Annotated in this window: 33 protein-coding genes and 5 pseudogenes (1 of these 38 cut by a window edge); 7 read left to right on the forward strand and 31 right to left on the reverse strand. The window is 37.1% G+C overall.

Annotated features, from left to right (window positions below):
* Positions 1–211, reverse strand: the start of a protein-coding gene (locus M2448_RS16475) for a SusC/RagA family TonB-linked outer membrane protein (RefSeq protein ID WP_280647673.1). Its footprint begins 2,864 nt before the window's first position; only the first 211 of its 3,075 coding nucleotides appear in the window; its start codon is at positions 209–211; its stop codon lies beyond the left edge, outside the window.
* A 79-nt stretch (positions 212–290) separates the two neighbouring features.
* Entirely contained in the window at positions 291–1,217 is a 927-nt protein-coding gene (locus M2448_RS16480) for a hypothetical protein (RefSeq protein ID WP_280647674.1), read from the reverse strand.
* A gap of 475 nt (positions 1,218–1,692) precedes the next feature.
* Here M2448_RS16480 and M2448_RS16485 point away from each other — a divergent pair, with 475 nt between their 5' ends.
* Positions 1,693–2,196 carry a DUF2269 family protein gene (locus M2448_RS16485; RefSeq protein ID WP_280647675.1) on the forward strand — a complete coding sequence of 168 codons (504 nt, stop codon included), beginning with the start codon at positions 1,693–1,695 and terminating at the stop codon, positions 2,194–2,196.
* 87 nt (positions 2,197–2,283) lie between these two features.
* On the opposite strand, the gene M2448_RS16490 is transcribed toward M2448_RS16485, so the two are convergent.
* Positions 2,284–3,603, reverse strand: coding sequence for an MATE family efflux transporter (locus tag M2448_RS16490; RefSeq protein ID WP_280647682.1), 1,320 nt, complete (start codon positions 3,601–3,603; stop codon positions 2,284–2,286).
* Between the two features lie 238 nt (positions 3,604–3,841).
* On the opposite strand from M2448_RS16490, the gene M2448_RS16495 reads away from it, so the two are divergent.
* Positions 3,842–5,182: a DEAD/DEAH box helicase gene (locus tag M2448_RS16495; protein ID WP_280647676.1), complete on the forward strand. Its 1,341-nt coding sequence runs from the start codon at positions 3,842–3,844 to the stop codon at positions 5,180–5,182.
* Between the two features lie 252 nt (positions 5,183–5,434).
* Here the strand turns inward: M2448_RS16495 and M2448_RS16500 are convergent, their stop codons facing one another.
* The gene (locus M2448_RS16500) at positions 5,435–6,322 is read right to left on the reverse strand and encodes a DNA-binding protein (RefSeq protein ID WP_280647677.1); all 888 of its coding nucleotides are present in this window, start codon (positions 6,320–6,322) and stop codon (positions 5,435–5,437) included.
* Between the two features lie 328 nt (positions 6,323–6,650).
* Between M2448_RS16500 and M2448_RS16505 the strand changes: the two genes are divergently transcribed.
* Complete coding sequence (locus M2448_RS16505) at positions 6,651–7,535, forward strand: DUF6731 family protein (protein WP_280647678.1); 885 nt, start codon at positions 6,651–6,653, stop codon at positions 7,533–7,535.
* A 533-nt stretch (positions 7,536–8,068) separates the two neighbouring features.
* Here the strand turns inward: M2448_RS16505 and M2448_RS16510 are convergent.
* From M2448_RS16510 to mobC, 24 genes and pseudogenes are all read right to left on the reverse strand, one after another.
* Positions 8,069–8,983 (reverse strand): annotated as a pseudogene (locus M2448_RS16510) (DUF5712 family protein).
* A gap of 3 nt (positions 8,984–8,986) precedes the next feature.
* Positions 8,987–9,573, reverse strand: a pseudogene (locus M2448_RS16515) (BfmA/BtgA family mobilization protein).
* Between the two features lie 265 nt (positions 9,574–9,838).
* Positions 9,839–9,967 (reverse strand): annotated as a pseudogene (locus M2448_RS20340) (DNA-binding protein); the annotation flags it as partial.
* A 200-nt stretch (positions 9,968–10,167) separates the two neighbouring features.
* Positions 10,168–10,354 (reverse strand): annotated as a pseudogene (locus M2448_RS16520) (DNA-binding protein); the annotation flags it as partial.
* A 167-nt stretch (positions 10,355–10,521) separates the two neighbouring features.
* On the reverse strand, positions 10,522–10,779 hold the full coding sequence (locus M2448_RS16525; RefSeq protein WP_280647797.1) for a hypothetical protein: 258 nt from the start codon (positions 10,777–10,779) through the stop codon (positions 10,522–10,524).
* 141 nt (positions 10,780–10,920) lie between these two features.
* Positions 10,921–11,751: pseudogene (locus tag M2448_RS16530) on the reverse strand (IS5 family transposase).
* A 76-nt stretch (positions 11,752–11,827) separates the two neighbouring features.
* Positions 11,828–12,226, reverse strand: a complete 399-nt coding sequence (locus tag M2448_RS16535) for a hypothetical protein (protein WP_280647798.1) — start codon at positions 12,224–12,226, stop codon at positions 11,828–11,830.
* A 622-nt stretch (positions 12,227–12,848) separates the two neighbouring features.
* Positions 12,849–14,018, reverse strand: coding sequence for an RHS repeat-associated core domain-containing protein (locus tag M2448_RS16540; RefSeq protein WP_280647799.1), 1,170 nt, complete (start codon positions 14,016–14,018; stop codon positions 12,849–12,851).
* A gap of 450 nt (positions 14,019–14,468) precedes the next feature.
* Positions 14,469–15,527, reverse strand: coding sequence for an RHS repeat-associated core domain-containing protein (locus M2448_RS16545; RefSeq protein ID WP_280647800.1), 1,059 nt, complete (start codon positions 15,525–15,527; stop codon positions 14,469–14,471).
* A 173-nt stretch (positions 15,528–15,700) separates the two neighbouring features.
* Positions 15,701–16,156, reverse strand: coding sequence for a hypothetical protein (locus tag M2448_RS16550; protein WP_280647801.1), 456 nt, complete (start codon positions 16,154–16,156; stop codon positions 15,701–15,703).
* Positions 16,157–16,171: 15 nt separating this feature from the next.
* Positions 16,172–17,218 carry an RHS repeat-associated core domain-containing protein gene (locus tag M2448_RS16555; protein ID WP_280647802.1) on the reverse strand — a complete coding sequence of 349 codons (1,047 nt, stop codon included), beginning with the start codon at positions 17,216–17,218 and terminating at the stop codon, positions 16,172–16,174.
* 242 nt (positions 17,219–17,460) lie between these two features.
* The gene (locus tag M2448_RS16560) at positions 17,461–18,138 is read right to left on the reverse strand and encodes a hypothetical protein (RefSeq protein WP_280647803.1); all 678 of its coding nucleotides are present in this window, start codon (positions 18,136–18,138) and stop codon (positions 17,461–17,463) included.
* Positions 18,139–18,355: 217 nt separating this feature from the next.
* Positions 18,356–19,396, reverse strand: coding sequence for an RHS repeat-associated core domain-containing protein (locus tag M2448_RS16565; protein WP_280647804.1), 1,041 nt, complete (start codon positions 19,394–19,396; stop codon positions 18,356–18,358).
* Between the two features lie 508 nt (positions 19,397–19,904).
* Entirely contained in the window at positions 19,905–21,083 is a 1,179-nt protein-coding gene (locus M2448_RS16570) for an RHS repeat-associated core domain-containing protein (protein WP_280697186.1), read from the reverse strand.
* A 347-nt stretch (positions 21,084–21,430) separates the two neighbouring features.
* On the reverse strand, positions 21,431–21,904 hold the full coding sequence (locus M2448_RS16575) for a hypothetical protein (protein WP_280647806.1): 474 nt from the start codon (positions 21,902–21,904) through the stop codon (positions 21,431–21,433).
* An 8-nt stretch (positions 21,905–21,912) separates the two neighbouring features.
* On the reverse strand, positions 21,913–23,220 hold the full coding sequence (locus M2448_RS16580; protein WP_280647807.1) for an RHS repeat-associated core domain-containing protein: 1,308 nt from the start codon (positions 23,218–23,220) through the stop codon (positions 21,913–21,915).
* A gap of 723 nt (positions 23,221–23,943) precedes the next feature.
* On the reverse strand, positions 23,944–24,945 hold the full coding sequence (locus tag M2448_RS16585; RefSeq protein ID WP_280647808.1) for an RHS repeat-associated core domain-containing protein: 1,002 nt from the start codon (positions 24,943–24,945) through the stop codon (positions 23,944–23,946).
* Between the two features lie 237 nt (positions 24,946–25,182).
* On the reverse strand, positions 25,183–25,674 hold the full coding sequence (locus tag M2448_RS16590; protein WP_280647809.1) for a hypothetical protein: 492 nt from the start codon (positions 25,672–25,674) through the stop codon (positions 25,183–25,185).
* A 6-nt stretch (positions 25,675–25,680) separates the two neighbouring features.
* Complete coding sequence (locus M2448_RS16595; RefSeq protein ID WP_280647810.1) at positions 25,681–30,786, reverse strand: DUF6443 domain-containing protein; 5,106 nt, start codon at positions 30,784–30,786, stop codon at positions 25,681–25,683.
* Between the two features lie 22 nt (positions 30,787–30,808).
* A complete protein-coding gene (locus M2448_RS16600; RefSeq protein ID WP_280647811.1) occupies positions 30,809–34,228 on the reverse strand; it encodes a hypothetical protein in 3,420 nt (1,139 codons plus the stop codon).
* Positions 34,229–34,235: 7 nt separating this feature from the next.
* Positions 34,236–35,387 (reverse strand): T9SS type A sorting domain-containing protein, encoded by a 1,152-nt coding sequence (locus tag M2448_RS16605; protein WP_280647812.1) that lies wholly within the window; start codon positions 35,385–35,387, stop codon positions 34,236–34,238.
* A gap of 391 nt (positions 35,388–35,778) precedes the next feature.
* Entirely contained in the window at positions 35,779–36,183 is a 405-nt protein-coding gene (locus tag M2448_RS16610) for a hypothetical protein (RefSeq protein ID WP_280648063.1), read from the reverse strand.
* Between the two features lie 72 nt (positions 36,184–36,255).
* Positions 36,256–37,053, reverse strand: coding sequence for a relaxase/mobilization nuclease domain-containing protein (locus M2448_RS16615; protein WP_280647813.1), 798 nt, complete (start codon positions 37,051–37,053; stop codon positions 36,256–36,258).
* The gene (gene mobC, locus M2448_RS16620) at positions 37,043–37,258 is read right to left on the reverse strand and encodes a plasmid mobilization relaxosome protein MobC (RefSeq protein WP_280647814.1); all 216 of its coding nucleotides are present in this window, start codon (positions 37,256–37,258) and stop codon (positions 37,043–37,045) included. Before mobC ends, M2448_RS16615 begins: the two co-directional genes overlap by 11 nt.
* Before the next feature lie 151 nt (positions 37,259–37,409).
* Between mobC and M2448_RS16625 the strand changes: the two genes are divergently transcribed.
* The 4 genes from M2448_RS16625 (at position 37,410) to M2448_RS16640 (ending at position 39,119) form a co-directional block, all read left to right on the forward strand.
* A complete protein-coding gene (locus tag M2448_RS16625) occupies positions 37,410–37,670 on the forward strand; it encodes a hypothetical protein (protein ID WP_280647815.1) in 261 nt (86 codons plus the stop codon).
* Positions 37,671–38,355: 685 nt separating this feature from the next.
* A complete protein-coding gene (locus tag M2448_RS16630) occupies positions 38,356–38,496 on the forward strand; it encodes a hypothetical protein (RefSeq protein ID WP_280647816.1) in 141 nt (46 codons plus the stop codon).
* Between the two features lie 16 nt (positions 38,497–38,512).
* Entirely contained in the window at positions 38,513–38,827 is a 315-nt protein-coding gene (locus M2448_RS16635) for a helix-turn-helix domain-containing protein (protein WP_280647817.1), read from the forward strand.
* Positions 38,820–39,119: a helix-turn-helix domain-containing protein gene (locus M2448_RS16640; RefSeq protein ID WP_280647818.1), complete on the forward strand. Its 300-nt coding sequence runs from the start codon at positions 38,820–38,822 to the stop codon at positions 39,117–39,119. Before M2448_RS16635 ends, M2448_RS16640 begins: the two co-directional genes overlap by 8 nt.
* A 256-nt stretch (positions 39,120–39,375) precedes the next feature.
* On the opposite strand, the gene M2448_RS16645 is transcribed toward M2448_RS16640, so the two are convergent.
* The 3 genes from M2448_RS16645 to M2448_RS16655 all read right to left on the reverse strand — a co-directional run bounded on the left by M2448_RS16645 (position 39,376) and on the right by M2448_RS16655 (position 41,232).
* Positions 39,376–40,197 (reverse strand): Fic family protein, encoded by an 822-nt coding sequence (locus tag M2448_RS16645; protein ID WP_280647819.1) that lies wholly within the window; start codon positions 40,195–40,197, stop codon positions 39,376–39,378.
* Positions 40,198–40,336: 139 nt separating this feature from the next.
* Positions 40,337–40,885: a transposase family protein gene (locus tag M2448_RS16650; protein WP_280647820.1), complete on the reverse strand. Its 549-nt coding sequence runs from the start codon at positions 40,883–40,885 to the stop codon at positions 40,337–40,339.
* A gap of 101 nt (positions 40,886–40,986) precedes the next feature.
* Entirely contained in the window at positions 40,987–41,232 is a 246-nt protein-coding gene (locus M2448_RS16655; RefSeq protein ID WP_280647821.1) for a hypothetical protein, read from the reverse strand.
* Positions 41,233–41,727: the final 495 nt, after the last annotated feature.

Consider the following 41,727-nt stretch of genomic DNA (forward strand, 5'->3'; position numbering starts at 1 on the left):
AATCTGCCTGAGCTGCATTGGTTGTCGATTTTACTTTTACCAATGCCCCCGATACAGGGATACCGCTACGATCGTCCAATACTTTCCCTTTTATTGTGACTTGCGCCTGTGTGACAAGCGAGGAAAAGATAAGGAAAATGAGGAACAGATAAGGCTGTTTTTTCTCCTGTAAGGATAATATTTTACCCTTAAATAATTGTATAATTGTCATGTTCTAATGCTTTTTTAGATAACTCTTTTCTTTTTACCACGAAGGGCACGAAGTTTTTTCACGAAGGACACAATCAAGCCTATCTCAGGTTCATTGTATATAATACCTCATCTAGCTTCTTTATCTGATGCGATAGTAATTTATCGTCCGGATTCAAGATACCGTAGCTGTGGTTGAACGCTTTACCTTCTGTCAGAACCCATACAAGAAATTCTTTCACCGATTTGTTTTCGGCAGTATATGCAAAGCCGATATTCTCTACGGGAATGAGGTTGACAGGTTCGGATTCCAGCAAACCCATCAGATTATCGATATCAACCGATTCGCCAAAATAACTCCGATATTCCTTTTTAACATCTAATGGGAGAATGGAAATATTGGCTTTCAGCTTACGACTACTAATGTCGAATATATTACCTAAAGCATTGAAAGTTATACCCGTTTTATCCTTCTGTATGGCATTAATAAGAAATACATCATCTCCTGAGATTTTCTTGCCTTTCAGACTTGAAGAGGTGTAACCGAAATACGATGCAAAGCTATGTGCCACAGATTCTTCATTGTTTCCCGAATAGATGGTTACTTCCGTAGCAGGAGTTGAAGAATCCTCATCTTCGTCGGGTATATCCTTCTCGAAAAACAGGTCTTTAATGCGCTTATCATTCAGCTTCTTTTTAGAGAGTTCGCCTAGTAAGGGGTTTTCTTTTCCTGCAACAGGCAGGATAGCATAACGACCGAAGAACAGTACCTGTTCGCTGACTTGCTGCTTATTCTTATTAGCTATAACCACTTTAAGCGAAATGTCATCTGCTTTCACAGTGTTGTCTGCCAGCTTGATGCTTACATCAGGATTTGCCTTTGAGTATTCGGTTATCCATTTTTCGATAAGCGGAGATGCGAAGCGCGTACTTTTTATATATATGGTTTCTTTTGCTTCATCCTGCGCAGATACAGATGCAGTGATAGCAAACACGAATAGTGCCAGTATAAGACTTCTCGTTTTCATAATCTTTCTTTTATTTATTTGATATTTTATTAATATTGATATGTACAGAGATTCATCTATATGATGCTACGATATAGAATAATCTGACAGAAAAGATAAAATAGGTTTGGGAAGATAAGCCGGATGGCTATAATGTGGAATTAACAACAACACATCGACATTCGCATGCCGCAAAGAGGAGAAGATAATAATAACTGGGAAGTGAAATTAATAACCTGAGAATCATATATCCCGGAGGGACTATGATCTTCGCTCTTTTGTTGTCTGATAAACCTTTTCATTTTTAAGATATTTAATCCTTTTTTGTTTTTTTTACAGAGACAAAATTATGGATTGGCATCGTTATACCAAATACCATTATTGTGGTATTTTTATACCATAGATGAGGTAAATATAGGTATAGGAAGTAAAGTGTTTTTAAGATACGGGATAAAAGAATTAATTATCTTTGTAAAAATCTAACTGAATCTACGTCATGAAAAAGCTAAGCCCACAGGGAGTAAAAATCCTAAAGATGTTTCATTTATTTTTTGCTATTCTATGGATTGGCGGAGGACTGGCATTAGTCATCTTATTCTTTTCCGTTAATCCGGCTAATGGGGATGAACTCTATATGAAATCACGTATTATACAGATAATCGATGATTTTCTGATTATACCGGGAGCTATGGCCAGCCTGTTGATCGGTATCATTTACGGAATATGGACAAACTGGGGATTCTTTAAACACAAATGGTTAATAGTAAAGTGGATAATGACTATCCTACAGATATTATTCGGAACATTTGTATTAGGCCCTTGGGTAAATGAGAACGTAGAAATTGCATCGGCATTACGTGATGCGGCAATGGATGATGCTACCCTACTACATAATGTGAAAATGTCACAGATATGGGGTACCGTACAAGTCGCTATACTTGTCATTACCTTTATTGTTGTTTCCGTTCAGAAGCCATGGAGACCTAAAAAGAAAGCATAAAAAGAACCTCTCCCTTCAGATCAAAGTCCTTCCTCTATATCTAAGGAAAGGGGTTATTCGTCTAAAGGGAAAAGTTGTTTGTTAAAACTATAAGTTTTTATTCTGCCATCTGTTCCTTTTCAGATATACAAAGGACAGCACAAGTAACACTAAGACATACAATTGTTCGGCAGTCCAGTACACTGCAAGTGGTATATCAGGAGTCTGATGCAGTATAAATAGATAAAATAGATAGATAGCGATATTTACCATCTGAAATATGAATGCTATTCTGGTATTACCTGTACCGATTACTGTATTGCAATAGATATAAGCCGGTACGGAAATAATAAATGTGGATAACATTACGCAGAACGGATAAAATGCAGTCCTGATAACTGATCCATCGTTTGTGAACAATCCTAAGAGGTTATCTGAGAAAACAAAAGCCAGGAATATAAGAGGAATCCCTATTACATAATTTAATACAATTACACGACGACAAACCGGCATTACCTGTCCCGCCTGTTTTGCCCCGATAAGATTACTTACTAACGAAATAGTCGTAGTTGCAAATGAATTGATAATTACAAAGAAAATCATTGAGATACTTCTTACTACATTCGCAGCAGCGAGTTCACACTCCCCCAGATGTTCAATCGCTACAAAGAAAAGAAACCAAGGCGCAATGCAGAAGAACGACCGCACCATTGTCCAGACAGATATGCTTAACAAATGGAGTGACATCTTTAAATCGAAAGCTATATACAATCCATACTGTCTCTTATCTGTATATTTCCACATATATAGAGCTAAAAACAATAAGCCGACAAGTCCTGCAAGTGATGAACCCATAGCCGCCCCACTAATTCCTAATCGGGGAAATCCTGCTTTCCCGAATATCAATAAGTAGTTGAACAGAACATTACAGACTACCATTATAACAGAATTGGCTGTGAGAATCTTAGTATTCGTTGTCCCAATAAAAAAAGCCCGGATAGCCAGTAAAGGAAAGGCAAACAGGAAGCTGTAATCCCGCCATTTCATATAGTGCATAGTGGCCTGATAAATATTGTCCGATGAGATTACTGCACGAAGCAGGAATGGCGAAAACAATTTGGATAAAGAAAAAACCACAACAGCAAATACGGATAGAAAGATCAACCCTTGATAAAATACTTTACCGGTATCTTTATACCGCTGCTCTCCGTTTCGTCTGGCAATAACAACCTGTACTCCGAGACTAAACCCAAATCCGAGCATGTAAATAGCTGTATAATACATTGCACCCAAAGCTGATGCTCCCAAATCTATTTGACTGACATGTCCCAGAAAAATGGAATCTGTTAAATTAATCAACTGCTCCATAAGCAGGCTCACCATAATAGGTAGATTGATGAGCCCTATTTGTTTATATGTATAATTCATTTGATTGTATAAAATGGCATGCTTGTGCAGCACCGATATGCAACAAACATTCATTGATAATTTTTATTGATTAAACTCTGCGAAGGATATGGGTATGATTATTTTATGCCGGAGAGAGATTCCCCGACAAACCCAAAGCCGGGTAGCTATATGCAGAGTTGCCACTTCATGAATCGGACTATAATTTGAATTACACAACAAAGATATATAATAGCTCGGAATATCTTACCTTTGTCAGATGAAAACAGAAGAACAAACATCAGCCATATTATCCAATCTGGGAATCGACCACCTGAATAAGATGCAAGTGGCTGCTCAGAAGACAATAATCAGTAAACCAAACACATTGTTATTGTCTCCAACAGGTTCGGGAAAGACACTTGCCTTCCTGTTACCAATCCTCCAATTGTTGAAAGAGGATGTAAGGACCGTACAATGTCTGGTCGTCGTTCCATCACGCGAACTGGCTCTCCAGATAGAGCAGGTGTGGAAGAAGATGGGTACAAAATTTAAAGTAAATGTATGCTATGGCGGACACTCTATCGATACCGAACTAAAAAATTTAAGCAATCCTCCGGCTCTGCTTATCGGAACACCGGGACGACTGACCGACCATCTGGAACGAAAATCTTTCGATACAGATTCTATCGGAATATTGGTACTGGATGAGTTTGACAAATCACTGCAACTGGGTTTTCAGGATGAAATGAATACAATTATCAGCCAATTACCCAACCTGCAAAAAAGAATCCTGCTCTCGGCGACATCGGATGTAGAGATTCCCCAATTTGTAAATATTAAATCACCTACTATTCTCGATTATGTACAGGAAGAGAAAAGTGAAGCTCTTTCCGTCAAGATTGTTTTATCTCCCGAAAAAGACAAAATAGAATCCTTGTTCCAACTACTGTGTTCACTCAATTCTGAACCTGCGCTTATTTTCTGTAATCACAGAGAAGTATCGGAACGCATCAGCGACTTACTGAATAAGAAAAAAATACTGACAGGATATTATCACGGAGGAATGGATCAGGACGACAGGGAAAGGGTATTAGTCCAATTTCGGAATGGCAGTCTGAATTATCTAGTTACGACAGATCTGGCAGCAAGAGGATTGGATATTCCAGAGATGAAACATGTTATACACTACCATCTTCCGGCTAAGGAAAGTGAATTTATCCATCGCAATGGACGTACTGCCCGTATGCATGCTTCGGGAACAGCTTACATTATACAGTTCAAAGATGAGAAGACTCCGGACTATATCTCCGAAGATTTGGACATACTACAACTGAAAGCTGGCAAACCATTACCAAACCGTCCCGAATATCAGACCATCTATGTGAGTGGCGGCAAGAAGAATAAACTGAATAAGAGTGATATTGTCGGCTTCTTTCTCCAAAAAGGGAAACTTGATAAATCCGATTTGGGATTGATTGAAGTGAAAGATTTTATATCTTTTGTCGCTGTCCGTTCATCTGTTGTAAAAACCCTGCTGATGAATATCAGGGATGAGAAGATGAAGGGAAAGAAATATAAAATTGAGGTGGCGAGGAATGTTATAAAGAAGGTTGATTGATTTCCTTACCGATCGTAAACAGAAGTTGACACTTCAACGAAAAAGCAGCTAAGAATCCCCTCTTAACTGCTTGATAATGAATCGTGGGCGTTGACGGATTTATTTCTAATCAACTAACCCGTATGCTGTCAGCATATTAGCTATGTAGTATTTTTCTCTTTTCACTCGATTTTCACTTTGTTTTATAAGTGAATTTCAGAGGACTTTTCCTCCTTAAGCGATAGTGTAAAGATAGTATTTTTGTTTTTATATTTAATAATCTATTTTGAAATAGTCAAGTATATCTTTATACTTATCTTGGGCTGTCAGGCAGGTATCAATCAGATAACCATGTGCTTTTTCCCATTCCTGCAATCCTCGATAATAAAACCATTTCAAATCTTCATCAATAATAAAAGGTATCAGGTTATTAGCCAAACATTCTTTAAACATAATGAGGCGTCCTACACGCCCATTTCCGTCCTGAAACGGGTGTATACATTCAAACTTATAATGAAACTCAATTATATCTTCAATCGTTTTACCCTTTTGGGAATGATAGCTATTGAGTAATTCTTTCATTGTATTTTGGACTTCATCAGGTGGGCACGTTTCCATTCCTCCTACTTCGTTAGGCAGTTTCTTATAATCTCCTACCCTGAACCAATCTTTTCGGCTATCCGATGTACTGGACTTAAGTATATAGTGTAACTCTTTTATAAACGATTCGGTGAGTTTTGACTTTGCTTTTTCGATAATCAGGTCGATACAACGGAAGTGATTGGATGTTTCGATTATATCATCCACGTTAATAGTTTCATTGGTTACTCCTATTGTATTTGTTTCAAAGATATAACGAGTCTGTTCCTCGGTTAGTTTACTTCCTTCGATACGATTGGAATTGTAGGTTAAGTCAATCTGTGTACGATGATAGATACCCCCTTTCAGCTTCATATCTTTTTGCTCTTTAAGGATATTGAGCAAGGGATTATCACTGAATCTGCTACTACTTTTTTGAGGTAAAAGGGCATCTTCGGGTATATTCCATGTTTTACCTGTTAGGAAAGCTCCTTTTATTCTTCCTGTCGCACAATAGTTACGAATGGTTCTTTCTGGAACACCCCATTTCTGTGCAAACTGACTGACTGATAAATATTGCATAAATCTAATACATTGCTGTTATCGGCAAATTTTATTTAAAATAAGCATCAAATATAGGTGTTTTTGCCGATAAAGGCAAGCTTTTTATGGCGAAAATTTATCAAATGAATATTAGAGAGAGTGAGCCAGAGAAAATTGTAGATATTAAGAAATTCTATACTTATTAGTAAACGATCCATATCTTTCTATAAATATAGGTTTTGAGTTATTAAGAAAAATATTGCTTGTAATCAGAATAACACAAATAATCTTTTCTATTTCTTTAACCATAATAGTTATATTAAAAAAATATTTATATCATTGTATTTGAAATTAATAACATATTCTCATGAAAAATAAAAAAGTACTTTGTTCTTTAGTTGATGTGTCGGAAGATTATGATTTTGATAAATTACTTCTAGATGGTATATTCAAAACAACAATTTATTACAAAAATAGAGATATAGAAATGTCTCACATCACTACAAAAGGCGATTTTATAATGGGAATGTTTGTTTCTACGCAAAAGAAAGATCTAGCACCAATACATACTCCTGGAGATGAAGATGATTACAGTGCTGTTCCTCTTAAAAAAGGACAAGGTTTAGCATATCCAAATGTTTTCTTATATGATAAAAAGAAAAAAATACTTCTATGGGAAGTTAATAGATTAGGGGTTTTAGAATCTAGCATGCAATATTTTTTTGAAGAAGTGATGCATCAAAAAGGATACCCTGATTTCTTTATTTCTTTGAATCCATTAATGTTTCCGAATGCATATAAAAGAATAAAGAATCTTGTTCAAATTCAAGAAATAGAGTTTCAGATAGCAAGCCCAACAGCCTTTTTGAGAAAAGAAAGCAAAAATGGCACTTTATCTAATATTGCCAAAGTAGCGAATGATTTTTCTGCCTCTAAAGCTATTAGTATAACAGTAAAAGCAAATGAATTACAAACTGTAAATAAAAGAAGTGTTTTAAGCATACTTGGCTTTATTGACGAAGCTCCACTACAGCCTGGAAGGATAAAAAACCGAGTTATTGTTAAAGGATTAAAAGATGAGGGCGGAACTCTTTTTGAAGAAACTATTAATTATATAGTTGATAGGATGAGTGAATATTTTCCATTAACTGAATTAACTGTAGCTTCCAACCTCCAAATTAAGGAAAGAAAAGATGGTATCGAAAATGTATATAAAAAATTATCTAATGATTTAGATGTATTATTAGGCTGATTTAGCTAATATGTAAAAAATATGGACGAACCTATATAAACTTAGTAGACTAAATTGGAAAAAGAACCCCCAAATAAGTAGTACAATATAACTAAATAAATCTTGAGTAAGATAATCATTTATTAAGATAAGAACCAAAGATAATATAACTGTAATTAAAGATCCAAAGACAGCACTCTTGCTAAATCCAATCAGTTGATTGTAACGCCCACATTCTTTTATTGCATTGATAGCTCTATTATCCATTTGTATAATTAAGGATAAAATCGTCAGTAAAAAACCAAACAAGATACTCTCTATTGTTATAATAATTTCTAATATATTAGAAGAAAGAATTTTTTTTATTAACGATATAAGTAATTCGTTTTTCCTAAATATTAAAACAAAAATAATTCCTAATGACGAGAACACATACGGATATAATATTTCCCAGCATCTTGTTATGAACTTCTGTGTTTTTTCTGAAATCATATTAATATTCTTTCAAGTCAAAGATAAAGTAAAAAAATAAAAATAATGCTTTTGAAGTAGATTTAACGTAGTTTACGTTTAATTATCCGTTTCTTCTTTTTCTTAGGTGGAACAAGCTGTTCTTCACTAGGATTGCTTGTATTAGGAGAAAGAATACCTAAAGCAGAGCTTAATCCTAAATCGGGAGAACTGCCCGACTAATTTTGTGCAATGTCCTGTTCATGTCTATTTTCAGTGATGCAGTTCTGTTTATCTGCACTGATGTCTATCTGCGTATTTTCTTTTTCACTTATAAATATTCTTTCTTGTAAGCTTATCTGCTCTGAAATAGAGCCGTTCTTCATAGTATTATAATATTCAAAGTTTTCTGTCAGTTGCCTGTCGTAATTGAATAGCTTATCAAATCCCTGTTCTGCCTGTTGGAATAAGTTTTTCCTGTTGAATCCTCCCTTGATAGCTCCTTTCTTGGTGTTCTTGTGATTGATTAGCGGGGATAGCTTCTTTTTGTTAGATTGGTCTTTTCGGCTGACAATCAAATGACAATGCATATTCAGTTCGTTGTTTGACCTGTCCCTGCTGAAATGTATCTTCCCGTAAAATTTTATATCTTCTGCAGATAGTCCTTTATTGAAGTTCTTGGCATATTCGGGAATAATTACTTTACGGATATACCGTTTCATAGCTTCGGCTTGTTCCTGTTCGGTCTTACCCATTGTACCCAGTTCTTTCTCTGATGGGCTGACATGGATAGCGTAAAATTTAGCATCCGTTTTTAATAGCTGACCTATATTGCCGTCTATATCTTTAATGACCTGTGATTTGTAAATATCATTATCCGTCAGATTGAAGAACCCTTCGGTATAGATTCCCTGTTCCATGCGTTCCATATCTTCATGTTCAAGGTAATTAGCTAATCTTCTGCTACTGCCTGCATTGTTATATGTGCCTTTGGATGGTGGCGGGAAGCCTATGTTCATGACTTACTTCTCATTTATAAGGTTGATAATTTCAGCCTTTAAACTTTCTTTCCGTTTGCCGTCCATTACTCCACAGTTGCAAGTTCAGAGTATAGAGAAATCAATTTCAGCAGTTTTTTAGTATTCCTTTGCTGTGTTTGTGAAAGAGAATTAATTTGCTTGGCGTGGTTATTTATAACATCTGCGTGTTCGTTGAATTTCTCACTTACTTTTTTCAGAACATTGCTCTGCAAATCCCGAGAAGAACTAATTTCAGAAGACACTAAATTATATAACTCTATTACTACTTTTTCAAACCGAACTGTAATAGCATGACTTGTTCGTATCATCGAATTTAACTTTTCTTCTTCGTAGTGGCGAATGAACCGAATAATATCATCCTGTCGTTTGTTAATTTTGGACAGTTCCGATTTTACCGATTCGGGAGCATCCGCAGGATTGATATGTGCTTTGTACAAATACCTAAAAGCAAGTTTCACAACTTCACTCTTTTTCAGTGAATAGCGTTTACATATTTTATCTACTAATAGAGCCGTTTCCTTGTCTATGGAAATAGTAGTAAATATGGTTTTTCTACTATTATTTTGCATGAGTAATTACTTTTTTATAGAAATATGAATACATAAACGTTTGATAATAAGCAATAACCTTAAATAGCTAATTGAGAGTGTAATTACAGCGTGTTTTAATAACACGCTAAAGCAGAAGGCTTTGCCCCGAAGGGCAAGAGGAAGAACAGGACGGAGTCCAGTTCCCTCTTGCTTAATTTAGCGAAACGAACAGAGCCGATAGGCAAAGTTGTTTCTGCTAAATGCGGAGCCGTTATTTGAAGGCTTAAATAGAAAACAGCCTTCGTCAATTTTTATCATTTTGCTTGGGATGCTTTTTCTCGAACTCTTTGCAGATTTGGGAATCCATATACTCACGGACAAAGTTTCGGACATCCGATGTACGGTAATAGGTTTTATGACCAATCTTAAAGAAACGTGAGTTCGAAATAATAGTATCTAAATATCAGCTAGTTATATGTTTTCTTTGTGAGCCTTGTGTAAAACCTTGTGCTCTTTGTAGTTAAATCTTATTTCTTTTACCACAAAGGACACAAAGAAAAACCACAAAGGGCACGAAATTTGCACCATATATTTTGGAAAACAATTGATTACATACTATTTTTATATCGAACTCACGTTAAAGAAGGGTAATATCCCATTTGTCCGATATCTTTGTAATGTTCGATATGACACTTTTAAGAGAAAAGCCAAATCTTGGTTATCCAATAGCTTTTCTTCATCGGAAAACACATCGTTGGTATTGATTAATGATTTTAGGTCTTTGCCAATTTCGCCTATTTTTTTTGGATAATATCTCCATCTAATTTAAAAAGTCCTGATTATCTAAATACATAATAATACTTATTTTGAAATTAATAATCCAATTAATTCCAATCGATTGGTAAGGCAAAGTACAGCAGAACAAAGCAATTAAAATAGTGCTATCCATATGGACTCCCACAAAAGACGCTCACAAGACACTGAAAATTAAAGTGATACAAAATCATCTTTTTTCATCTTGTTGTTTCTGCTTGCTTTTATGATAAGATTTTTTAGATAGTCAAGTGCTTTGGTTAGATTGTAAGGTTTGCGTGAAAATACTCTATTTTTGGATTTGTAGGCATCTCCAAAGCTAAAATTAAAAGCATTTTCTAAGGAATGGGCTATGTGGATAAAAGGAGCTGGCTTTCCTTCTTCATCGACAAACTGGTTGGATAATTCAAATGTTGTGGCAAATTCTCCCATACCATCAATCCCTAAGCCTTCCTTTGGCTTAGGGATAAAATAGACTTTAGATGAGTGAGATTTAATATTATTATTTATGTGTTGATTTGTTTGATGAAATATAAGTTTCAGTAAATCAATTTCCGATTCGAGAAGTAGAAGTCATCTTGACTTTTTCGTTTTACAAATTTTCTTTAAAAGAATTACCATAAAATCGATATAATTGAATGATATCCAACTGGATATTGTAGTATCAAATCTATTCAGAAGAGTTCTATAGCTATCTATCCATGCATTAGTCCTTTCAATAGTATATCGTTGCTCGTATAGTATTTCATCAAATATTACAATATTATCACTATTCCCATTTCGGGGATTTATAGCTGTATTGGTGATTATCCCATATTCAAAACACTTATTTCTAAATTCCTTAGAATCAAATCCGGCATCAGCATTGATAAATAAACCATCGGTCGAAATGCCTGCTTTTTCTAACGTTTGGAACAATTCATCTAAATGAATATCAATTTGATATAAATCATGATGATTGCCTGCTATGGGAGAAGACATAGCTATTGGTAAGCCTTGATTATCTGTCAGATATAGAGTATTGGTTGTTTTACTCATTTTGCGGGTTTGAAACTCAACCTGTTCTCCTCCGCGCAGAGCTTTCGTATGACTACCATCTACTGATGATGTTGATAAGTCCAATGCCCATTTATAGTTTTCCAATATCCGCAATCAGGAACTTTTCCATTCTCCTTTTTTACTCCATTTACGAAAATGACCATAAACTGTCTTATAACTCAATACTATATCTGAAAACAGACTACTCACAGGCAACATATGCCATTGGATACCAGTCTTGAGTTTATAGAGAATACAGTTTATTATCTCCGTAAGACAACTCTTTGTCTTAAATCCTCGTTTTGCGGTAGACAAATGAGGTAATATCTCATTTTCTATTATATCTTTGCCAAGTACTTTGTACATAAGGAAGCGTTGTTGATTTGTTTTTTTAGCAATTACAAAATTAACGCTTCCTGCTTTTTTTACTAATTACGAAAAGTCAAGACGACTTCAAATAAATAAATATGTTATTGATTTCATTATAAATACATAATGAAAAATTAGTCATTTTATGCCACAGATTACCAAGCCAACTTCTTTTTTGAGGAACGGTATAAGTATAAGTCGTTTTATGTTCCCCTACAGATGTCGTCATTCCAGCACCTATAACTCGTGTGGGCTCGATAGTCCTATAGGAATAACTTGAATTTAACTCAGAAAGACCCTTATTTACATAGGTGTATTCTGTTTTTTCAGAAAGAGTGAATGTGTCTTTAAATGTTGATGCTTTTCCTAACCTTTTATTGGACTCTGGCAGGGTACGCGATATATCCTCCTCAACTGTTGTTTTTGATGATACAACTTTATTGAAGCCTTGTAAATCCATAAAAGTAGCCATTAAATATACGCTTATTACTCTAATATATAGTTACTTAAACAAAATAAAGAAAGTAAAAGTATTATAATAAATTCTACTATCCAAACACCTTTTAGATTCATTTTATTTATAATAAGTCTTTCCATAAAAAAAATAAAAGATACAACTATAATAAAGCCTATAATAAATATAAGACTAAAAGGTGTCCATACTCGTGAATAGATATAGAGTATAAAAAATATTATACTTAAAGGATACGCTATAAAAAAAGGAGTAACTTTCCAATTTTTCATAAATTATTTATTTTTTCTTATGTATGAACCTTGTGGGTTATTTTGTCTAATATCTTTAAATATTGTACTTGGTAAATATGAATTTCCTCTAAGAGTTCTTGTCGGATATGTATATGAATCTCCTCCTGTAGATCGATTAGTTACAGTTCTTCCGGGAATAATTTCTAAACTTCTTACTTCAATTCCAGCAGCAGTCAAACTTCTTTGAACAGCTGTTCCGCAATGGTTTGGATTACTCGGGTCTAAACGATATTCTTCATTGTTAGCAATATTCGTAAATGTATTCCTTATTGTTTCGTCTTGATCCTGAGTTGTAGGAATAATATATCCTTCAGTAAATTCATAATAATTTAACGTGAGTTCGAAATAAGATAATTGAAAAGTATAGCAGTTCCTAAAGATCTATTCCTGTCTACCCTCGATGTACTTGGCCTCAAAGCATTAATTATATTATAATTAACCAAAAATAAATCTGCATCTCGAACCGAAGTATTAAAGAAAGCATCATTTTCTCCACCAGCACCATTCAGAGTATAAATTATATCGTGTACCATTGATCCAAGTTCGCTTCTATTTCTTGATTTATACTGATAAGAAAGCTCCCCATTATATGCCAATGGGTTATTAGATCCTGTATAACTTGTTGGTGGCCCAAAAATCAGGGATAAAGCTGATGGAAATAAATTCTTATGTAATGTTTCAGCATTCACACTATTATCACTTGTCCCAAAAATAGTAAAATCATTACCATATATAATTTTATCATCTGGCATCAAGTTGCCGTGAACATCTATAACTGCTCCATATTCATTACTATTACTGCCATCATTAAAGAATGTAAATTGAGCTGTCATTTCGCCATTAGCATTATACCTTGTCATGCTGGAACCACTTGATAAGTGCATAACAAAATTATTACTCCCATATTTACTATTAGCATCTTCTTGGGAGCGAATATCTCTATCGTAATAATATTCAGTTATTCCATCAACTATTCGAACAACCCAATCCTTACCATTTGGATCAACTCTCTTTATCGGATTATTTCCAACATAATTATACGGACTCCAGCTATAATACTTCTCCGCCAACGGGTCGACCGTAGTAAACCTGCCTATACTTGGTTCATAATGCCTTGCCGAGTAGTCATACCAATCGAGGCGGTGCATCTGGTCGAGTTCCTTGCCGTTATACTTATACGGCTGCTTGGCGTTTTCTTTACAGTTCTCGGGGAATCCTGCCCCGAACGGATAATAATACTTCCGCTGGATAAAGGTCCCATCCTGATCTTGTACGGTACGGGTATTACCCAGATGGTCTTGCCGGAAGAAGTGGTATTTACCGTCCTCCCAGTAGCCGCCATCGACCAATATACGCTTGAGTTTACCATTCTCGTAGATCTTATTGCCTACATAGTCGGTTTCTTTGACCTGAGTAAGTAAGCTGAGTGTAACATCGGAAGCGATAACGGGTGCCGTAGAAAAATTAGGATTGCAGGTATGCTTTACTTTCAGCTTCACGCCTGAAGCTGAGCATGTAAATCTAAGGATTTATTTTAACTAAAACCTGACAAAGATGACGAAAATTGTATATAAAACTCGATCTTATCTATAAGATAAAACACTCCTGCCAATGATATGTTGGCAGGAGTGAGTTTATAGAGGATTACAAATCCTAATAGTTATTACTTCGGGATTTATAATCCCGAAGGACAAGGAAACAATAAGCCTAGTGGAAGCGGGAGTTATTTAGTAATTAATCTTTATTACTCCTAGTTAATTTAAAAATATTTCCTAAAACTGAAACAAATAGAATAATAAACAAAATAATTCTAATAATTTGTCCGTATTGAAAATGGTCCAACTCTTGTCTAAATATGAGTGCAATAACAACCAGTAATAAAGAGGGATAAAAAAATATATTTCCTAATAATATAAGTATATTTATTACATTCTTCATAATATATTACTTTATCTTTTATTTATTTTCATTTCTACCTTGTTTTCTATTTTTTCCATTTCTTTTTTAGTATTCCCATCCTCTGTTGATTTATTATAAATATCTGATGAAAGCTTAACTAATGCAGTTATTCCTGCAACAATTTTGACAGTTGTAGAATGATTTTTATTGGGATCAGGGTTAAAATTTCGCCCTCTATTTTCAGGGTTATGACCTCCTGTTTCCAAAGCCTTATGCGCAGCAAGCTGCTCAGCGGCCCATTCTGTGGCCTCTTTTTCTTTTCTTCTTTCCCATTTGGGATCTGGTGCATTTCTATTTAGTTCAAGTGCACTTTCCGTTGCTGTCATTAACCCATCTGCCCTAACTGCCTGATCTGCGATAGATAGACCCAATAAAGCAATCGTGGTTTCGACAATAGCCTTTCCTGCATTTTTGTATTCCCTTCCTAATGCTTCCCTCTGGTCTAAGGTCATTGATCCTGTAGCTGATGTTGTTGTACCAGTCGCAACAAAGACAGGTACAGGTGCAGGGCCAACCGGAGTTGGAACAACAATACCTTGTTTTCCATCCGGATCAATATGTTTTATCGGATTATTGTAGCAATATACATACGGGCTCCAATTATAGAATTTCTCCGCCAACGGATCCACTGTCGTAAACCTACCCAATGCCGAATCGTAATGCCTAGCCGAGTAGTCGTACCAATCCAGGCGGTGCATCTGGTCGAGTTCCTTGCCGTTGTACTTGTAGGGCTGCTTACCATTATCCTTTGTGTTCTCAGGAAATCCTGCTCCGAACGGGTAGTAATACTTGCGCTGGATAAGGGTACCATCCTGATCCTGTACAACACGGGTGTTACCCAGATGGTCTTGCCGGAAGAAGTAGTATTTACCGTCTTCCCAGTAGCCGCCATCTACCAGTATACGCTTGAGTTTACCATTTTCGTAGATCTTGTTGCCTACATAGTCGGTTTCTTTTACCTGAGTGAGCAGACTGAGCGTTACATCGGAACCGATAACGGGTGCCGTAGAGAAGTTAGGATTGTAGGTATGCTTTACTTTCAGCTTCACGCCTGAGGCTGAGTATGTAAAGCTAGTGATTTATTTTAACTAAAACCTGACAAAGATGACGAAAATTACATATAAAACTCGATCTTATCTATAAGATAAAACACTCCTGCCAATGATATATTGGCAGGAGTGGGTTTATAGAGTATTGTAAATCTGAAGGAACAGAGTTTTTTTTAGTCATTAATTATAACAGAATTTCTATTGATGTTTTTTTCATTTCTTTCAGAAGTGTCAACAAAATTTCTAATATAAAATAATACATCATTTTTTGTATAATTCTCATTTTCCTCTAAAAAGTGCAATAAGATCACTATATTAACTTGGGGGGATTCTCTCATGTCAATAATAGAAAAACCATTATTATCAACTAAAAGATAATGTAAGTATCCGTGTACAAGAAAATTCTTTATTAAATAAATTCCATGCTCTTTTTCTTTTATAGTATTTTTATTCAAAGGGTTTGTTATCATTTCATTAGGGAAATTATCAAGTGTATAAAATTCTGGACAATCCCCATTCTTTTGTAAGAATGACAATACGCTTTCCTTTATTTCTTTTAATGGAATTTCTGTAGAAAAAATATTACTTGTAATTAAAATAAATAATGATAATACTGCTATTTTTTTCATAAAATATTGATTTTTCTATTGAGATCTTTTTTTTATTTCTTGTAATTCTTTTATAATCTGCTTTTCTATACTTTTAGGTTGTATTTCAACTTTACCAACCTTACCTTCAGTGGACAACTGAACATTCTCAGGGGTAGTATGTCCCTGTTCATGACCTGCCGTAACTGCTAAAACCTCATCAACGGATAACCCATCTAAATCTTTGACATCTTTTGGCTGATTATCTTTTTTAGCTTGTTCTATTGTTTTCTTAATAGATCCCTCATATAGTACGATATCAAATCCTTTAACTTCTAATTCTCCATTTTTCACTGTCATTCGTTGAGATGTTTCTCCCAAAACCGTAGCTGTTTTTCCCCCTTCTTTTTCAGTCTTTATTTTTGAGCTTATTGACAAAGTAATATCCTTTTTGTGATTTAATAAGTACATTAGACTTCGAGTTGCGGTTCTGGACCTAAGCATTGCAGTACCAACTCTTTGTAAATCTTTTGGAGCATTGGAGGTTAATTTACCATTTACCAATCCTACAGGCTTTCCATTTGTTCCTATTATTTTTCTGCCATCAGGATCAATGTATTTCAACGGATTATTCATCACATACACATACGGACTAATACTATAATACTCCTCCGCCAGCGGATCCACCGTAGTAAACCTGCCCAATGCCGGATCATAATACCTTGCTGAGTAATCATACATATTCAGCTCGTGAGTTTTCTCAAGCTCCTTACCGTTGTACTTGTAGGGCTGGATATCCGGATTGAAACTATCAGCAAAGGTCATTCCGAACGGATAGTAATGGTTCTGTTGTTTACGCTGTCCGTCTGATCCGACAACAACCCTGTTGTTACCCAAATGATCATTCACATAGAAATAATATAGACCGCCTTCGATATAGCCACCATCGATCAGAATACGTTTCAAGGCATCTTGCTCGTATATTATATTGCCAACATAGTCGGTAGTGATTCGCTTATCGAAATTGGCATCCCCGCTTGTCGATCCCAGGACGGGGGTATAGCCCACATCGGTGGAGTTCAGGTGAACGGTGCGCAGCTTCACGCCTGAGGCTGAGTATGTAAAGCTAGTGATTTATTTTAACTAAAACCTGACAAAACTAAAATTACATATAAAACTCGATCTTATCTATAAGGTAAAAGAGGCTGATCCAATTATGGGACAGCCTCAGTTTATAGTGGATAGTAAATCCTAATAGTTATTACTTCTGTATTTGTAATCCCGAAGGACGAGGTTAATCCTATTCATTATAACTCTTTAGAAAATGAATCAATAGCTTTTTCAAGTTATAAATTAATAAGAACAGATATAATGCTGTATGACAAAACTTGTTCGTTAAATTCAAATTCGTTGTAATAATAGGCTTCAAAATTATTTATAATATTAATATTTTTATAAACTGCAAATTCGACAACAATATTGTCGCACTTTACACCATCAATATTTTTAATCTTCATTTTCTTGTCAAACTTCGACATTTTCTTTGTGTCTACTTCTTTTATATATTTTTCTTGATAAAAAGACTCCTTTGGTATTTTTATACATAACTTACTATGTGGTAGTATGGATTTAAAACTATATAAAATTTGCCCTTTTCGGATGAGACGATTTTCCCCAATAATATATAAATCATTGCGTTCTACTGATAAATAAGGTATTAAAGGTAAGAATGACAACTTACACTGGTTCTCTTTTCTATCGAATCGATGCAGATACCTTGCATTATATAACTGTTCTATATCAGAAAATGCATTTTCATTTAAATAGCTATCAAATAAATATAAACTATCCGATGTATTATTAATTAATTCAAACTCAAATACATCCTTATTTGTATTAACAAGAATAGAGATTAAACTATCCGAATGTTGTGATAGATTTATATTTGAAATATTCACTTGCGCTTTTACTTGAAAAGAGAAAATAAATAGAATAATTGCTAATATGAGGGTATTGTTTTTCATTAATAATTGCCTTGTCTTACGTTTTTATTATGTGTTTCATCATATGGTCTAGGAGGTAAACCGAGAGTTCTTCTAACACTATTATTATAATCAATCACTTTGTTTTGTGATTTTCCTCGATATATAATATGACCTATTTCGTGGAATATTACATCTGCTACATTTGTTGTGACTGTTGTTGGTATAAACCGAGCTCCATTAGCAGGGTCTATTGGTGTTAAATAATAAGCAGGGGTACAGCTTGCACGGTCATACTAGTTCCCATTGAGGGGTCTATGAGAATAGTATTTTGACCATTTAGATTTAGATTAGGGTTCTCACTTGCTAACAATGTCAGAGCTCCTCCTCCATCCGAAGCATTAACAGTTTCTGTATTTCCATTATTATCTGTAACTTGGGTGCTTGTTCCATAAATAATATTAGTTATAGTACTCTCATTCATAACTTTTGTCAGACCTTTTAACGCGGTCTTCTGATCTCGGGTCATTCCTCTAGTAGAACCACTATATACAAGCATACCTGTGCTTGTATAACTGAAATTTTGGGTATGGTTTCCAAATACAGTGTTTAAGTCTGATGTAAATTGAGCTTGATTTTGTTGTGGGACGCTTATGCTATCACCCTTAAAATCAACAAATCTTATCGGATTATTTCCAACATAATTATACGGACTCCAGCTATAATACTTCTCCGCCAACGGGTCGACCGTAGTAAACCTGCCTATACTTGGTTCATAATACCTTGCCGAGTAGTCGTACCAATCCAGGCGGTGCATCTGGTCGAGTTCCTTACCGTTGTACTTGTACGGCTGCTTGCTTCCTTTGTCGTAGTTGTCCGCAAAACTCATACCGAACGGGTAATAGTTATTACGCTGTTCCAGTACCCTGTTTGCATCGGTTACTGCCCTGACGTTGCCCAGATGGTCACGGAAATAAAAATAGTATGTACTCTTTCCGATGTCGTAATAACCTTCGTCAGTCAGGATGCGTTTAAGCGTTCCATTTTCATAGATATTGTTGCCAACGTAATCGGTGGTCTTGGTCATATCCAATGCTGCTACATTTATTGTTGAGCCAACAACCGGACTTGTTGAATAACTACTGTTCCATTTCTGGACTACTTTCAGCTTCTGACCTCCTGCCGAATAGACATATTCGTTCCTTGCCTCTGCAACAGGACTCTTTATATCCATCTGTCTTGGTAAATTTAACGAATTATATTGAATGGAAGAAATACCTTTGTTCAAATCTTTGGTCATCGCACCGTTTTTACCACAGGTGGAATTTTAACTAAAAAGTAATAAACCTCTACAAAAAATCAAAGAACTCTCAATTGGCTGTCTACTACCTATTCAAAAAAGGCATAGATAAAGATGTGGAATTTTCATAACACAATTTTGCTATGTTATAAACCATCCTGCAAAAAATGCAAATTGGCAGGATGGTTTTTATTATTGCTTTTGCAACACACAGACTGGAAGTCTGCGCGAGCAGGGCTATATATCACTTTTTCTAATACTTCGCAATACTAACAGACCTCCAACAACCCCCACAATTATATAAATACCTATGAGACAAATATAATCAATCATATCATTTACTTGAGATTCTAATATTTCATAAGGATTCTCTCCTAAAAGACTTAATTCATCTACACCATATTTCAATCTAATATGTTTAGTTATATATTTATAAACAGAGAACATTCCTATCAATATTGAGAGGAGTATATATATACATATGTATTTCTTAATTGATTTCATCTATTTATCTTTTGGATGTACTACCTTGGCGACGATAACTTCTGTATATGTTTGATGATGGAGATTTTGAATTTAAAAATCCTTTTAAATAATGAGGTGTAACAATTCTTTCTTTTATTGTATATCCTTTATTTTTTATCATTGGTGTTGGACTTGGGTAGTGTCTTGTCGTTTCCATTGCTTCAGAACCACTTTTATTTAAAGCATCGGATGCAAATGTTGTACAATTATTAGAAAAAAGATTATATTCATCTATTATATAGTTATCCGTAGTTCCTTTACTATTATCCCCAGGACTACGATATGTTGACTTCGCTGATGTCGTGATATTATCCATGGTTTCTGTCATTGTTTCATCTGAAATATCTGTGACAACATAAGAATTCATGTTAGTTCCCTTTTTCTTACTATTCATATAGTCTTGAGCATGCTTCCCCCTCATTACTCGCAAGTTACCACTTGTCTTTATGTTGTCTCTTTCAAGAGGCTCGTAAGAGTACACTACCATATCATCACCCTCCCCAACTGTAATCCAAGCGTGACCAGTTCCTATTGTTTCAACATGAACTCTTACTGAATCCCCATTTGGATCAATATATTTCAATGGGTTATTTAGACAATACACATACGGGCTAATCGAATAATACTTCTCCGCCAGCGGATCTACCGTACTAAACCTGCCCAATGCCGGATCATAATACCTTGCTGAGTAATCATACATATTCAGCTCGTGAGTTTTCTCAAACTCCTTACCGTTGTACTTGTAGGGTTGGATATCCGGATTGAAACTATCGGCAAAGGTCATTCCGAACGGATAGTAATGGTTCTGTTGTTTACGCTGTCCGTCTGATCCGACAACAACCCTGTTGTTACCCAAATGATCATTCACATAGAAATAATATAGACCGCCTTCGATATAGCCACCATCAATCAGAATACGTTTCAAGGCATCTTGCTCGTATATTATATTGCCAACATAGTCGGTAGTGATTCGCTTATCGAAATTGGCATCCCCGCTTGTCGATCCCAGGACGGGGGTATAGCCCACATCAGTGGAATTCAGGTGAACGGTGCGCAGCTTCACGCCTGAAGCCGTATAGGTGTAATAGCTTTTACCGCTGGTTTCTATATTCTTTACGGCAAGCTCACTTGGTAAATTTAAGGAATTATAATTAATCCCCAAAATTCCCTTGTGGCTATCTTTGTTCATTGCACCGTTACGGTTGTAGGTATATTGTCCCGATCCGTTTGCATGGCACTGCCTCCGTACGATTCGTTGTAAAACAGTGTCTGACTAAACAACGGGCTTGTTATGGATTTTGTCCACGAGCGGACATTATAAGCATAGGAGTAATTTTAACTAAAACCTGACAAAGATGACAAAAGTTATATGTAAACTATACCTTACCCATAAGATAAAACACTCCTGCCAATATATGATTGGCAGGAGTGAGTTTATAGTGGATTGTAAATCCTAATAATTATGACTTCGGGATTACAAGGACGGAATATATCATTCCCTTATTTTCTTTAAAAATACGATATACATATACCTTCTCGTTCTAAAGAAACGCCCCCTCGTTCTCCAACCGTAAAGAATTGTTTATCAGACAACAATGTCGTTTTTCTTTGAAACAGACTTAGACCTATTGATTTAAAAGATATTTGTCCTTGTAATAATTCTATATTCCAATCATATTCTATTGAAGATGGTGGTAGATATTTAATATTACGCGGGGTATGAGGATTACATCTCTCAATATTGTCTATTGTTAAGTTTACGTTCATAGATATATCAATGTTTAGGTTCCATATGTTCTCAAACACTAAGGTTGCCGGACAAATATTGAAAGTGAAAGTTTTTTTTTCTCTATTAATCCACTCTGCAATATAATCAATATCCATTAAAAATTCATTTGTTTCATCATTGAACCCAATAGCATATACTTTGCAGTCATGAAAATTAATATTTTCAAAATCTTGTATTAAAGTATTTGTTTCCATTTTTACTATCATCTTTTAGGTTTAGGTATTTCATTGGGGTTTGCAGGCCTAACATCTCCTTTTTCATGAACATGAGGAGTTGGCACATTATCACCCGATTTATTTCTATGTGGAATTCCTGTCCTATCCACCCTTTTTACCTCATCAAAACCAGTTGGATTTCGTGAATTTTCTTTATAAGTGGTTGTGTTGGATATATTTCCATCTTTATCTCTTCTAAATGTAGAATGTGGGCCTGTAGCTTCTTCACTTGGCTTCAAATGATTTGACCCTTTTCCTCCACTTTTACTAGAGCTAGCCTCCGATACTCTACCATAATCATATCCGGCTTGTTTATTAAGATAAGCATTTCCTAATAAAACTGCCCCTCCGATAACTTCTGCAGCTCCACCCGCTACAACTACACCTCCTGCTCCGGCAACTAGACCTCCAACTGGAGAACCTACACCTGAGGCAGCAATAATTCCTCCTGCTCCAGCTGTACCACTTCCAGCGGACATATTAAATGTTCCTGCAACTATCGTAGCTGCCCCTACAATTACGGCTACATTGTCTACTGCCCGCAAGGTTCTATTATATTCGGAGGCATCGGTTGGAGTATATACATTCCTCAAACCTGTTGAACCCGGTAAATTGTTGGTAACAACTCCAATAGTGACCCCCATAAGCTTATCTATCCAATCTTTCCCATCAGGATCGACACGTCTTATCGGATTATTACCAACATAATTATACGGACTCCAGCTATAATACTTCTCCGCCAGAGGATCCACCGTACTAAACCTGCCCAATGCCGGATCGTAATGCCTTGCCGAGTAATCATACATATTCAGGCCATGCTTTCTATCCAGTTCCTTGCCATTGTACTTGTATGGTTGAGCAGTCAGATTAGGATTATCAGCGAAAGTCATACCAAACGGATAGTAATGGTTCTGTTGTTTACGCTGTCCGTCTGATCCGACAACAACCCTGTTGTTACCCAAATGATCATTCACATAGAAATAATATAGACCGCTTTCGATATAGCCACCATCGATCAGAATACGTTTCAAGGCATCTTGCTCGTATATTATATTGCCAACATAGTCGGTAGTGATTCGCTTATCGAAATTGGCATCCCCGCTTGTCGATCCCAGGACGGGGGTATAGCCCACATCAGTGGAATTCAGGTGAACGGTGCGCAGCTTCACGCCTGAAGCCGTATAGGTGTAATAGCTTTTACCGCTGGTTTCTATATTCTTTACGGCAAGCTCACTTGGTAAATTTAAGGAATTATAATTAATCCCCAAAATTCCCTTGTGGCTATCTTTGTTCATTGCACCATTACGGTTGTAGGTATATTGTCCCGATCCGTTTGCATGGCACTGCCTCCGTACGATTCGTTGTAAAACAGTGTCTGACTAAACAACGGGCTTGTTATGGATTTTGTCCACGAGCGGACATTATAAGCATAGGAGTAATTTTAACTAAAACCTAACAAGACTAACAAAAGTTACATGAAAACTCTGTCTTGCCTGTAAGATAAAACACTCCTGCCAATGATGGGATTGGCAGGAGTGGGTTTATAGAGGGTTGTAAATCCTGATAGTCCTTACCTCTCGGGATTATAAATCGCGAAATAGGAGATGCTAACCACTTATGTTATTTATATTGAACTCATATTAGTTTATTCCCTTTAAAGTAGAAAGTTATCAATAGTGTTAGCAAAAACAAGGACTCTAAAGTTTCAATATATCTACTAGTATTTAAAAAAGAACTTAATTCCTCTTTGTTTAATTCAATTAGAAAATCTTTTGGAATAAAATAGAATATTACGACTATTACTATATGATATATCTTTAATTGAGGTACATTTTTTAATCTAAAGAGGTAAATAAATATAAAAGTATAAGTCAATACTGTCCCTATTATTATAACATAAAATGGTATGTTTAATAAAGCACTACTCATTGCAAACAATCCGTTCAAGAGAGTTAAAACTACATGTATCGCGATTACAATTACTATTCCTGCATAAAAATTCTTCATCTTATTTATATTTATTTTGTTGACTTTGGCAGTTCTATTAAAGGGGTATTAGCTTTAAATCCACTATAGACATTAATTCTACTAATTCTATTGTTCTTCCTATCTGTATAACCCATATTCTGCCCTTTCCGTTCAGCGGATTCAAACGCAGCACTTTCTGGAGATGGAGAAGATAAAATAAGCCCTATCACATCATCGATAAATGATCTTTTTTCTCCGTTATATCCCTTTTCGTATCCTTTCTTAACTCCTAATGTGATACCAGTATCACCATAATCTAAATGATCCTCATATTCTTTTGGAGTTTCTCCTAATGTGTGTAACTCTTTTTTATTTGAATTAGGATCATCTATTTTACCCTTATCTGCAAGTTCTTTTAATTTTTTCTCTAGTTCAACAATTTTAAGATCACCTACTATTATAACATCAGTTAGTCCATCATTCGTCTTAAAAAGCATCTCCCCTTTATTATTTCTGTAATCAGTTTGAATTGAATCAGGTGCCATACCTGTAGGATCAATATACTTCAATGGGTTATTCATTACATACGCATACGGACTCCAGCTATAATACTTTTCCGCCAGCGGATCCACCGTAGTAAACCTGCCCAATGCCGGATCGTAATGCCTTGCCGAGTAGTCGTACCAGTCGAGACGGTGCATCTGGTCGAGTTCCTTGCCGTTATACTTATACGGCTGCCTGGCGTTTTCTTTACAGTTCTCGGGGAATCCTGCCCCGAACGGATAATAATACTTGCGCTGGATAAAGGTCCCATCCTGATCTTGTACTGTACGGGTATTACCCAGATGGTCTTGCCGGAAGAAGTGGTATTTACCGTCCTCCCAGTAGCCGCCATCGACTAATATGCGCTTGAGTTTACCATTCTCGTAGATCTTATTGCCTGCATAGTCGGTTTCTTTGACCTGAGTGAGCAAACTAAGCGTTACATCGGAACCGATAACCGGTGCCGTTGAGTAATCAGGGTTGTAGGTATGCTTTACTTTCAGCTTCACGCCTGAGGCTGAATAGGTAAATCTAAGGATTTATTTTAACTAAAACCTGACATTCCTAACACTTTTTGTACCCTTTTTCATCATTTTTCTTATTCTTCAAAGGTCGCTTTAGGTATAGATAAACAATCCTGCCAATGATGACAATGACAGGATTATTTCTTTTTATTCTTATTCAAGGCAGAGCCTTGTATTTAGCTCGACGCAGGCAAAACCTATACCGAACGTGAGGCGAAAGAACTATATATACTTTATTAATAGATTATAGTCATATAATTCATTAGCCGTGTATCCACACTTATCTAAGCAATCTTTTAAAAAAAACAACATCTTCCTTAATTCTTTACTAAAAGCAATCTGGGTTACACATATATTGGATTTTTTAGTTAATAGCTCTCTTAACTCACCCAACACACACACCCATAGCGACTTAATCTCCAACTCACCATTCTGAAGTTTAGTTAAATACCAAATACTTGAAAATGTATTTGAAGCCCAATGTATCTCTATTTTACTATCTGTTCCCTCAATAAACTCCAAAATTTTAATAAAATCTTTCGCCATTATGGAAATATCATATTTATACGATAATGGTATGAATAGATTCTCCCAAATCAATACTGCATATTCAGTATTTCTTAAAAAAATAGATTCTAAAGCCTCCTCTATACTAGCATCATCTTTATTTTTGACAAAAGATAATTCAGGATTACTTATTTGTATTTTAATCATAATATATCATTCTAAAGGGTAACCATGAAAAGTTCCTGTTCCATTATTTCTAACCCACACTTTAGTAGCTACCTTTTCTGTACCATCCGGCATATGTACAATAGATTTACTTCCATCTGGTAAATCGAAATAGGCACCTTCTCCAGATTTTAAAGTTGCAGCTTTTTCTCCTGCAAATTCCAAATCAGATTTATTACCCCATTGACCTTGAGGTATATTAGACTCTTTAGCCATAGCTTTACCTTCTTTCCAATTTATTCCATGTTTTTTTGATCCTAAATATTTAGCTTCAGGCTTTAACCGTTCTATTGTCTTCGCTACATCCCCACCTATGCCTAGTGCTTCACCTATGGCCTTTCCCGCGGCTTTAACACTAGACCCACTAACTACAGGAAGAAATGCCCCTGCTACTGCAAATCCTATATCTACACCTGATGCGGGAGTCCCATCGATGTTTATCGCATTTCCTCCTCGTGTAATAGCAGTTGCTAAAACAGTTGCATCATTCACATCAGACATGGTAACTAATCCTACTGCTGCGTTTTTCTGAATGGTAGATGAATTATCTTTTATTGTATTTGCGATGTTTTGGCTTCGAGCCATCCGTTGATAATCAGCAGGATTACCCCCAATTGGAGGAAAATCATAAGATCTGCCGTCTTTATCAATAAACTTAATCGGATTATTAGCACAATACACATACGGACTAATACTATAATACTTCTCCGCCAACGGATCCACTGTCGTAAACCTACCCAATGCCGGATCGTAATGCCTGGCCGAGTAGTCGTACCAATCCAGGCGGTGCATCTGGTCGAGTTCCTTACCGTTGTACTTGTACGGCTGCTTGCCATTATCTTTTGTGTTCTCAGGAAATCCTGCTCCGAACGGGTAGTAATACTTGCGCTGGATAAGGGTACCATCCTGATCCTGTACAACACGGGTGTTACCCAGATGGTCTTGCCGGAAGAAGTAGTATTTACCGTCTTCCCAGTAGCCGCCATCTACCAGTATACGCTTGAGTTTACCATTTTCGTAGATCTTGTTGCCTACATAGTCGGTTTCTTTCACCTGAGTGAGCAGGCTGAGCGTAACATCGGAACCGATAACGGGTGCCGTAGAGAAATTAGGGTTGTAGGTATGCTTTACTTTCAGCTTCACGCCTGAGGCTGAATAGGTATAAAGATTGCGTCCTTCGCCTGTCGGACTCTTTATATCCATCTGTGAGGGCAAATTTAACGAATTATATTTAATATCGGATATGCCTTTGTTCAAATCTCTGGTCATTGCCCCATTCTTGTTGAAGAAATATTCTGTGGCAGCATTGGAATGATCTTTAAAGTCTTCTGAGCCGGCAATCAGGACAGAGCCACTGGAATCAGTTATTCTTTTTAGCTGATTACCGCTATACTCGTAAGATAGGATATCTACTTCTGACCAAAAATTATTCGACTGTAAGCCTCTGCGTTGCAGTCCGGTCATGTTGCCATGTTTATCATACTGGTAGTTAGCCGAATATCTACCGGCTGATGGCTCGGAATTATCATATCTAGCCTCCGTATAGTCTGCTGCCGTAAGGCGGGATAGCCCGTCATACCGATAAAAGTAGTTCCGGTTCTTATTATCGTAGGTAGACCATGACATAGCCGATATATTACCCGTATAGCTTTTCTTGTTGTTTACACTGTTGTTATTGTCTTTGTAATCTTCATTATAATACAGGTTTTCGTAGAAAGTTCCGGCAGCTATCGATTTCAGCCACGAGCGCACATTGTAGGTATAGATGCTCCTGAGAGAATTACTGTTATTGATTTTTTTCTCTTTCAGCCTACCCAACTCATCATAGGTATTCTCAGCAAGCACCATCTCCGTTCCGCCATTGAGCTTATGGGTGGTCTTTGTCAACCTGCCTGCATGGTCGTAGTTGTAGGCATAGTCTTCGGTTTGGGTAGTCTTGCCTGTGGCCGTGTGTATATGCTTCTTCTTAGTGGGTTGACCGGTGAAGTTGTAGGCTACGTACTCTTTTTCTATGCCTCCTGCCAGATGGCTGGTAGAGTGTGACTGTATCAGCCTGCCGCGATTGTCATAATACATGGCTGTGTACAGGTATTTACCCGATCCGTCCAGCAGGGCGGTCAGTGTGCCTGTGAGCATGCCTTTGTGCTTGTACTTGTTAGCATCGGTGTCGTCTCCGTAGCGGGTGTTGTACTGGGTGGCATCGTAAGGCAGCTTGGCAAAGTCTTCTTTTGTCCGGTGGTTATAGTTATCATAATAACTTGCTGTAAGTACACTCGGGGTGGAAAGGGTAATGCCTGCAATGTCGTAATACTTGTTTGTAGTATTACTCAGATTCTGGCTTGCTTTTACCACTGTGTTTATCGGATTGACTGCCGCAAAGTTCACGATGTTTTTACAGGTGCCTGTCAGCACAATGCGTCCGAAGGCATCGGGTATAGAAAAGAGCCATTCGCCTTTGGCGCGTTGTTCGCCATCTTGGGTCAGAATCAGCCGGTCAGCCTTGTCGTAGACATAGTATATTGGTTCGCATCCGGGAAGTTTCTTCCATATACAACGATTCCTGTGGTCATATTTATATTGATATGCTAATTCATCTAATTTTACCTTACTTATGCCTTCATCGTCAATACGTGGGGGAAGGACAAATGATAAATTATTAAATACGTCATAAACAAAATATGTATCGAAAGTCTGCGTATCGTTAAATTGGCGGATAAGGATTACTCTTCCCGATTTATCTTTAAACTCGAAGGAGATGTTGCCATCTTCGTCCATTGTTGATGTAACAAATAATTCTCCGGAGGCATAATTTCTATTTTTTATTAAAGTTGCATTCTGTCCGTCCTTTTCGGCGACATATCTAATACAGTTGAGAGAGTCGGTTCCTTCCACATTTGTCAATATCCGCATCTTTACAGACTTGTGGTTGTTATGCCAATCTTCTCCTGGGGCATACTGCTCTGTCGCTCTATTTAGGGGTGAATCTTCATATACAGGCTTACTGTACGATAATTGGTCGCCTTTATAAATAGACCTCGACCTTATTTTAAATCTGTTTGCATCTATAATCTTTCCACCTCCATTGTAAGCAATGGGTAGCCACGATTTGTCTTCCCTTCCCAAGCTATCATATTCTTGCATCGATATTATATCTTGTTTCTGTGGGCTATTTCTCCACAATATCGATTGTTCGGGTCTTCCCAGTGCATCAAAATAAGCAATAGAGTGCCGGCCCCTGTCTGTGGTCTTCACATCTTCTATCTTTTCAGCACTTTCCGATGGAACAATTGTATATATATAGTTTTTGCTTGTGCTCAAAGCTACTTCTTTAGTGTCGGATATCTGGTTGGCTGTAACAGGATAACCTTCTATGAAGGTATTGATTATTCCATCAGTATTTTTCCCTTCCGAAATAATATAGTACGTGCCGGCAGCCAATTTTTTGAAGAGAAGACATGCTTGACCCTTTTGCGTACAAAAGTTATCCAGTCCGGAATTGTCGCTTTCTTTTATAATGCTTAAATTTTCGTTTGTCAAAGTCAGATATGTATTATCAACCTCCGATCCACAGTGTGATACTGTTATATCCATAGCATACGGCAGCACTATTTTGTAAAACACATCATTGGTACTATTCTTTTTGTATTCATCAAAATAGAAAACCGTATTGCGTATGTCATCAAATGCGAAGTATCCTTCTACAACCGGAACGGTGATTGCAGATTCTTTTTTGTCTCCTTCCAAGGGAACGGGAGTTCCGCTCAGTTCTATCGTAAATGGCAAATCATTCACGCCACCATAGAGAACGACCAATGTATATAAGCCAGGGCTCAACTTATTATAAGCCCCATTACTATCCGGATTTGCCATTCTTCCATTACTGTCAATGAGAGTTGTACCTAGAGAGCCGCAGCTGGCTGTAATGGAAAAGGAGATGTCCATAAGGGTGTTTAACTGAATTTGATATTGTTTTTCTCTGACATCGTTATATTTTGTTCCACTACCGACAAATACTCCATGTGTCGTGTTTGTGAAACTTTCCTTAAAAGCACCAATATTAACCGCCTTGTCTTCAGCATCTCTCTGAATTGATGTTCCATTTATGTTGGTTACTATGATTCCATTCGTTGTCATATATTTACCTTGATAGCTGGAATAAATATCTGCTCCTGCTGAATAGATGAGATACCTGCCTTCGGGAAGATAATAGATATCTAAAAAAGCTTTATCGCCCGGACTATCAGAACCATAAAAATTCCATTCCCTTTTATCCGAATACAATAGGGCTAAATGAGAGTCTTGAATCAATCCATATCCATCTACATAACGATAAGACCCTTCATCCTCTACTTTATATAAAAACAATCTGGTTGCATTATTAATAGTTGAGTTGAGGTGATCAATCGAGATGCGCATCGGCTTTTGCAGCTCAAATTCGTAATAAACGCAGTTTGAATAACTGATTCTTTCTTCCCCTTGCATTACGGATTGTGGCGTATACCGCTCGGTATTACGCGCATCGGAATATTCAAATGCATCGTTAAATATCCCTACTGGAATAGGTACAAATCGTCCTTCTTGAGAATTATAATTTACCTGAACCGCATTGAAAACCGGAGAGATGCCACGTATGGTCATTTCTACAGACCCCGTTATATTTCTACATTCATCCAATTCATTTATTATATAATATACACCCGGAGACAGAATAACATTAATGTATGCTAGATCAGAGTTAGGGGTGTTTTTTATATTAAACGAACCTTTATTACTCTTGATTACAGATAGGTCCGGCTCGTATGATTCCGTTGCCAGTGTCAAAATTGTTCCAAGTGCATAGCCTTGATCAGATAACTGTCTGTGCCAATTGTCTATGGTGACTTCAGATGGTTGGGTCAATTCAAATCTATAATACAGTTTATCTCCTGTTGTTTGGCTAATTTGTGATTTAGAAAAAACAGAATTAAATGTACCTAAATCTACTATTTGAGCGTGAGATGGAATTTTTACATTTGCATTGTTCTGTGAATATACGGGTCTTCCTGTCGTAATTGTAAATAGAACAATTAATGATAATAATATATTGTATTTCATATGTATTTTCTTTTTTATTACGTTATGGATTAACAAGATTGTATTGATGCGACTCCAGTATTTCTTTCTTCCCATTTCTATTCTGGTAGACTTGTATCAATCTATTCGCTTTGTCGTATTCGTAGTAAACGGACAATCCTGCGGGATCGGTGACACTAGCCAATCCCACAAAAGGATAATAGGTATATGTCGTTACAGAAGCATCGGTTAAGGTTGTCCGTAAAGCGTTTATACTCTCTATAACCTCGAGGGGGATACGAAGTAAAGATATTGAATCTATCTTTCTGTTCAAGGCATTTTCCACTTGGTCATACGTAGCATTTTCTATTTTAGCTATGGGACATAATCCTTGGTAACTCCAGATGTATACCGTATGCTTACTTTCATCTTCTATTTGATATAAAACATTTCCATATTGATCGAACCGTAAATTTTCTCCCCTTACTTCTAAAGGATAATTATCATTGGAGGCTTCTACGGAGGAAACAACGGGAAGCCTAGCGGGATAAATTGAGTTTAAGAACGTGTTATTCAGTATGCTATAATTTTTCTTTATTGTTGATAGTTTCTGATTGTCTTGATAATTGGTTATTTGTACAATCGGGGATAAAACATGTTGATTTTTAAGATGGATATATGGTTCTTCAGTCATCTCATAGCCATGCAAATATTCGGTACGTTTTACACCATCGCTATTTTGAGCTGTAACAGTCTTAACATAGTAGCCTTCATGATCGTAATTATAGGTTTCTTCTTCTGTAATAACTCCTTTCGAGGTATAATGATGTATGGTCTTATTCACCAAATTGTGAGGATATAATGGGAATTTGGTTAGTTGAGTAAAACTACTCCATGTGTAAAATGGACCAGCCCGATAATCTGTAGTTGGGGGGATATGCACATCTAAAGCGTAGTGCTCGTCTTTATTAGCAGGCGCAGAATAATCATAAATTTCTTCTTTTATCAGATTCCCCTCACCTGAGTAAAACCTTTTATTAGATATTTTTCCTCCTTCGTTAGGGTATACAAAGTGACGCTGTTTAACAGCCCAATTTAAAAATGGCATATTTGACGTAATATCCTCCTCTCCCAGTTCGATGGGGAACTCTATAACTTTCGTATATCCGGTACCACCGATTTCGCGGGCAGATGTAAAAAACGTTGTAATATAAGAGCCGCTATAGCTTTTCACTTTTCTCCATGAGGGGATATTAGCTTTCTTGGCTTCGAAAGCGACAGAAGCCCCACCTCCTCCAATCAATACGACAAAGTAAGTGCCTTCCCCCCATTCTGTATAGGGATTAATTACATAATTGACCGAATTCGGTCCCATATCGAATACGGCAATCTCACTGTAAATATTGTCTTTATATATCAGTATACGCCCACTGTTAGATGGGTCTTGCCTTCCGGATATAGTCCATTCTATACTGTCATTTTCTATTCTGATGGAAGGTATGACTAAGGATTGTGCCGTTTCCAGAGGAGCGATAGCCTTATTAATCAATAGCTCGTTATCTGTTGCCTCCTCTTGCCATACCGTCGGATTATTGTATTCTGTTACTTCATCGTATCGAAGATGATAAGGATAATTGTTACTTATATTAAATCCGTTTGAATTAGCCAAAGGATATTTTATGCCTGGAATTTGAGAAAATTGTAAAACGAGATTACCCTTATCATCTTTCTCATAGCCATTTTTGACATATCCATATAGATAATATACTGGCTTTGGTTGGTTAAGCCAACCACTGGTTTTTCCTGTTTGTTTAGAATTGTATGAATAATATTTGCATAGAGACGGTTTCTCCATTGTTTCATACTCATAATGCGATATTGATGCGATACGTGCTCCTCCGCCCAACTTCTCTTGTTCTGAGTCGTTGATAATATGCGGTTCATACTCGAACTTAGCCATTCCTCCGGTAGGATATATTATTTTATTCAATAAAGCAATATCACATTCTTCACCCGGATCCCTGTCTGCTGACATTTCTCCACCAGCCAGAATCTTTGGCATAAGATTTTCGTAACGTCCATTCCAAAATCCCCAATGATCTATGGCTCTGGTAAAAGGACCATCAGCAACTATCCTGTTATAAAAGAAATCATAACTTCCGACTGTGCTATTTGTTACTTTTTTTAAAAATAATCGGGTGTCGAACTCATAACTGAAAGTCGATCGTTCGAGAGGGGGATTACTCATTGTAGTGGTCTCATAACGAAGGATAGAATCGATCTGAACTCCACATAGTTTTCCAAATATCGAGCATTGCGACTCATCTTCGGCAAAAAACATTGTCTTTTTGGGAGATGAATGATAAAAAAATATTTTTTCTTTATCTGTTTCAATACTTGATATCAGTGCAATTTTATTTAGAGAAAAACTATAATCGTCTTTTGATTGATTGGTATCTTCCGGCAACCTACGATAAGTGCTGTAAGCTGAGCCTCGCAATAGATAGTTTTTGTGTATATTCTGTGATACATTTGACAGATTATTAATGACGCGTCTCGGGTCTCGATGATCCCATGCAGTAAGATAATCAGCATAGTTTATAGATAGAATGCGCCCATTCGGAGCTTCAATCTGAGTCAGATGAAAAGCACTTATCGTTTTGTGTGGAGGGTTTTGGGCGTTATTAGAATAATCTGTCCACGACAAAGCTGTATACTCCACTGCATTCAGATCCCCGCCGAAGGTATATTTATAGCCGTTATCAGTCGTTATTACAAAAGTTATTCCAGAAAGCCCGTCATGAGAGAGTCCGTAATGGGAAAGATCCACATGCACCTTGCCTTTTCCTGAATGAGAGACAGCTATCGCATTCCCATCAAAGTCGATCATAAATTGTCCGGAATATCCACAAAAATTAAATGTATATAAATCCGATGATGGTTCGACATCGCTGTCTAAAATTTGCCTATAGCCTCCCGGAAAATATCCTGCCAGTAGATAATATTTTAAATAATCATCAGTATTATTATAGGCATTCTCTTTGAATGTTTTATCCAATCCAAATTCTTTAACCTTTAAAAAACCGCTATATGTGTAAGGCTTGCTTGGATAAGTGATAAAATAAAAAGGGTCTTGACTGATATTATCAGCGATAGTTCTTACCTCTCTGTATATAGTTCCACCGAAACCCAAAGACCAATTGAGACCTACCATACCTTCCGGCTCTGTCGGCTTATATCCTCCGGAGTTATAATTCAGAGTTATGGGAAAATCAAAATCAGGATCATTAATGTGCATAACCGGAATAGTTAAATCCAACCTACCGGTATTCAATGCCACCGGCATCTGATCATAACGGATAAAACTTGCTACTTGGGGTGAAAGAAATTCAGTTTTTTCTACATATCTTTCCCCTTCTTCTTGAGAAAAACAATTTAGAATAAACAGGAGGTTAAAAAGTAAGGCTATTATATATTTCTTCATAGTATTTTCATTTTTTAATTATCACTTCATTTACAAACACCTTATTTGCCGTTATTCTCAGCACATAATTCCTCTGGTACAATCCCGAGCAGTCAATCCGCTCATTGTAGAAACCCGCTTTCTGGTTCTTGGGGCTGATCTTCTTGACCGGCATGCCGTCTATCGAGTACAACTCGAAAGATACCTTCGCATCCTGTTTCAGTTCATAATCCAGATTCAGCAATGTGGTTACCGGATTCGGATACATCTTGCAGGTCATGTAGTCTTCCAGCGTCACTATTTTTGCATCTGGGGTATCGGTCTGATTCTGGTTGTTCTCTGTTTCTTTCCACAGTTCGTCCAGTAAGGCAATATTCTCGGGATCGGTGTCCAGATATAGGTGGTCCTGCGGCGGAAAGAAGAAGGCCGTAGAAAAGATTGCCGTGCTATCTGCTATATTGATATTTCTCACCGTCTCGAATACAGGATAGCGATAGCCCTTGCTGTACCAGCGGCAGGTCTCCAATAACTTACCTTTGTTGTTGTCGGGATCGGTGTTGTAAGAATATTTATCGGGAATGTCGAATATGGTCTGTTCGGTCTTTACACGTAATACGGGGCTCAAGGTATCACCCGATGGCAATATCAGCTTGCCGTAAGCATCGGCTGTGGTGATAATGGTACCTTCCGATTGCATGGGCACTGTGCCCGAATACATCCCTTTGGCCTTATACGATGAACCCACCTGCTGCCCGTAGTTCAGCGGGAAGTGCAACGGCATCATCGGGGTGGTATATGCCAGCCTTACAGTTGGATTCTCGTGCCCCATCTGTAACAGGGAGTCGTTTGTAAGGCGGTAGTAGTACATGGTGTTGTGTTCGGTACCTATTACCAGTTCGTTGTCTGCTACCTTATTTTTCTTGTAGCGGTTGTCTCCCAGTATATAGATGCTGTCACCTTCCATAGGAGGCTCACTGTAACTGAGGATATACTCGTCATTAATGGTTCGAAGCCTGCTGAAATCCCAGATTACATCTTTCCCACTCCTTCCCGGGTCTTTGTATTCTACTTGTTGTTTGATAATCTCGTCTCCCGGGCGGGGACTGTTGTAGCGGATGTTGATCTGAGCAGATACAACAACCCCGTAAAACATTAAGAAAATACTTATGATTGTTCTCATAAATGGGTATTGTTTAATAGTGATTATTAAAAATCGGTTAATAAATAAAGAGTATTAGATACTATTGTTATATTCCTAAAATTGATTGGCTGATTACCTTCGAATATTACAAAAAATAGTATTGATTGTGCAGGAAAATAATTACAGCTTCTCTGTCTTTCGCTATAAGTAAACAGGAATGCACCTTTCGATTTATACAAAAATAAAATTAATTATCATCGTGATATGATTTATTATGTAATTTTACAATATATTGTGATTTGACTCAGGCGTTTCTTAATTACAATAAAAAACGAACAAGAAGAATTACAGATTTCCATCGCTAACCTTTTACAATGTTTTGTAAGCTTCAACAAATGCAAATTGCGCCTATCATGCCTAAACATTTTTTCTACATCCCCCTCCCCCTGCTTTTCTTCTGAACAATAGGCTGCCTTGGTTTTTGATCTTCCTTCTGAGTTTTCGGCAAGCATGGGTCATCCCACGATTCCTGATAGTCGGAGTCGGATGTATCGGCTTTCCACAGGTGAGGATACGCGAAATTCCCAATGCCGTACCACTTGACTTTGGCTCTGGTGACGCAGCCCTTTTCGATGAGGATTTTATCCTGAATACGCATTTTGTATTTGCCGAATTTTACAAAATCTTCGGGATTCTGACTGCTGAAAAAGACCTTCGTTTTTTCTTCATTGAAGAGGGCATAAGCAGAGAACTGGCCGCTACCGTCACTTTTATTCATGCCTTTAAGAAATACAGAGCCGCCGTTCATCAGAGTTTCTTCCTGTTCCGATGTCAATTCAATGCCTTTGAGAACAAGATTTCGCTTGGCGGCTTGGGCTTTGGCTTCCGCCTCTTTTCTCTCTTTCTTTTAGGCTTCTTGTTTGGCTTTCTGCTCAGCTTGTTCCCGCGAATACTCTTTCCGTGCTTGCCGTTTCACTTCCTCTATGTTGTTTTCAAGTGCCTTTTTGAGGTTTCCGAAGCTGAATCTCCTATCCACCTGAGAGCCTTTGAACGCAATGTTGTTGTAGCGGAACGATACACCTTCAATCTCATTGGTCGTTCGTTTGTGTTTATATTCAAGCTCTATTCCGAACTTTTTCAGAGCAAACCGCAGGTCAGCCGGGTTCTTGCAGCTCGGCAAAACTGATTTTATCGCATCGTATATATAGTATTTTACCTTGTCGGGGTCGTTCAACCTTTCCCGCTTGACCTTCTCTTTTCCTTTTCCATAAGTCAGACCGTATTTGTCTTTCAGCTTCTTGCAGACTTTGATATTCCGCTTGTAATCGTTGTTGACGGAAATCAGTTTCAAGTCATTATCAATGCGGTTGTAGACAATATGCAGGTGGGGATTGTAGGTATTATCATGCCGGACGATGATGTATTGCGTATTTTTTATACTCATTTCCCGCATATATTCTTTGGCTAATTGCAGCATAAAATCATCGGTCATTCTATGCTTATCTTCAGGCGAAAAGGCAATCGGAATATGCCCGACAGGCTGCTTGATCTCTTTCCTGCCGGAGCGTTGCATGGCAAAACTGCGGATAATATCCTGCTTGGTTCCTTCCAGCACTCCTTCGGCTTCAAGCAACTTGGCGATATCGTTCATCACATACGACACACAGCCCTTAAACGACTTCCCCTTGATATTCTTAACGATCATCCAATAGTTTTTTGAATTGGTTCATGATAACAATAACCTCCATTGCTGTATTGGGCAACCCAGCCTGATTGGCCTTTTTAGCGATCTGATTCAGGTTGTTGCCCATACCCGATAGCTTGCGCATCAGGTCTAATTCTTCTAATGTAAAACGGGATTTGATGCTTCCCTTCAATGTCATTTCCCGTGCATATTGTGTTACTTTCATCCCTAACTTTTCAGCTTTTCCTTTCAAAAGAGCATAGTCTTTTGCGGTCAATTTCAGGTTAATCGACCGGTTTAACTTAGCATTTTCCTTTGCAGGTCTGCCCCGTTTGACGCTATTCTCTCTCTTGTTTTCGATGCTGTTTAGAGTATTTATGCTATTTATATTTTGGTTTATAGATGATTATCAGATGTGTTCACACATTCTGACAAGCCGTAGGAGGAAGCGACCACTGGGAGATGACGGCGAAGGCTTGTCAAACGGCTTTCTCCTCTTCTGCGACCATCGGGAGCGGAAGGGGGAGAGCCGAGCTCTCTGCAAGAGCAAGGTTTTCGGAAGTAAATCAAAAGGATGCGTAGCGACTTTTGGGTTACCCGAAAGATTACCTTGCTTTTTTGACGACGAGAAAAAATAAAGAGGCACGAGTCTCTTTGTTTTTTGATCCGGCGGCAACTTCAATACTCCATCCGGAGTCTAAAACTAAAAGCCAGGATTCAAAAATGCGACTTAAATAAGAGGTCGCCTTGAAATGTTTTTCTTTGTTCACTGGTCTGTTATTTTAATGATTCAGACCACGAGTAAAATACATTTTTTGCTTAACACACAGTAAAATACAGCTGTCGGACTTGTATGCCGAAGTCTGCTGTATATTGCCTTTTCGACCGGAAAATAATCGGTGCGAAATACTCCGATTTGCTAACCTTAAAATCTGCCGTTTTTCTAATTTGATATTTTGAGAGTTGCTTTTCAGTTTTGAAAACTTGAAAATTATCAAACTTGCAAACTTGGTAATTTGAAAACAAAACCTGAGCCCTTTTTCCTTTTGTTTGTACAATGATTCGATTCTTAGATAGTTTCTTAGATGAATTTAACTATCTATAAAATCTATCGATCTGTAAATCTAACAATTGATTTTTAGATTGTTAGACATGTCGATACATCGAACAAATGATAGAACGATAAAAAGATAAAACTATATAGCCGTGGACAGATAGACAAATATATCTATCTACAAATCTATCTGTCGATGATGGGAGGGAAGTAGCTGTGAAAAAAGCCCAAAAAAGAACTATACAAACCTGTAAGTATAAACTTGACCTGTGCCAACCTTTACCACCTCCCTCCCGAAAAAGGCGGAAATAGGAGAAGATGAACATAACTTTGCAAAGGAAAAAGGATCGGCTTCTCCGGCAGTCGATTGTTCATTGGATAAAGAATCTGTCGAACCTAAAGAAATGTAACCAAAAAATAATGACAATGGAAATAGTAAACATTGAAGCCCAAACATTTGAAGCTATGCTCTCAAAATTTGAAAATTTTGCAATCCGGATGGAGCAGCTATGCTGCTTGCATGGCGACAGAGATATGAAAGAGTGGCTGGATAATCAGGATGTGTGCCAACTCCTGAACATTTCGAAGCGTACACTTCAAACACTCCGGGATAACGGAACGCTGGCATACAGCCAAATCAGCCACAAGATACACTACAAACCGGAAGACGTGGAAAAGATTCTTCCCATAGTAAAAGAAAAACAAAAGCAAACCAAATACAAAAAGAATGCTTATGAATAACCGGTTAATCACACGAGAGAACAACGAAAGGGTCAAGGGAATTTTTCTTTCATTGGATCGGCTTTCAGCTTTGATGGAGAGTTTATTTATAGCCCGTAAACCGACCCTGAACGGAGACTGTTTCTATACAGACGAGGAACTGTCGAAGAAACTGAAAATCAGCAGACGAAGCTTACAGGATTATAGAAATGAGGGGCGTATTCCCTATATCAAGCTGGGAGGGAAAATCCTGTATCGCTCTTCGGATATAGAGAAGTTGCTGGAAGAGGGTTACCAGGATAAGTTCAGGTAGTTGATTGGTTGGCGAGCTACAACTGAATATTTTTCCTTTTTTCAACTGATAAACATCCTCTTAATGGAAGGAGAATAAATAAGACAAGGCTATTTTGAAAAAATACTCTTTAGGGGTTTAGTCTTGGCGTTTTATTCCCTTCCGTTATTTTTGTGTTCAGATGAAGAAAGATAATAAAACAACGGCAGACTTCCGCTTGGGTGAAGTCTGCCGTTGGATAGCTGAGATAGCTAAGTAATATTCTTTGATAGAAAAGTCACATTTTCCGTCCTTTGGATTGTACCGGAGGCTTTATTTGCCGATTTGTCATCAGATCAAATTTTATATCCGTTTTTAATGAAATCTCATTGATGCGCTGGATCTGTCGATTCAGAAAATAATCGGCATAGAGGCTGTAATCCTCTGTTTCGTAAAAATGTATCAGCCCCTTACGGTAATTTAGTAGATCTTCGTCTTTTGCCGAATAGACAGGTATAACATCGTTATTTATCAGCACAATACTTTCCAGCAAACGGGAAGTGCGTTTATTGCCATCAATAAATGGTTGTAACCGGGCTATATTGCAATGCAGGTAAACCGCTCGTTGCATCGGGTCGGCATAATGGTACTGATCCGATAAAATTTGTCCAAACCGCTCTTTAATCTCATCGGCTTCTTTGGGAGGGGTGTATGCTGTTCCGGTAATACCGACAGCTTTGCTCCTGAGAATCCCCTTATCTCTTGTTTGCACTAACTCGTCTATCAACATGGAATGAATTGAAAGCACTGTGCGTTCGTCAATATCAATAGCACCCTCTTTGCTTATTTGTTCCAATATTGTAATAAAACTGTTGTACAGGTTCTTTAGCATTTTGGCATCCTCGTAGCGCTTAGGGGAGGTTACATCATCTTTGAGCAGGGCTTCGGTTTCAACATAGGTATAGGTGTTACCTTCTATTTTTCCCGAATAATAACACCATACTACTGCCAGATTTTTGATTTCTCCGGAAGACAAAGCGGATAATTTAGCATATTTATTTTTTAAGATAAATGCTGATTTTTTTAATTGTATGTCATTGAAAATCGGTTTTGTTCCCATTTTGATTTATTCTTGTTACAAAGATAATTTATTTACACCATCGGTGGATTTATTACGGCTATATTTTCTTTTTTTCAATTATACTTTTGTTCTTTAAATCAATTCAATGCCGGGTTTCGAATGGATTCTTTTCATGAAGTCATCTTGACTTTTTCGTTTTACAAATTTTCTTTAAAAGAATTACCATAAAATCGATATAATTGAATGATATCCAACTGGATATTGTAGTATCAAATCTATTCAGAAGAGTTCTATAGCTATCTATCCATGCATTAGTCCTTTCAATAGTATATCGTTGCTCGTATAGTATTTCATTAAATATTACAATATTATCACTATTCCCATTTCGGGGATTTATAGCTGTATTGGTGATTATCCCATATTCAAAACACTTATTTCTAAATTCCTTAGAATCAAATCCGGCATCAGCATTGATAAATAAACCATCGGTCGAAATGCCTGCTTTTTCTAACGTTTGGAACAATTCATCTAAATGAATATCGATTTGATATAAATCATGATGATTGCCTGCTATGGGAGAAGACATAGCTATTGGTAAGCCTTGATTATCTGTCAGATATAGAGCATTGGTTGTTTTACTCATTTTGCGGGTTTGAAACTCAACCTGTTCTCCTCCGCGCAGAGCTTTCGTATGACTACCATCTACTGATGATGTTGATAAGTCCAATGCCCATTTATAGTTTTCCAATATCCGCAACCAGGAACTTTTCCATTCTCCTTTTTTACTCCATTTACGAAAAGTCAAGACGACTTCGTAGAATAGCTTTCTTAAGATAGGCGGATTTTAGGACATTTTTTCCCCTGCTCGTACTGATAAAGCGATTCAATGAATACTAACTCAACACGAGTAATATTCAGTATCCGAAAGAGATTAGTATAGTTTTGTTCGGATTGACTGACTGTTGTTTTTACTTGTTCCATAAAGCACCCATAAGCAGTCTGTAGTTCTTCGTCTGCAACTTGTGAAGCATCAGATAATAGACTGAATAATCTCCCTTTTAATAATTCATTCATAGCATAAAGATAATTATTCCACAGTAATATTAGTCATATTACAAGCGCAAGTAACAAATACGGTTTTATTTGCCTATATAGATAGCAATCGGAAGCAAGCCACAGCAAAGATACCCGCATGACTTTGTTTATCAACGATATAGTGAAAATGCTGCCTATATTTGCAGCTGTATCCACTGTCGGATACACATAAACACCATGTAAGATGAAAATATTATCCGAAATTATCAGAGTGGGAAACTTTTCAGGTATTGCTATAACAAACTGCTCTGCCTACCCATGAAGGACAAAGGGTAATACACGGATGGTATTGCTTGATTCCCATTTTCCGGTATTATGCACACCCCGGTGTGTAAACGTTGCCGCCGTATCAAAAAACAAAGAAGCTGCCGCCTCTTTATTTTTTTCTCGTCGTCAAAGGAGCAAGGTAATCTTTAGGGTAACCCAAAACTCGCTGCGCATCCTTTTGAATTACTCCCGAAAATACCTTGCCCT

Source organism: Dysgonomonas sp. PF1-14, from assembly GCF_029892965.1.
Taxonomy (GTDB): Bacteria; Bacteroidota; Bacteroidia; order Bacteroidales; family Dysgonomonadaceae; genus Dysgonomonas.

What these genes read in the sequence shown, in the direction of transcription:
- M2448_RS16615 (WP_280647813.1), bottom strand. Translation starts at nt 37,053, where the DNA reads ATGATCGTTAAGAATATCAAGGGGAAGTCGTTTAAGGGCTGTGTGTCG.
- M2448_RS16605 (WP_280647812.1), bottom strand. Translation starts at nt 35,387, where the DNA reads ATGAGAACAATCATAAGTATTTTCTTAATGTTTTACGGGGTTGTTGTA.
- M2448_RS16480 (WP_280647674.1), bottom strand. Translation starts at nt 1,217, where the DNA reads ATGAAAACGAGAAGTCTTATACTGGCACTATTCGTGTTTGCTATCACT.
- M2448_RS16625 (WP_280647815.1), top strand. Translation starts at nt 37,410, where the DNA reads ATGCTATTTATATTTTGGTTTATAGATGATTATCAGATGTGTTCACAC.
- M2448_RS16590 (WP_280647809.1), bottom strand. Translation starts at nt 25,674, where the DNA reads ATGATTAAAATACAAATAAGTAATCCTGAATTATCTTTTGTCAAAAAT.
- M2448_RS16635 (WP_280647817.1), top strand. Translation starts at nt 38,513, where the DNA reads ATGGAAATAGTAAACATTGAAGCCCAAACATTTGAAGCTATGCTCTCA.
- M2448_RS16505 (WP_280647678.1), top strand. Translation starts at nt 6,651, where the DNA reads ATGAAAAATAAAAAAGTACTTTGTTCTTTAGTTGATGTGTCGGAAGAT.
- M2448_RS16565 (WP_280647804.1), bottom strand. Translation starts at nt 19,396, where the DNA reads ATGACCAAAGATTTGAACAAAGGTATTTCTTCCATTCAATATAATTCG.
- M2448_RS16500 (WP_280647677.1), bottom strand. Translation starts at nt 6,322, where the DNA reads ATGCAATATTTATCAGTCAGTCAGTTTGCACAGAAATGGGGTGTTCCA.
- M2448_RS16525 (WP_280647797.1), bottom strand. Translation starts at nt 10,779, where the DNA reads ATGGGAGAATTTGCCACAACATTTGAATTATCCAACCAGTTTGTCGAT.
- M2448_RS16550 (WP_280647801.1), bottom strand. Translation starts at nt 16,156, where the DNA reads ATGAAAAAAATAGCAGTATTATCATTATTTATTTTAATTACAAGTAAT.
- M2448_RS16495 (WP_280647676.1), top strand. Translation starts at nt 3,842, where the DNA reads ATGAAAACAGAAGAACAAACATCAGCCATATTATCCAATCTGGGAATC.
- M2448_RS16560 (WP_280647803.1), bottom strand. Translation starts at nt 18,138, where the DNA reads ATGAAAAACAATACCCTCATATTAGCAATTATTCTATTTATTTTCTCT.
- M2448_RS16575 (WP_280647806.1), bottom strand. Translation starts at nt 21,904, where the DNA reads ATGGAAACAAATACTTTAATACAAGATTTTGAAAATATTAATTTTCAT.
- M2448_RS16655 (WP_280647821.1), bottom strand. Translation starts at nt 41,232, where the DNA reads ATGAATGAATTATTAAAAGGGAGATTATTCAGTCTATTATCTGATGCT.
- M2448_RS16595 (WP_280647810.1), bottom strand. Translation starts at nt 30,786, where the DNA reads ATGAAATACAATATATTATTATCATTAATTGTTCTATTTACAATTACG.
- M2448_RS16600 (WP_280647811.1), bottom strand. Translation starts at nt 34,228, where the DNA reads ATGAAGAAATATATAATAGCCTTACTTTTTAACCTCCTGTTTATTCTA.
- M2448_RS16580 (WP_280647807.1), bottom strand. Translation starts at nt 23,220, where the DNA reads ATGAACAAAGATAGCCACAAGGGAATTTTGGGGATTAATTATAATTCC.
- M2448_RS16485 (WP_280647675.1), top strand. Translation starts at nt 1,693, where the DNA reads ATGAAAAAGCTAAGCCCACAGGGAGTAAAAATCCTAAAGATGTTTCAT.
- mobC (WP_280647814.1), bottom strand. Translation starts at nt 37,258, where the DNA reads ATGAAAGTAACACAATATGCACGGGAAATGACATTGAAGGGAAGCATC.
- M2448_RS16640 (WP_280647818.1), top strand. Translation starts at nt 38,820, where the DNA reads ATGAATAACCGGTTAATCACACGAGAGAACAACGAAAGGGTCAAGGGA.
- M2448_RS16535 (WP_280647798.1), bottom strand. Translation starts at nt 12,226, where the DNA reads ATGGCTACTTTTATGGATTTACAAGGCTTCAATAAAGTTGTATCATCA.
- M2448_RS16645 (WP_280647819.1), bottom strand. Translation starts at nt 40,197, where the DNA reads ATGGGAACAAAACCGATTTTCAATGACATACAATTAAAAAAATCAGCA.
- M2448_RS16490 (WP_280647682.1), bottom strand. Translation starts at nt 3,603, where the DNA reads ATGAATTATACATATAAACAAATAGGGCTCATCAATCTACCTATTATG.